This window comes from Streptomyces sp. NPDC047022 (assembly GCF_040644155.1).
In the GTDB taxonomy this organism is placed as follows: domain Bacteria; phylum Actinomycetota; class Actinomycetes; order Streptomycetales; family Streptomycetaceae; genus Streptomyces.
On the sequence record NZ_JBEYVV010000022.1, the window covers coordinates 60,469 to 118,139 of the forward strand.

A 57,671-nucleotide genomic window follows, 5' to 3' on the forward strand; every position below is an offset into this window, starting at 1 on the left:
ACCACCGCTGCCCATCGGCATCATCGGCATCGCCGCACCTGAGGGGTCGGCCAACTGCCCCACGTCGCCCAGCTTCCCCTCGCCCGGGAACGGCGTCACGGACGACAGGTCCGGCGCGTCGGACTCCAGGCCCGTGCCGGGGGCGGAGGAGCCCAGCCCGAGGTCGCCGGTGTTCGGCGCGTCGATCCCGGAAGTGTCCAGACCCGGCAACCCACTCGGGCTGTCGAGGGCGCCGGTGGTGTCCAGACCGGTGCCCCCGTCGAACGGCGATACATCGGCGCCGGTCGGCTTGGCGGCCTTCCCGGAGCCGCCCGGGGTGTCCAGGCCCAGGCCCGCGTTCGGGAAGGGGGCGATGCCCACGGGAGCGTTCGCGGTGTCGGGGTTGAGGGCCTCGTCCATGGCGGGGTCGAACTGTCCGGGGCCTGCGAGCCCCGGCCCGCCGTTGTCAAGGGACAAGTCGCCGGGGAACGGGGAGGGATTCCCGGATCCATCGAGCGTCCCCGTGCCCGGCAAGCCCGAAAGGTCGGGCGCGGCCATGGTCTTGATGTTCGGCGCGTCGGTGCCGAGACCGGGGACGCCGCCCAGATTCGGGTCACCACCAAGGTCACCGCCGAGACTCGGGTCACCACCAAGGTCACCGCCGAGACTCGGGTCACCACCAAGGTCACCGCCGAGACTCGGGTCACCACCAAGGTCACCACCAAGACTCGGGTCACCACCAAGGTCACCACCGAGACTCGGGTCACCACCAAGGTCGCCACCGAGATTCGGGTCGTTCCCGAAGTTCGGGCCGGGAATGCTCCCGAAGGGGTTCGGCATGTTATCGAACAGGTTTCGGAAATTCGGCAAGTTCGTCGTGCCGGGCCCCGAGTTCGGATTGTGGGGCGAACCAGGCTGCGTGATCGGTTCAGCCGTCGCCACGTAGTTTTTACTGAGAGTGGTGAGGACCTGCAACATGTCGCGGGTCATCATCTCGACGATCAGCGGGTTCTTGTGGACTTCGACGAGTCCGTTCGACATCCTCAGCTTAGGGTTGATCTTCAACGCCTGCTGGGCGTACCAGTTGTCGATGTCCTTGATTCTCTGCCTGGCCGACCGGAGGTGCGCGGCGCTGTTCGCCAGCTGCTGCGGGATGTTGTAGTCATGGCTCGATCCGCCGGACAGGTTCTTGGCCATCTGATCGGTCTGGTGGGCCAGGCCTGACATCGCGGTATGCAGAGACTTGGCGGCCGCCCCCTGCCAGGGACCCTTTTCACCGGTCAAGGCCTCGGTCTGTGCGGAGATCGCGTCACGGACCTTCTCGAGCACCCGCTGCGTGTAGTACAGAGCGTCGGCGGCCTTCTGGATGGTCTCCGGGTCGGATGGGCTTGTGATGTAGGAATCGTCGTCGACGCCGCCACCGCCGAAGATGGCCGCTTCGATCTGCTTCCAACTCCAGTGGCCGTAGTCACCGGTGGTGTCGCCGCCCAAGGCGATAACGCCATGGCCTGTATCGGAGAAACCATCCGCATTTGGGTCGCTGTACTTATTGGGGTCAGCCATGCCGTCCGCGCTCCCATCGCCCCGATGGCCTGTATTCGTGACTGCTGCGTCGGCCATTCGTTCCGACGACGTCTGCCAGATGGCGTGTCCGGTCCCGTCGCGTTGAAGCAAGGCACCGGACACCGCCCCGTCCTGCGGTCATGCCTAGAATCCAGGCAGTTTCGCCAATTCATGCTGCTCGGGGGCAAGCTCCTCCCGCACATCGGGCGTCACCACCTGCGAAAAGCGAGGCGAGGTCGGCTCCACCGGCAGGTGCGGATGCGCCGGCACACTGGGCACCCCCAGCTGCGCGGGTTCCGTCACATCGCGCGCAGCCGGCACCCCATCACCAGGCACAACCTGCCCCTGCACCATCGGCGTCGCCACCGCCCCGACACGAGGCCAAGAATCCGTCATCGTCAGCTGCGGATGCGCCGGCATATCAGGCACACCCGGCTGCACAGGCTCCGACACATCGCGCGCCGCCGGCACCCCATCGCCAGGCACAACCTGCCCCTGCACCATGGGCGACGCCACCGACACATCACGAGGCCAAGCACGCGTCATCTCCAGCTGCGGATGCGCCGGCACACTGGGCACCCCCGGCTCCGCAGGCTCCGTCACATCGCACGCAGCCGGCACCCCATCACCAGGCGCAACCTGCCCCTGCATCACGGGCGACGCCACCGACACATCACGAGGCCAAGCACGCGTCATCTCCAGCTGCGGATGCGCCGGCACATTGGGCACCCCCGGTTGCACAGGCTCCCCCGTCTCCCGCCTCAGCGAGTCCAGGTGAGTCGGGCTCGCCATCACCGTCGGCGTCGCCGGGTGGCTCACCGCCGGCGACAGCCGATGAAGCGTGTGCTGCTGGCCGGGAGCGCCCTGGCCACCAGCGCCTTGCCGGTCGCCGTGAGCGGCGCGCTCCGCCGCAGCCCGCTCGCCTTGAGTGCGCGCGTCGGCATAGTTCGGGTCGCCCGGCTGCGAGAGCCGATAAAACGTGTGCTGCTGGCCGGGAGCGCCCTGGCCACCAGCGCCTTGCTGGTCGCCGTGAGCGGCGCGCTCCGCCGCCGCCCGCTGGCCGAGAACGTGCGGGTCGACATAGTTCGGGTCGCCCGGCTCGGCAGCCCGAGTAGCCGTGACCATGGGGATGGCGTCCTGGCGGACTCTCGGGGCAAGCTCAGCCTGGTATGTCTGGCCGGGAATACTCTGGCCGACGGCGCCGTACGGGTCCTGGCCGGCGCCGCCGTAGTAGTCGTCGGAGTAGGGGTCGTCCTGCCCGTCCGTGAAGGGCGCGTCGGTGCCCCCGGGACCCGGTCCATACGACGGCCCGTACCCGGAACCGGGTCCATACGACGACCCGTATCCGGAACCCGGCCCGTACCCGGAACCAGGTCCATACGACGCCCCATATCCGGAACCCGGCCCGTACCCGGAACCAGGTCCATACGACGGCCCGTACCCGGAACCAGGTACATACGACGACCCGGATCCCGGGAACCCCGGCAAACCGCTGTACTGCCCGCTGTCGCCATCGGGGTTCTCGGGGTCGAACGTGTACCCGGTGTTCGAGTCATGTGTGTCGGCCGGGCCGGTCGAGGAGTCGGAGGCGCCGTGGTTGTTCGGATTGCTGGGTGAACTCGGCTGCGCGACGTTGTCGCTGACGATGGCGTAGTTCTTGGCCAGCGTTACCAGGACCTGCCGCATGTTGCTGGTCATCCACTCGACGATCTGCGGCATCTTGCGGACCTCGACGAGTCCGTTGGCCATCTCGAGTTCCGGGCGGACGCGGACCGCCTCCTTGGCGTACCAGCGGTCGATGTCCGTGATCCGCTGTCTCGCCGACCGAAGGTGCGCGGCGCTGTTCGCCAGCTGCTGCGGGATGTTGTAGTCATGGCTCGATCCGCCGGACAGGTTCTTGGCCATCAGATCGGTCTGGTGGGCCAGGCCGGACATCGCGGTGTGCAGAGACTTGGCGGCCGGCCCCTGCCAGGGACCGTTCTCACCGGTCAAGGCCTCGGTCTGTGCGGAGATCGCGTCACGGACCTTCTCGAGCACCCGCTGCGTGTAGTACAGAGCGTCGGCGGCCTTCTGAATGGTCTCCGGGTCAGACGGGTGGGTGATGTAGGAATCGTCGTCGACACCACCACCGCCGAAGATGGCCGCTTCGATCTGCTTCCAGCCCCAGCGACCGTAGTCACCGGTGGTGTCACCGCCCAGGGCGATAACGCCATGGCCTGTATCGGAGAAACCATCCGTATTCGGGTCGCTGTACTCATTGGAGTCAGCCATGCCGTCCCCGCTCCCGTTCGCCCACCACTCGCAAGGCGCACCGCCCGGGCCTCCGACGTCGCGCCGCCAACACATCTGATCGAGCCGCCCGGTACACAGCCGGGGGCTCGCCTTTACTCCTCGCTCTGACCGCGATCCCGGAACGGGTTACTCGGCCCGGCCACGAGTCACTGGGCCGAGCGACCCGCCCGGCGGTCCGGATCGCCGCACTGCGAACGCGACCTGCGCGGACCGTTTATCCGACCGCGGTCAGAGCGGGTCCTTCTTGAGCTGGGCCACGTCCTTGCCCAGGTCGCCGATGACACCGCGGAGCTCGCTGGCCGCCTTCTGGTTGATGTCCGCGAGCGACTCGTACTTGCCGGCCAACGTCCGCACGTTCTCTGCTGTGTCCGTGAGCGTCTTCCGCAGGTCATGGCACGCTTGGAGGTAGTGACCCCGCAGACCCCCCATACCGATGAGGGTGCCGCCGGAACCGTCCCCGCCCGAGCCCGAGCCCGAGGTCGAGCCCGAGTCCGATTTCGAATCCGAGGACGACTTCGAATCCGAAGATGGCTTGCTACCGCCGGAACTGGAGCCTGAGTCCGATGGCGGCTTGGCGCCAGTGACCTGATGCGCGAGGTCGTTGGCCTCCTTGAATGCGCCGGCCTGCAGCTCCGGGATGTGGCTGAGCTTATCGAAAACGCCCGTGCCCCCCGTCGGGTCTCCCTTTCCCAGCAAGTCGTCGGCGATCGCGTCCAGGTTGTCGGCGTACTTCCTCAGCGCCGAGGTGTCGACCGACGTCTGGCCGCCAGGCCCGTCATGGGGAGGAACTTGGGGACCGTCGGGGACGTTGTCACCATCGGAAAAGTACCCCTTGTCGTCGGCGGTGTACTGGTCGTGCAGGGGGTATTCCTGGGGCTTGTCCGACGACGGCTTCTCGGCGTTCGGATTGCCGTTGGTGGACCCATCGTTGGCACCGTAGGTCACCGCTCACCGCCCATGTCGCCGTCAGCTCCGATTGACGCCACGGCCGTCACCCGTTCCAGAGATCGACACCGAATTTCTCGCCCTGGCCGTAAGCGTGGTGGATGTGGGTCAGCCCCTCGGCGGCCATCTTGGCCTGGATGGGCATCTGCTTAGCCGCCGCGTCCCACTTCGCCTTGGCCACGTTGTACGCTTCCCGCGCATCCTTTGTCCAATGGGCGAGACTGCCGCGGGCGGCCTCATCCAGCTCCGTCAAAGTAGTACGAAGGCTGGAGTCGATGGCCTCCATCTCTTGTACGATTCTGGGCATCCCACTTGAACCGAGGTTGGCCGCGTACGAGGTCATTCTGTCTTCCTTACTGTTGAGTTTGAGCGAACATTGCTGGAACGGCCTTCGGAGGACCATCCTGCCCTTGTTCCGAAGGGATCAGAATCCGGGCAGGGGGGCGCCGACGGACTGCTTCACCTGGGAGCTCGCCTCAGCGCCCGACGCGTGCGCCCGCTCGTAGCCACCGATGGTTGCGTTGAGTTTCTCGATGACGCTCTTCAGCGCGTTTTGAACTGTTTCGCAGTTCTCCAGCCAGCCATGGAGCGCCGTGGTGAATTCCGCCTGGCCGCCACTTTCGTCAGTCGACCACACGCTCGGGAGCTGGGCGGCATGCTCGTACATCAGTTGGTACTGAGTGTGGATCTGGCTGTGCGCGCTCTCGAAGTGCGGCACCGCCGCCTTCATTCCGTTGATATCAACGGTTGTTTCCTGAGCGTCCATCACTCGTCCTTTCCCCTGGGCGGGTGACCTCACGGTCTGTCAGTTTCCGGTCAATCCTTGCGCGGCGCCGCCCCTGCGAGGAACGGGGCGCGGGGTTCATTGCCTTCCGGTACAGAGCCGTGTGCCTGTGCGTCCGATGCCGGCGCCGTCCCTGGAGCCGCGGACCGGTCACGGGGGTCGCGCAGGCGCAGCGTGGGCGACGGCACTCGTTCCGCCATGCGGTCCGCGAAGCGGTGAGCGCCCCAGGCGCCGTCGGAGGGCGGCTGGGCGGCCATTCGTGCGGCCAGGACGGAGCGGGAGGCGTCGTCCATCCGGTAGCCGCGCGCGGTGAGCCTGCGGCAGACCAGGTCGGACAGCTCTTCGGCGGTGTAGGACGGGAACCGCAGGTACTCGGCGAAGCAGCGGGTCACGTCGTCGCGTTCGCGCAACGCATCGGCGAGCGCCTGATGGGTCCCGCGCAGGAGGAGCACGGTGTGCGGGGCGCGGGGCACGGCGTCGGCCAGCGCTTCCCACACCGCGGAGCGTTCGCGGTCCGGCCTGGTGGTGAAAGCGGGGTCGAGTTCGAGTTCGAGGACGCCGCCCTCGGCCTCGGCGAACAGTGTCGCCAGCCAGGCACCGGCCTCCTGGTCCCAGCGGGTGGGGATCCGGGAGAGCGCCGCGCGGTGCACCGCTCCGTTCGGCAGTACGCCGGTCTCGGCGAGACACTTGGCGTACAGCGTGGCCACCGCGCGTCGGCCGCTGCCGGGGTCCCCGGCGAAGACGAGGTTGGCGTGGGGGACGGGCGGTCCCCCGTCGCGGGCGGCGGTGGCCAGGTCGTTGACGCGCTTGAGCAGGGCCGTGCGCACGTCGCCCAGGCCGCAGAGTCCGGCGAGCCGGCGCATGGCCGGGGGCGGTTCGGCGGGTGCCTGCGGCGTGCGGCGCCCGGGCGTCGATGCCTCCCGGGCCTGCTTCCGCCCTTGTCCCTCGCTCCGTGTCGGCTCCGGGACAGGTCCGATGTCACCGGCCTCCAGGCGGTTGAGCGAAGCCGTGTCGCGCGGCGGGTCCGCGGCGAACCGGGAGGCCTGGTTGCTGATCATCGTCTCGAAGACCGAGCGCGCGACGCGGCCGTTGCCGAACGTCGGTCCCTTCTGGATGTTCTCGAAGTACTGGGTGAGGGCTTCCAGGGCCGAGTCGTCCAACTCGTAGTAGTGCTTGGCGCACAGCCCCTGCACGATGGTGACGAGTTCGGGGACCTCGTAGTTGGGGAACTCCACGGTGCGCGAGAAGCGCGACGCCATGCCCGGGTTGGACTCCAGGAACTGACCCATCTGTTCGGAGTACCCGGCGACGATGACGACGATCTCGTCGCGGTGGTCCTCCATCAGCTTCATCAGGGTCTCGACGGCTTCCTGGCCGAAGTCGGGACCGCTGCCCTTGGACTGGTTGGTGAGCGTGTACGCCTCGTCGATGAACAGCACGCCGCCGATGGCCTTGTTGAACACCTCGGTCGTCTTGATCGCGGTACCGCCGATGATCTGCGCGACGAGTCCGGACCGGGAGACTTCGACGATGTGTCCCTGGCTGAGGATGCCGAGTTCGGCGAGGACGGCGCCGTAGAGCCGGGCCACGGTGGTCTTGCCGGTACCGGGCGGACCGGCGAAGACCAGATGGCGGCTCATCGGCGGCATGGGCAGGCCGAGTTCCTCGCGCCGCTGGGTCATCTTGTTGAGATTGATCAGGCCGGTGACCTCGCGCTTCACGCTCTCCAGGCCGACGAGCGCGTCGAGTTCGGCGAGCGGTCCGACACCGCCGGAGGAAATGCGACGGTCCTCGCCCGAGTCGGCCGCGGACTGCCGTTTGCGTCCGCCGGACCGGGCCTGCGCCGCCGCCTTGGCGGGCTGGTCCTCGTCCTCCCCGTCCCGCAGCCGGTTGACCGACGTGCCGCCGTTGTCGGTGACGTCGCAGCGCTGGACGGTGACCGGCTCCTCGGAGTTGCTGCGGACGCCGTCACCCGCGTTGTCCACGATGGTGCAGTCGCTGAGGTCAGCACGGCCCGACGCCTGGACGTTGACGCCGTGTCCCTGGGCGTCGTGCACCCGGCACCCGGTCGCGGTGAGGCTGCCACCGCCGAGCACCCGCACACCGTCTCCGCCCGCTCCGACCAGTTCGGTGTCGCGCAGCATCGCCTCGCCGTCGGTGCCGATGAGGACGCCCGCGTCGGCCACGGTGGAGGACTCCAGCTCGGCGCGTGCGCCACCGGAGACGGTGAGGCCCCAGTCACCGGTGCCGCGCAGCCGTACGTCCTCGAAGCGGGCGGTCGCGCCCTCGGTCAGCTCCACACCGGTGCCGCCGCCCGCGTCGATCTGGGACTGCCGCAGCCCCATGCGGGCGGAGCCGGCGGCCCTGAGGCCCGCCGAGCCGTCCGAGACCGACAGCTCTTCGAACATGGCGGTGGCACCACCGCCGACATGCACCGCGTTCCGTGACGCTCCGGTCACCCGCAACCGCTGGAAGGTGGCCCGGCTGCTGTCGTCGACGAGGACCGCGAGCGGCGTACCGCTGATCTCGCACTGCTCCAGCCGGGGCGTGGAACCGCCGGTCGCCTGGAAGCCGCTGGTGTTCGCGGAGGCCAGGGTGCAGTCGCGCAGTACGGGGGCCGCTCCGCCGCTGACGTGGACGGACTGCCCGCCCGATCCATTCATGGTGCAGTCGGTGAGCGTGGTCAGACCGGTGCTGGTCAGATACGCGTCCAGGCTGGCGGATCCGGTGACGGTGACGCGCAACAGTTCCGCTCTGGCCTGCTGTTCCACGACGACGGCGGGCTTCTCGCTGCCGTTCACGGTGGTGGACTCCACGGTGACGCTGCCCTGGCCGTTGGCGCAGATGCCGTTCCCGCGGATGCGCTCCAGCGTGCAGTCACGCATAGCCAGCCGTCCTTCCTCGGCCACGACGACGGCGGAGGAGCCCATGTCGCTGACGGTGACGCGCTCCACGGTGTTGGCGGTGGGCGCGGTCACGACGATGCCCGCGCCATCGGGATTGCTCACCCGACAGTCCCGGGCCGCCAGTTGGCCGGACTGCCAGGCGATCACCGCGGCCCACGCGTGGTCGCCCGTCACGGTGCAGCCGTCGAGTGCCGCCTGCCCGCGGCGCACGTCCAGGACGGCCGCGTTGGCGTCGGACCCGCACAGGGCGAGTCCGGAGAGCCGGACCTCGTCGGCGTCCACGACGACCGTGCTCCCCACCGGCGACTCGAGGCGGACGCTGCCGGGATCGCCGTCGGCGGACAGGGTGACCGCCCTGCTGAGGGTGAGCGAACCGCTGTAGGTGCCCGGCGCGATGGCGATCAGCGCGCCCTCCGCCGCGGCGGCCAGCGCCTGGGAGACGGTGCGGTAGGCGCCGGGCTGGGTCGTGGAGACCCTCAGGACCTGACGGTTCACGGCTTCCCTTCTTTCTGCGGCGGGTTACCGGACCGGACCGCGGGCCGCGGGGGCCCGCCCGGCTCGGCCTGGAGAAGTCCGGGAGCGGCGCGGAAGGCGTCCGCGTGCTCCTCGGGCAGCGGATCGCCCATCGGCACCTCGGGGTCCTGCTCGGCCTTCTTCCAGAAGGCGTGGACCTGTTCGAGCCCGGCTGTGGCGATCTCGTCGAGCGGCACCCGTTCACCGCCGGCCCGGTCGGTGTCGTCGGACTCGGACTCCGACAGCTCGCGCAGCAGGACGGCGGGGCGGTCGCCGTCCACCACGCGCAGCACCTTGAACCGGGTGCCCGGAGGGAACAGCACGCGGTCCGGGATCTCGGGGACGACCAGCGCCGTACGACGGGCCGTCAGGGACCAGACCAGGATGTCGGTGGTGCCGGCAAGGCCGCGGCGGACCATGGTGAGGGCGGCCAGGAAGGAGCGCTCGGTGACGACCGAGCCTTCCGCGTACCAGGCGCGTTGCCGGCTGCTGAGCGTCGCCCGCAGCAACGCGGCGCCCCGGTAGGACGGCAGTCGGCGCAGCCCGACGGCGGCGCACCGCGCGAGCGGAACGTGCGGGCCCGGTGCGCCGGAACGGATGGCCGTGTCGATCACCGCGGTGGCGCCCGAGAGGTACAGCCGGACGGCCGCGAGATCGGTGAGCGCGTCGCCCGCGGAGGCGCGCGGCCCGGCGTGCAGGCCGGGGGACTCCGACAACACCCGGGAGGCGAAGCCCACCGCACTGTCGTAGCGCGTGCCGAGGCTGCGCCGCAGCCAGTCGCGCTCCCGCTCCACGCCCTGCTTCGGCGGTGCGACGTCGGCGGCGGCCGAGGGCTCGGGCTGCGCGCGAGGGAGGCCGGTCGTGCCGGGGACCGGCGCCTGCTCCGGCCGCCCCGCGGTGGCCGGGCCCGGGTCCGGTCGCCCGCCGGCCGATCGCTGTCCGGTCCCGTCGGCCGGTCGCGGCGAGGGGCCGGGCGACGGGGACGGCACCGGCCCGGGGGTGGACGTCTCCAGGCGGATGCGCGGGGCGCCGGGAGGTGCCGCGGCGGGGGGCTCGAGGCGCGGCGCGGGCGCGGGCGGGGCCCCCGGGGGTCGGCCGGGTGAGGGCGGCGGTACGGCCGCCCCGGGGTCGGCGGGCGGAGCCGACGACGGCACCGGGACGGGCGGCGGCGACACCGGATCGGCCGGCGGCGGCACGGGAGCGGCTGGCGGCGGCACCGGGGCGGCGGGCGCTTCCCCCGGCTGCGTCCGGGCGGTGGCGCGGGCCCCGGGCAGCGGCAGAGGCTCCGGCAGGTCGGGGCCCCGCACCGGTGTGGCCGTCGGGGGGACGACGGGCGCGGGGTGCGTGGGCTCCGGCTGCGACACCGGCGGCAGGGCGGGCCGGCGGTGCCGGCCGCCGCGGGGACCTGCCTCCTGGCCGTGCGGACCGGCCGTGAGGGCGGGCATCGGCGCGGCCGGGCCGAGGGCCCTGGAGCCGTCGCCGTCGGGGGCGGTCGGGAACGGCTGTTCCACGGTCGGGGCGTGCGTCAGCCAGCCGTCCGCCGAACCGGGTGCGCTGAGCACCGGGGCGCTCCGCGCCGGTGCGTGCGAGGTGACGGCCATGGGCGACGAGCCGGCCTCGGGAACACGGCCGGCCTCGCCGGAGGGCACGACACGGCTGCCGCGGCTGAACGACAGGTCGAGGCCCCGCAGCAGCTCGTGGGCGATGGACCGCATCCGGTCGACGGACGCGGGGTCCGTCTCGTCGTAGAGGATCGCGGGGAACGGGGCGTGGACGGGCGCGCTGCGCACGGTGTGGCCGTCACCCGGTTCGGTCGGCGGTCGCACCCACAGGCCGCTCTGCACGACTTCCAGGACGGCGTCGTTGGCGTACTGGTAGATGCCCGGCCCGATGGCCGGGGCGGAGCCGACCGGCGCCCGGGTGTTCAGCGCGACCGGGGCCATGGGCCGGCCGCCGGTCTGGGCGCGCGGCGCGAAGCCGAACTCGTCGGCGTACGGGCGCCAGCCGAGGCTGCCGTCCCGCAGCAGGGTACGGATCTCGGGCAGCGAGCCGTCCGCCCCGGCGACCGGGATGCCGGTGTGCACAGCGACGCGCTGTCCGAGCAGGTCCGCGAGGGCCTGGCCCAGCAGCGTGCCGTCGGGGACGGCGACCGGGCCGTAGGGGATGAAGCGCACCAACGGCCGTGCACTGCTGGGTAGTTCGCGCCAGAAGGCGGCGACCTCCTCCAGCGGCAGGGCGGGCCTTCCCGGACTGCCGAGCGCCACGGCGAGCAGCTGCGGGTGGGCGGCCAGCAGGTCGACCAGTCGTCGGCGGTCGGCGTCGTCGGCCGGCTCCTGCCCTCCGCCGCGGATCCACACCCCGCCCGGCAGCGGCTCTATCGTGCCGCCCGTGCCGGTCGGCCGGGGCTGGTCCGGAACCGAGAACTCCCACTGCGGCTTGGGAAACCGCCGCGAGTCCGGGACGGACGGCTTGTTGGGGCGGTGCAGCAGCCAGCCCGCGCCGTGATGGGCGGGGACGAACAGCGCTCCGCCCGCCGCGGGCATCACGGCTCCGTCGGGGGCGAGCACGGTGCGCTCCAGCCGGTCGGCGAGCCACTGCGCGGCACGGTTGACGTCCTCCCGGGCCCCGCGGCCGGGAACGAGCCGGAAGCTGCGGCCGCGGCGGTCCAGCGCCCGCGCGACGGTCTCCCAGACCGAGTCCTCCGGGCTGGCGGGCAGATCGAGGACGACCAGGGTGTGCTGCGGGTCGGCGGCGAGCCGCTGGGTGAAGGTCAGCGCGCGGCCGTCGACGAATCCGCGCGGATGCACCAGCAGCGCGTTGCCGACGCTGCGGGACTCCAGCGCGGGGCTGGTGCCGCGCAGGGCGGCGCGCGCCAGCCTCGTGGGCCAGCGATGGGCCGACTCCCCGCGTGCGAAAGACCGTTCATGGGGTAGACGCGCCATGGTCACCTCGTCTCCGGGACAGCGGCGAGGGCTCCGGGGCGGGTGAGCCGCGGGCCGGCCGGGATCTGGTCGAGCGTGGCGGCGGACAGGGTGCGCGGGGTGAGGCCGCCGTAGCCGAGCGCCTCGGCGGCCTGGTCGGCGAGTTGGTACTTCAGTCCCCGGTCGGTGACCAGGTACGGAACGGGTGTGGCCAACTGGGCGGAGGTCCGCGGCGGGACGGCGAGGACCGCGTGCTCCGGGGGAACCAGCACCCCGTCGCCGGAGGTGGCGGCACGGCCGGTCTCGCGTACGACCACGGTGCGCCGGCCGTCCGCGGAGTGCAGCAGGCACAGCGCGGAGCCGTGGTCGGCGGTGGCGTCGGTGCCGTTGAGCACGTCCGGGATCCGGTGCATGAGGGTGGTGTCGCCGGACGCCTGGACGGCGGCGATGTCGGTGGGGCTGACCTGCGACGGCGGCCGGCCGCCGGGCGCTGCCGCCAGCAGGGCCGCCTCGGTGGCGGTGAGCGGAGCGAGGCCATCGGATTCGAGGACGTAGTAGTGGTCGGCTCCGCCGGCCTCGGTACGGAAGAGCCGGCCGACGCTCGCGGAGCTTCCCGCGACGGTGCGGCCCCCGCCGCCGGCCCCCGCAACAGGGGCCGGTGCGAGGGGAGTTCCGTCGGGCAGGCCGTCGAGCCAGGCCGAGGGAGCCTTGACGGGCTGCTGGGTGTCCATGCCCAGCGCGATGAGCGCGGAACGGTCACCGATCTTGTACTTCGTGCCGTCCCACAGCACGTACCGGGTGCCGTCGGGCCCGGCGACGAGCACACGGACTCCGCCCGCCACCCGTTGCGCGGTGGCAGGGGCGAAGTCCAGCGCCTCGCCCTTGCCGGGGCGCAGGCAGTCCGCCCACGCCCCGGTCAGCAGCGCCGACGGCTGTGCGACGTCGTCGGGCGCACCGGGAATGCCGATGGGCATGCCTCGCGGCACGTCCGCCAGCGAGGCGCGCGGGAGCTGTTGGACCGGCGCGCCGCTGCCGACCGCCAGCAGCGCGGAGGCGTAGTTCACGGTGGGGTGCAGTTGGCCGCCGATGTACAGGTAGCGGTTGCCGGTCTGCTGCTCGACGATCAGGGTGCCTTCGCGCGGCTGCTCGGCGGGCCGGACGGGTTTGAGCAGGCCGTAGACGGCGGAGACGCCCACGAGCAGGGCGGCGGCCGTGACGCCGAACATGGCGCCGAGCCCGGACCTGCGCATCGGGGCCTCGCCGGTTCCGGGGGCCCCGGTGACAAGGGAGGAGGCCAGCCGCCCGGTGGCGAACTGGTATGCGTGCAGATGGTCGCGGCGGCGTTGCACTGATTCCCCCTCAGCTGACCGCAGCGCGGATGTGTGCGTACACGTGGAGCATCTGCAGCAGCAGGGGCAGCAGCGCCAGCGCTGTCACCAGTTCCAGGATGTCCGCCAGGTGCCCCCAGATCGGCAGGAGCCGTGCGGTGGGCAGCCGCCACGCCCCGACGAGCAGCAGCCCACCGGCCACGAGCAGCCCGAGCAGCAGCGCGCACTGGGCGGCCGTGGAGGAGCCGGCCGTCCAGGTCAGGAGCACGGTGAGCAGGCCGAGTGTGCCGCAGACGGCGGCGGGAAATCGCTGCCAGGACGCGTTCAGGCTCTTGGTGCGCAGCAGCAGGGCGCCGGAGAGCACGAGCGAGAACAGCCAGTCGGACCAGCCGTCCCTGCCCAGCAGGAGGAGGAAGGCCGCCGTGCACAGCAGGCCCGTCGAGATGCTGATCGCGGTGAGGATGCTGTCGGCGACGGCCGTGCGGCGCGCGACCAGCCGCCCCGAATGCGGCTCGGTGTCCTCCTGCAACTCCTCGGCGTTGCGCGGGAGCTGGGGCACCCGGATGCGTGCCAGGCGCAGCGAGGCGCGCGGTGCGAGGTGTCCGAAGAGGAAGAAGACCACGGCGACGACGCTGGTACCGCGGGCGGCGTCGGCACCGGACCGGGCGGCCACCGCGCCGACGAGCAGCGCGAGGACCGCGGTGAGCAGCAGCGTCGCGGTCACCGACAACCGCAGCCCTCGGACGGGCAGCAGGGCGGCGGACGTCAGCAGGGCACAGCCCGCACCGAGCAGCAGGTCGGCGGGCCGCGGCGACGACAGGCCCTGCGTTCCGTGCAGGGCGGTCAGTCCGGTGAGGGCGGCGAAGGCCCAGGCGCCGACGCCGGTTATCAGCTTGGCCACCTGGTCGGCGGGCTCGCGCCGGTCCAGGGCGCACCCCGCGCCGAGGGCGACGGCGACGACCCCGTAGACGGCGGGGACGAGCGGCCCGTGCGCTTGTACGGCGACGGACGCGGCGAGGACGGCGAGGACGACGCATACGAGCGTGAGGAACAGCCGCCGGGTCAGTTCCGGACGCCACCGGTTGGCGCGTTCGCCGATGGCCTGGGAGACGCCGTCGGCGATGTCGTCGAACGTCAGCTCGGGCATGGGGTCGTCCACCGCGCGCAGGTACAGCACCTCGCCGTGGACCAGCCCCGCGCTCTGCGGTGTGGCGTCGGGGTCCAGCGGTGCCTCGCCGAGTCGTTGCAGCGTCCAGACGCCGACGGTCCGGCCGGGCTCGGCGGGGACGTGGCGCAGCAGCACCGCGAGCAGGGCCGCGATCGTCGTGTCGACCGGCACGGCCAGGTCAGCGCGTCCGGCCGGCCCGGCGATGGTCAGTCGGCATACCTCGGTGCTGACCCCGCCGGGGGTGTGGGGTGCGGGAATGGCAGTGGTCATGGTGCTCCTGGAAGGCGTGGGGGTGCGGCGGCTCGGCGAGGACGTCCGGCGCGCGGTCAGGGGCCGGCGTGTCCGACCTGCATCAGTCGCACACCGCGCCGGGTGACGAACTGGGCGCGGCCCGGGGGCAGGGTGCGCGGCCTGGCCTCGCCGATGAACTTCCCCTCCTCCTTGGGATAGGAGTGCACCAGCGCCGGGCTGCCCAGCTCCCAGATACGGCGCAGCACCGGGTCCATCATGGCCCGGGAGGCGCCCGAGGTGGAGCGGGAGATCACCATGTGCATACCGATGTTCGCCGAGTGCGCGAGCAGCGGGGACAGGGCGCCCAGGGGGGAACCCGCGCCCGGTCCGCCGGAGTACAGGTCGTAGTCGTCGATGATCATGAACAGTCTGGGGCCGGTCCACCAGTCGCGCCGGGAGAGCCGTTCCGGAGCGATGTCGGCCCCGGGAACACGCTTGCCGACCGACACCGCGGCGCTGCCCGCGAGCTGGGTGAGGGTCTCACCGTCCACGGCGAATCCGACGCGGTACTCCTCGGGGACCGCGGCGAGCAGGTCGCGGCGGGTGTCGGCGAGGAGGATGCGGGCCTCCTCCGGCGTGTAGCGCCGCAGGATCGCGTCGATGGCCAGGCGCAGCGCATTGGTCTTGCCGGTCTCGCTGTCGCCGAACACCATCAGGTGCGGGGTGGTCCGGAAGTCGTGCCACACGGGAGCGAGCCGCTGTTCGTCCCAGCCGAGGCAGACCTTCAGGTCGCCTTCGGGAGCCGGGAGCTTGTCCAGCGGCAGCTTGGCGGGCAGCAGTCGCACGCCCGGAGCCGGGCGTCCGGTCCAGAACGTGTCGATCTCGGCCACGGCGGACTTGGTCGCCGCGGTGAGGTCCTCGGTGTATGACGAGCTGTCCAGCCGCGGCAGGGCGCACAGGAAATGCAACGAGGACTTGGTCAGGCCGCGGCCGGGCTGGTGGGGGACACTGGCGGCGATCCTCGAGCCGATCTCGGACTCCGAGCTGTCACCGAGCCGCAGTTCGAACTTGGTGCCGAACAGGTCGCGCGCCCGGGGCCGGATCTCCGACCAGCGCACCGCGGACACGACGATGTGCAGCCCGAACGACAGTCCGCGGGCGGCCAGGTCGATGATGCGCGGTTCCAGGTCCTCGAAGTCCTGCTTGAGGGTGGACCAGTTGTCGATGACGAGGAACACATCACCGTACGGGTCCTCGATCTCGCCCTTGTCGCGCCCCTGCCGGTAGGCCTTCATCGACTCCAGGCCCAGATCGGTGAAGCGCTGCTCGCGGACCTCCAGCAGCTGGGTCAGCTCCTCCACGGTGCGCTGGACCCGGTCGCGTTCCATGCGAGTGGCGATGGAGCCGACATGCGGCAGACCGGCGGTGGACTGAAGGCCGCCGCCGCCGAAGTCCAGGCAGTAGAACTGCACTTCAGTCGGTGTGTGGGTGAGCGCGAGCGCCAGCATCAGGGTGCGCAGCATCGTGGACTTGCCGGTCTGGGGGGCTCCGGCGAGCGCCAGGTGCCCGTCGGCGCCGGACAGATCGGCCACCATCAGTTCGCGGAGTTGCTCGTAGGGCCGGTCGACCATGCCGAGCGGAACCCGGAGCGCACCGAGCGCGGGGTAGTCGTTGGCACTCATGCCGCGCTGCGGGTCCGGGACGATGCCGGGCAGCAGCTGGTCGAGGCTCGGCGAGTGGTCCAGCGGAGGCAGCCACACCTGGCGGGCCGGCGCGCCGGTTCCCTCCAACCGTGCCACCAGGACCTCCAGCAGGCTCTCTTCGTCGTCCGAGGCGGGCTCAGGCTGCGTTTCGGGCTGTAGTACGAGTTCCTCGGCCCCTTCCAGGGCGGGCTGCTCGGCCGGCAGTTGCTGCTCCATGCCGAAGACGACCACGTCCCCGACGCCCGCTGTCGACTGCGCCGGCCGGGAGGAGCCCACGGGCGTCGGGCAGGGACCGGAGACATAGGCGGCTTTGAAGCGTGCGAGGTTGGTGGTGTCGACCTTCAGATAGCCGTTGCCCGGCGCGGAGGGCAGCTCGTAGGCGCTGCCGACTCCGATGACGCTGCGGGACTCCATGGAGGAGAAGGTGCGCAGGGCGATCCGGTACGACAAGTGGCCCTCGACGCGGTGGATGCGGCCCTCGTCCAGGCGCTGGGAGGCCAGCAGGAGGTGCACTCCCAGCGATCGGCCCAGGCGGCCGATGGAGACAAACAGGTCCACGAACTCCGGCTTGTTCGCCAGCAGTTCGGAGAACTCGTCGACGACGATCACCAGCGAAGGCAGCGGGTTGAGCGCCGCGCCGCCGAGCCGTGCCTTCTCGTACTCGTACAGCGAGGAGTAGCCGCTCTCCCGCAGTAGTTCCTGACGCCGGATCATTTCGCCGTTCAGGGAGTCCCTCATACGGTCCACCAGGTGGAGTTCGTCGGCGAGGTTGGTGATGACCGCGGATGTGTGCGGCAGGCGGTCCATGTTGAGGAACGTGGCACCGCCCTTGAAGTCCACCAGCACGAAGTTCAGTACGTCCGAGGAGTGCGTCGCCGCGAGTCCGATGACGAGGGTGCGCACCAGCTCGCTCTTGCCGGAACCGGTCGCACCGATCAGCAGGCCGTGCGGGCCCATGCCGTTCTGCGCGGACTCCTTCAGGTCCAGCTCCAGGACCTCGTTGTCCTCGGTGATGCCGATGGGCACGCGCAACCGGGCACTCTGGGGGGTGCGGGTGCGCCACAGCGCGGCCACGTCGTACGAGTGCGGGTCGCGGATGCCGAGCAGCGCGGTCAGATCGAAGTCGGTCTCCAGGGGCTGCTCGACGAATTCGACGCCGCCGCTGGTGCGCAGCGGGGCCAGGACGCGGGCCAGCGCGTCGGCCGCGGCGGGCGAGAGCGTGTCGGCCTGGGCTGTGACCGGGGTGGTGCCCGAGGGGTACTCGACCTCGCCGTCCCGTACGGTCAGCCGAAGCACCTGGGGACCGCCGGTCATCGCTCCGGTGGCGTCCAGCAGCACCACGTTGCGGATGCCCGCGGCGAGCAGCCGGGAGGTGTCCGGGATGCGCACCCGGTACGCCAGCACCACCACGAACGGCTCCCCTGGCCGTGGGGGCACGTCCGGGTCGTGGTCCGGCCGTTCGGTGACATCGGTGCCGAGAAGGCCGAACAGGGCGTCGTGGTCGTCCGCCACGAGGCGCAGTGGACCGGCGTCGTCCTCCTCGTAGGGATGGGCGTTGTGCGGCAGCCACTTGAGCCAGTCCCACTCCTCGCGGCCGACGGCGTCGGTGAGCAGCGCGATACGCAGCTCGTCAGGTGAGTGCAGCACCGCCAGCTGGCCGATCATCGCGCGCAGCAGGCCCAGCGCGGCGAGTCCGTCGCCCGCGAACTCCACGCTGGTGAAACGCCTCAGCGGCACGGGCACGGGCAGTTGGTCGACCGACTGGAAGGCCTTGGTGAAACGGCGCAGCGAGACGGCCGACAGCGGTTCGAGGTCCTCGACCGGCTTGGTCTCCGGGGGCACCAGGACCAGGGCCGCCCGGCGGACGCCCAGGCCGATGCGCACCTCCGCGAAGTCCTCGTGCCCTGAGCGGCGTTCCCACAGGCGCGGCCCGGCGGCCACCGCCCACAGGTCCTGTGGGCGCGGGTGGTCCCACGAGGCCGCCGCGCGCTGCACCGCGGCCGCCTGCCGGGCCTGTCGGCGCAACTGCGCGAGATAGCGCAGGTAGTCGCGGCGTTCGGCGCGCATCCGGCGCTTGCGCTCGGCGCCGCGCCGGCCGAGCTGGCCGAGGCCCATGCTCATCATGGCCACGCCCATCATCCCGGACATCATGTACGTGGAGGGCGAGCGCGCACCGACGGTGAACATCATGACCATGGCGCCGGCCCCCAGCGCCATCGGCAGATAGAGCATCACCGAGGTGAAGTCCGCGGTGGGGGGCTCGCCGAGCACCGGCGGCTCCGCCAGTTCGATCCGGCCCTCGGGGGCTTCGGGGCCGGGGACACGGGCAGAGCGCTTGACGACCACGGTGCTCAAGGACGGTCTCCTGCGGACGAGTGGTGTTCACGGCGCGACGGCGGCTCCGGCGCGTGGTACCGGCACCGATGGCCGCCAGGGCCGCAGCGGGGCTGCCCCGCCCACCCTAGGAACGGGCCCCCGCCGTGCCAGTGCCTACGCATCGCCTCTGTCCGTATGAACAGCGGACTCTGCCCAGGCGTCCAGTCCGCCGCCCACCACACGAGAGAGCGTGCGCTGCGCACGACTCACGACTCACGACGCACGACGCATCGAAGAGACCGCCCTGATATCCCGGAGCTCCGATGAGGACCGCAACAACGGCAGCGCCCGTTAGCACAGCTTCAGCGCCCGTTGGGGCCCCCTGCGATGCCCGGGTTGCCGATGAGGGAACCCGAAGCGCGCACAGGACATCTCCTGGGGCGAACAGGGGGACAGGATGACCGCGCAGGACTGCGTCGTGGTGACAGGGACAGTCCGTCACCACGACGCAGCCGGTCGCCGGTCGTCACAAGGCTGCCTGGAAGCGTTATGCGCTCGAACGTCATGCACAGGTAGCCGCCCGGCCGGGGCGGCGGCTGTCATGGCCTCGTCGACAACTGCTCCGGTCAGGAACAGGGGGCCACGCGGGACGGCCGCGAACAGCAGGAATTCCACCTCCCGGGTGAGACCGCACCCGGGCCGGAAACAGGGAAGGGTGCAGTGCACACCAAGGAGCGTCAACAACGGATCCCTGCGCCTGCCTCCGAAGGGCACAGGCGTCGGGTGCCGCCGACGGGCACGGTCCGGGTGGCCATACACGCCACGGACGCGGTCATCCGCGCCGGGCTGATCAGCTGTGTGCGGCAGGACCCGCGACTGTCGGAGATCGGTACCGCCCCGACCGGGGACGCGGATGTCGTGGTGGTGGCCGTCGAGTCCGCGGACGGGTCCACCCTGAAGATGCTGCGCGACCTGAGCACGAGCCCCACCACGCGCTTCCTCGTCATCGTCAAGAGACAGTGGCGGATCGAGATCTCGATGGCGGTCGACTGCGGAGTGCGCGCCGTGCTGCACCACGCGTCCTTCTCCCCCAGGGAGTTCGCCCAGACGCTCCTGACCGTCGCGCAAGGAGGCGGATGCTTCCCCCACGCACTCCAGGGCGAGTTGATGCAGCAGATCCAGAGGACACAGCGTCAGGTTCTCGCCCCCATGGGCCTGACCACCTACGGGACCACCGAGCGCGAGCAACATGTCCTGCGCCTGGTCGCCGACGGGCGCGAACTCGCCGACATCGCACTGGAGTTGTCCTACTCGGAGCGCACCGTCAAGAACATCCTGTACGGGGTCATGAAGCGATTCGGTCTCCGCAACCGCGCCCATGCCGTCTCGTACGCGATACGCACCGGGATCATCTGAGGTGTCTACGATCGCCTGACAGGTGAGCCGCTGCCCGAAGGACCGGACAGCTCGTAGCGAAACCGTTGCCGTTCCACCGGAAGTCCCCCACACCAAGCGCATAGTGTGTGATGCCGTTCCGTCAAGCAGTGATCATGGTGACGCGCCGCCGCCACGGCCGTCGTCACACCGGTTCATCCCAGGGGGAGTTCAGCCCATGCGATCCATACGCCCGTTCCTGGCCACCCGTCGAGGAAGGAGCGCGCGCCGCACGGGCTCTCCCGTCCTGGCGGCGGTCGGCCTCGCCACGGCGCTGACCCTGACCGCGACCGCGTGCGACGGGGGTTCGGACAACAAGGCGAGCAGCGAGGTTAGCGCGTCCGCCACGGACGACGGCAAGATCCAGATCCCCGACAACGTGAAGCAGAAGCTCAGGGAGCACGGGATCGACATCGACAAGTGGCAGAACGGCGCCTGGAAGAAGTGGGACAAGCACGACTGGCTGCGTGAGGCCGACGATTTCATCAACCCGATCATCAAGGGGCTGTGGGACTCGGACCGGATGCGCAAGGCCAATGACCCCGACAAGGGTGTCGACGACAACGACCTCTCCGGCGACCAGGGCGTCACGGACCCCACTCCGGCACCGGTGACGGCCCAGGCGGTGTCGGCCGCCTACCACAACAGCGCCCCCGCCTCCGGCAAGGTGTTCTTCGACTCTCCCGAAGGCACGATGGTCTGCTCGGCGACCGTGGTCGAGGACCCGGCGCACCCCGGGAAGTCCAACCTCGTGTGGACGGCCGGCCACTGCGTGCACGCGGGCAAGAAGGGCGGCTGGTACCGCAACATCGCGTTCGTGCCGGACTACAACGACTCGGGCAGGACCGCACTCCAGCTGAAGAACGCCCCACGGGAGGAGGTCGCCCCGTACGGCGTCTGGTGGGGTGACTGGGCACAGACCTCCGACCAGTGGATCTCACAGGGCGACGAGACCGGCGGCCACGGCGCGCCGTACGACTTCGCCGTCATCCATGTCACGCCGGAGAAGGGCAACGGCGGCAAGTCTCTCCAGGAGACGGTCGGCGCGGCCCTGCCGGTGAACTTCAACGCTCCCGCCGTGCCGAAGGTCGAGAGCCTCACGGCCACCGGCTACCCGGCCGCTCCCCCGTTCGACGGGCAGAAGCTGTACCAGTGCCAGGACAAGCCGGGGCGGCTCTCCATCGCGAAGGCGGAGCCGACGATGTACCGCATCGGCTGCACCATGACGGGCGGTTCGTCGGGTGGCGGCTGGGTGGAGAAGGGCGCCGACGGCAAGCCGGAACTGGTGTCCAACACCTCGATCGGCCCGGTGACCTCGGGCTGGCTCGCCGGACCGCGACTGGGCGATGAGGCCAAGGGCGTATACGAGTCGGTCAGCAAGAAGTTCGCGAACCGGTAGGACCACCACCAGGGCGCGCGAAGGCCCGCTCTCCCCCGAACGGAAGGTGTATTCCGTTCGCGAGGGAGAGCGGGCCTTTTCGCGGGGGCCGAAGAGTCCCCCGAGGGATCAGAGCAGGGAAGCGGGAGCGTACGGCGCCAGTTCCGCGGCCAGTTCCTCGTGCACCCGGGCCTTGAGCAGAGTGCCCTCCGGGGTGTGCTCCTCGGAGATCACCTCGCCCTCGGAGTGGGCGCGCGCGACCAGCCGGCCATGCGTGTACGGCACGATCGCCTCGATCTCGACCGAGGGCCGGGGCAGCTCGACGTCGATCAGCGCGAGCAGCTCGGCGATGCCCCTGCCGGTACGGGCCGAGACCGCGATGGAGTGCTTCTCGATCCGCAGCAGCCGCTGGAGCACCAGCGGGTCGGCCGCGTCCGCCTTGTTGATCACGACGATCTCGGGTACTTCGGTGGCGCCGACGTCCCTGATCACCTCTCGCACCGCGGCCAGCTGCTCCTCCGGCACCGGGTGCGAACCGTCCACCACGTGCAGGATCAGGTCGGAGTCGCCGACCTCCTCCATCGTGGAGCGGAACGCCTCCACCAGGTGGTGCGGCAGGTGCCGTACGAAGCCGACGGTGTCGGCCAGGGTGTACAGCCTGCCGCTCGGCGTCTCGGCCCGGCGCACGGTCGGGTCCAGGGTCGCGAACAGCGCGTTCTCGACCAGCACGCCCGCGCCCGTGAGACGGTTGAGCAGGGAGGACTTTCCGGCGTTGGTGTAGCCCGCGATGGCGACCGACGGCACCTTGTGCCGCCTGCGCTCCTGGCGCTTGACCTCGCGGCCGGTCTTCATCTCCGCGATCTCCCGGCGCATCTTCGCCATCTTCTCGCGGATCCGCCGCCGGTCCGTCTCGATCTTGGTCTCACCGGGACCACGGGTCGCCAGGCCGCCGCTGCCGCCGCCCATCTGCCGGGACAGCGACTGGCCCCAGCCGCGCAGCCTCGGCAGCATGTACTGCATCTGTGCGAGCGCGACCTGCGCCTTGCCCTCCCGGGACTTGGCGTGCTGGGCGAAGATGTCCAGGATCAGGGCCGTACGGTCGATGACCTTGACCTTGACGACGTCCTCGAGGTGGATCAGCTGGCCGGGGCTGAGCTCACCGTCGCAGATGACGGTGTCGGCGCCGGTCTCGAGCACGACGTCACGCAGCTCGCCGGCCTTGCCCGAACCGATGTAGGTGGCCGGGTCGGGCTTGTCGCGGCGCTGGATCACACCGTCGAGCACGAGCGCGCCGGCCGTCTCGGCGAGGGCTGCCAGCTCCGCGAGCGAGTTCTCCGCGTCCTGAGCGGTGCCCGAGGTCCAGACCCCGACGAGCACCACGCGCTCGAGGCGCAGCTGCCGGTACTCGACCTCGGTGACGTCCTCGAGCTCGGTGGACAGGCCCGCGACCCTGCGCAGAGCCGCCCGCTCGGAGCGGTCGAACTGATCGCCGTCCCGCTCCTGGTCGATCTCCTGGCTCCAGGCGACGTCCTCTTCCATCAGGGCATCGGCCCGAAGTCCCTCGGGGTGGTCGTACGCAAAGCGCCTGGTGTCCTGGGAAGGGGAAGAAGAGGAGGTCATTGGGTCCTTACGTCGTTGGGGATCCGTATGCGGGACTGGGGGCGGCCTCATCGGCCATACCACCGGTCACCTTGGCAACGCTCGAGCGGCCCGGGACATTCCCGGCCGCCCATCGCCCTGAGGGACGCCGCGCCGCCGACCCGAAAATGGTCGCACGGCGTGGCCCGTCGCGTCATCCGACTTACCGCGTGGCCTTGGGCGCGGCCTGCCGCGCGTCACTCTTCCAGTCGGGGTGCCCCGGCATCGGAGGCGTCTTGTCGCCGTAGAGCCAGCCCTGGAAGAAGGCACTCAGATCGCGTCCGGCGACGTCGGACGCGAGATTCTCGAAATCTGCCGTATCCGCCGTGCCGTCCCGGTGCAGGGCCACCCAGAGCCGCTCCAGCCGCTCGAAGGCCGGGGTTCCGATCTCCTGGCGCAGCGCGTAGAGGACGAGCGCGGCGCCGTCGTAGACATTCGGGCGGAAGATACTGATCTTCTTTCCGGCCGTGGCGGCCTTGGGAGCGGCCGGCGGGCCCCCTGAGGAACGCCACAGGTCCGAGAGTCCGTACGCCGCCCTCATACGGGTCTCCATGGGCCGCTGCGCGGTCTCCTGCGCGTACAGGGCCTCGTACCAGGTGGCGTGTCCCTCGTTGAGCCACAGGTCGGACCAGGTACGGGGGCTGACGCTGTCGCCGAACCACTGGTGGGACAGCTCGTGCACCATGATCGATTCGACGTACCACTTGGGGTAGAAGGGTTGCGTGAACACTCCCTTCTCGAAGAGGGAGAGCGTCTGGGTCTCCAGCTCGAAGCCGGTCTGCGCCCCGGCGATCAGCAGCCCGTAGTTCTCGAAGGGATACGGGCCGACCTTCCTCTCCATCCAGGCGATCTGGTCGGAGGTCTTCACCAGCCACGGTTCGAGCGCCTTCACGTCCTTCGCGGGTACGACATCGCGGATGGGCAGTCCGTTCGGTCCCGTGCGGTGCAGTACGGCGTTGCGGCCGATGGAGACCTGGGCGAGTTCCGTCGCCATGGGGTGCCCGCTCCGGTAGCTCCAGGTGGTGTTCCCGCTGCCGTGCCGTACGTCCACGGGCAGACCGTTGGCCACCGCCGTGTAGCCGTCCGGGACGGTCACATGGAAGGTGAACATCGCCTTGTCGGAGGGATGGTCGTTGCACGGGAAGACGAAATGGGCGGCGTCGGCCTGGTTGGCCATCGCGAGCCCGTCGTCGGTCCGCACCCAGCCGCCGTCCGAGCCCTTGGCCGCCACCGGCTCACTGGTGTGCCGCACGGTGATCCGCAGCGCGCTTCCCTTGGCGAGCGGGGTGTCCGGTGTGACCACCAGATCCTCCCCCGCGCTGGTGAAGGTCGCGGGCTCACCGTTGACATCGATGGACTCCACCGTGCCGTGCGCGAAGTCGAGGTTGAAGCTCTGCAGGATGTCCGTGGTGCGCGCGTCGATCTTGGTGACGGCGGTGAGCGGCCTGCTGTTGCTGCCGGGGTAGGTGAAGGAGAGGTCGTACGACAGGACGTCGTAGCCGGGGTTGCCGAGCGTCGGGAAGAGCCGGTCGCCGATGCCCAAGGCCACGGGGGTCGGGGGCGCGCTCGCGGCGATCAGGGTGCCGCAGATCACGGAGGCGAGGAGGGTCGCCTTGGTGCGGCGGGCGCGGCGGGGTGCGGGGCAGGGGCTGTCGGGCATGGACCACGGCTACCAGCGCGCGCTGGTCGTGCGGTGAAGACGCGCGTCGGGGCCACCTGAATTGCGCCCGCGCGGCGGAGCCGTGCCCTGCGGGTGCGTGCCCTGCGGGTGCGTGGCTGGTTTTGCGCAGTTCCCCGCGCCCCTGTCGGGATGGTCGCGGTACGTGGCGATCTTCGGGTCCGCGGTAATTTGTCGCGCAGTTCCCCGCGCCCCTAGCGGGATGGCCCGGCACGCCGACAGGTGCGGGCACGTCGTGGCTGTTCGCGCAGTTCCCGCGCCCCTGATCAGGCGCGGATCCGTGTCGGCGCAGCGGAGGGATGCGCTCGGCAGGGGCGCGAACTCTGCCTGCATGCGCCTGCGCCGCGCGAGCACATCCTGGGCGGAGTGGTGGTTTCCGGCACCCTGCGGGACTCGCTGTTCATCCTGGACGCGCTGCTGGGCCGCGACGGCGGGGGTGCGGCCGGAGACCGTGGTGACCGACACCGCGTCCTACAGCGACATCGTCTTCGGGCTGTTCGCGATCTGCGGCTACCGGTTCTCCCCGCGGATCGCGGACATCTCGGACGCCCGGCTGTGGCGGACCCAGGCTGGCGGGCCGCCTACGGCGACGGCACGGCCGAGCAGAGCGCCGACGCCGGCGAGGGGCTGCGTAGGGTTGGGGGACGGGCGGGGGTCCGAGTAGGAACGGACCAAGAAACCGGTGTTGCTGTCAGAAGTTTTGACGGGTGGTCGGGGGGCACACAGGTGTTCGCGCGGGCGGGCGTTTCATAGGTGGTCCCCGTTTCAACACCGCGCCGCCGCGCCATCCCGGTCGCCGAGGACCTGCGCGACGCGGGGATCGAGCCGGCCCCCTCGCCGGCAAGACCATCGGCGGGGTGCCGGTCTCCGACAACGGCATGCTCGCCACCGCCGTACGCCTGCGGGACACCGGACACCTGTCTCTCCGGGAGATCGCCTCCCGACTCGTCATCCGCACCGGCAAGAAGTGGGGCCAACACCCCTCACCCGCCACCGTCATGCGGATGCTCCGCGAGTACGACGCGCAGACTGCTACGACCCTGGTGGAACCCGCACGCTGACCTGCGGCTGAGTCCTCAGCGTTGTTTTTTCGGCGTGAACTACTGGGACCCCTACCAGTAAAGCCCGTGGGGATGGGCGCCACACAAGAGGCCAGTGATCGTCACGGCGGAGGTTGAAAGCACCCCGGCAGGCTTCGGGCGGAGACGGCGCGGCATGGTCTCACCAGGGAATCGGCCCGTCCTCGGCCAGGAAGGCGCCGGTCGGGCCGTCCTCGCCGACGGCCGCCAGGCGAACCGCGATGGCCGCGCCCTCCTCCGCCGTGCGTATCCCGGTGTGGCGGTTGAGGTCGGTCGCGCAGTAGCCAGGACTCACCGCGTTGACCAGGATCCCTTCGGCGCGCAGTTCATTGGCGTAGAGCACGGTGATCGCGTTCAGCGCGCTCTTCGAGGTGCAGTAAGGGAGAAGAATCGAGGAGTAGTCGGACCACGGGCTGCCCGGGTCGGCCAGGTGGGCGAGGGAGCCGAGTTCGCTGGACATGTTGACGATGCGTGCGGCGGCGGAGCGGCGGAGCAGGGGAAGCATGGCGTGGGTCACCGCGATGACGCCGAACACGTTGGTCTCGTAGACCTGCCGGACGGTGGCGGCTGGGGTTTCACTCGGTTTTTGCGGTCCGGGGGCGATCGCGGCGTTGTTGACGAGGATGTCGAGGCGGCCGAACGTGGCGTCGATGTGCTTGGCGGCGGCCTGGACCGAGATCTCGTCGGTGACGTCCAGCGGTACGAACCGTACGTCGGCGCCCTCGGCGCGAAGCTCCTCGGCCGCCGCCTCGCCACGCTCGGCGTTGCGGGTGCCGATCAGCACGGTGATGCCGAGGGCTGCGAGCCTGCGCGCCGTTTCCTTGCCGATGCCCTTGTTCGCGCCGGTGATCAGAGCAGTCTTCTGCGAAGTCGTCATGGCACCCAGCCTCCCCTCGTCCACGGGCGGCAGGGAAAGACCAGAAGACTCTGGATCTATAGTCCACAGATATGAGTGAGCTAGAGGTGCGGGAGCTGAGGTACTTCATCGCGGTCGCCGAGGAACTGAACTTCAGCCGGGCCGCGCAACGCCTGGGGATGGCGCAGCCCCCGCTGTCGAAGGCGATCGCTCAGATGGAGTCCCGGCTCGGTGTACGCCTGCTGGAGCGCACCACCCGACAGGTGAGGCTGACCACCGCCGGTCAGGTGCTGCTCGACCAGGCCCGGATCGCGGTCGACGCGGTGCACGCCGCGGCCCGGCGTGCACGCCGGGCCGGTCAGCCGACACCTCAACTCGTCGTGGCGGTCAAGCCGGGAGGCGATGCCGGGCTGCTGCGGGAGATCCTCGCCGCCTACCGGGGAACGGGTTCGCATCTGCCGCCGCCTGAAGTCGTCGTCGGCGGCAGCGGAGAGCCGATCGCCATGCTGCGGGACGGCCGTGCCGATGTAGCGCTGTTGCGCAGCCCGTTCGACGGTCAAGGGCTGGATTCCCTGACGCTCGTGGTCGAGCCGCGACTGGCCGTTCTCCCCGCCGCGCACCGCCTGGCCGGACGCCGACGACTGCGGCTGACCGACCTCAAGGGCGAACCGATCCCACGCTGGAAAGGGGCCGCCCCCTCCACCACCGCCTACTACACAGGATGCGACGGAGCGGAAGCAGGCGATGGCCACACAGGCTTGGCGCCGGCCGACACTCCTGAGGGGCCGCTCGTGGCCAGCGTCGAGCAACTCCTGGAGGTGGTCGCGCTGGGCCAGGCGGTGGCGTTCCTGTCACTGTCCACCACCAAGCGGCACCAGCGCCCGGACATCGCATACCGGCCGGTCACCGGCCTCAGCCCCAGCGCGGTCATGGTCGCCTGGCCGGAGACCTCGCGATCCGCAGCCGTCGCCGCCTTCGTCCAAGCCGCCCACGACGTCGCCGCCCACCACCCCGACCACATGACCGCACTGGCCTACTGACCGGGGGCACTCACCCCTCGCCATGACGATCACCGCACGACCAATTCAAGACAACCAGTTCATCCGCGAGCTCATCGTCTCCGGTACCCGCGAAGGCCTGGACGCCGCACGCGCCCGCGGCCGTGTCGGCGGCCGACTCCCCGAAGGCCACCCCTGACAGGGGCGCGGGGAACTGCGCAAACCGCCACGACGTGCCCGCAGATCACAACGCACCGCACCCACCCCCGGCAGGGGCGGCGCGGGGAACTGCGCAAATCCAGTTACGCGCCGCAGGTCACAACGCGGTAGCCGGATGCTGGGCTCTCGTCACGTCGTACACGCCGGGGACGTTGCGCATCGCCCGCATCAGGGACGGAAGGTGCGTGGCGTCCGGGAGTTGGAGCGTGTACGTATGGCGTACGCGCTGCTGGCTCGGGGGCTCGACGGTCGCCGACACGATCCCGGCGCCCTCCTGCGCGATGGCCTCCGTGAGGTCCGCGAGGAGGTGGGGGCGTCCGAAGGACTCGGCGACGAGCGTGACACGGCACTCGGTGGTGCCGCCCCAGCGCACCTCGACCTCCGCTCGCCCGTCGCTCTTCATGCGTGCCGCGCCCGCGCATTCGGCGCGGTGGACGGTCACGGCACCGCCGCGCACCACGAAGCCGGTGACCTCGTCGGGCGGTACGGGAGTGCAGCAGCCCGCGAGACGGACCAAGGCTCCGGGCAGATCGACAACGGCGTTGGCCGTGCGCGCCCCGTACGGATCCGGGGTGGGGTGGGCGGGCAGCGCGGGCGGGCGCGCCTCGGGGCCGAGCGCGGCGGTGCGCGCCACTGTCGCGTCGGACGGGCCTTCGTCCATGCGCGCCGTGTCGTCGGACGGGTCCGTGTGGTGCGGATGCGCGGCCAGCCACCGCTGGATGGCGATCCGGGCGGCGGCCGTGTGGGCGTGTTCCAGCCACTCCCTCGAGGGTTCCGAGGCCGGGTCCTGGCCCATGAGGAGCTGTACGGTGTCGCCGTCCTTGAGGACGGTGCTCAGTGTCGCCAGCCGGCCGTTGACGCTGGCGCCGATGCAGGCGTGCGCGTCCTCGCCGTACTGGGCGTACGCGGCGTCGACGCAGCTCGCGCCCTCGGGCAGCCCCAGGGTGCCGCCGTCGGGCCGGAACACGGTGATCTCCCGGTCCTGGGCGAGGTCCTCGCGCAGCGTCGACCAGAAGGTGTCGGTGTCGGGCGCGGCCTCCTGCCACTCCAGGAGCCTGGAGAGCCAGCCGGGGCGGGTCGGGTCGGCCCGCTCGCCGTCGGCGGGGTCGTCGGAGGCGGGCGCGTAGGGATTGCCGAGAGCGACGACGCCGGCCTCGGCCACGTTGTGCATCTGGTGGGTGCGGATGAGGACTTCCGCGATCTCGCCGTCTCCGGTCGAGACCGCCGTGTGCAGCGACTGGTAGAGGTTGAACTTCGGGACGGCGATGAAGTCCTTGAACTCCGAGACCACCGGGGTCATACAGGTGTGCAGTTCGCCGAGGACTCCGTAGCAGTCGGCGTCCTCGTTCACGAGCACCAGCAGGCGTCCGAAGTCCGCGCCGCGCAGCCGCCCCCGTTTTCGGGAGATGCGGTGGACCGAGACGAAGTGGCGTGGCCTGATGAGGACTTCGGCCTGGATCCCGGCCTCGCGCAGTACCGTGCGCACCTGTTCGGCCGTCCGGGCGAGCGGGTCGTCGCCGTGCGCCGCGTTCTCGTCGATGAGTTCCCTGGTGTGCTCGTACTCCTCGGGATGCAGGACCGCGAAGACCAGGTCCTCCAGTTCCGTCTTCAGCGCCTGTACACCGAGCCGTTCGGCGAGCGGGATGAGCACGTCCCGGGTGACCTTGGCGATGCGTTCCTGCTTCTCGCGCCGCATCACGCCGAGGGTGCGCATGTTGTGCAGGCGGTCGGCGAGTTTGATCGACATGACGCGGACGTCGTTGCCCGCGGCTACGAGCATCTTGCGGAAGGTCTCGGGTTCGGCGGCGGCCCCGTAGTCGACCTTCTCCAGCTTGGTCACACCGTCGACGAGGTAGCACACCTCCTCGCCGAACTCCTCGCGCACCTGGTCGAGCGTCACATCCGTGTCCTCGACAGTGTCGTGCAGCAAAGAGGCCGTCAAGGTGGTGGCCTCGGCGCCGAGTTCGGCGAGGATCAGGGTCACCGCGAGGGGATGCGTGATGTACGGCTCCCCGCTCTTGCGCATCTGGCCCCGGTGCGAGGACTCCGCCAACAGGTAGGCGCGGCGCAGGGGTTCGAGGTTGGCGTCCGGGTGGTGGGCACGGTGCGCCTCGCCGATGTGACCGATGGCGTCGGGCAGCCGGTCACGGATGGCGGAGCCGAGCAGCGCCGCCCGTCCCAGGCGGCGCAGGTCGATCCGGGGGCGGCTCTTCCTGCGGTGCGCTCCCGGTGTCACGGGGGCAGGGTCGGCAGGATTCGTGGCCTCCGCACTCATGGGCACCTCCGGCTGCGTGGACCGGCGGACGGGTGCCCCAGGGCGAACACGGCACAGGGGATGGCAGCGGTCCCCCGTCCGGGCCGGTGCTTGATGCTACCGAGCCCATCACGCATGCCCGACCGGCTCTCGCCGAGCGTGAAGGGGATCACCCATTCGAGCGAAGGAACAGGCGTTTACGGTTTCCCGCCAAGGGCATTGACGGACACCGTCGAATCGAACACACCATCAGGACCGGAACTGCGGATCGGAGAGTTCCAAGGGCCGCAAGCCGCCATACGGGGGCCGGGCACGGACTCCATCGGGGGCGTTTTCCGGCCACGCCCGATCACACCCGGCCGCGAAGTGCCGCCATCGATGTGCCACCGCGTGCTCCCGCGCGCCGTCCGGTCGCCCCCCTAGGGTCTTTCGTCTGGATCAGGCCGGGTCAGGCTACGTTCGCCCCGGGCAAACGTAGCCTGCCGCGGCACCGGAGAGGATCGGGGCACCGGCCGCCGCGGTCCCTTCGGGGCTCAGCGGACGGCGGTCGCCAGCCAGTGGGCGTCGATCTCGCCCTCGGCGACGATCACCGCGGGTCCGGTCATCTCGATCTCGCCGTCCGGGCGCTCGGTGATCACCAGCGTGCCGCCGGGGACGTCCACCGTGTACGTCGCGGGGACGCCCGTCGTCGCCGGGTCGGCGCTGTCCCTGCGGGCCGCGGCGACAGCGACCGCGCACGCGCCCGTGCCGCACGAGCGGGTCTCTCCGGAGCCGCGCTCATGGACGCGCATCGCGACATGCCCGGGTGCCCGGTCGACGACGAACTCGACGTTCACGCCGTCCGGGTAGGCGGAGGCAGGGCTGAACCCGGGCGCGGTGTAGAGGTTGCCCGCGTCCGCGAGGTCGTCGACGAACGCGACCGCGTGCGGGTTGCCCATGTTGACGTTGCGCGCGGGCCAGTTGCGTTCCCCGACGGCGACCGTGACATCGCCCTCGGGCAGAAGGGCCCTGCCCATGCCCACGGTGATGTCGCCCTCGGCCGCGCCGCCCCGCCCGGATCCGGGCTTGGCGATGTGCACGGTCTTCACGCCTCCGCGCGTGGCGATGGCGAGGTCGCCCTCGCTCACGTGACCGGAGCGCTGCAGGTAGCGCGCGAACACCCGCACGCCGTTGCCGCACATCTCGGCGATCGAGCCGTCCGCGTTGCGGTAGTCCATGAACCACTCCGCCTCGGCGGCCATCTCCCGGGCCTCGGGGTGCGCCGCGGACCGCACCACGTGCAGCAGACCGTCGCCGCCGATGCCCGCGCGGCGGTCGCACAGGGCGGCGACGGCGGCCGGGGGCAGGTCGACGGTGTTCTCGGGGTCCGGGACGATCACGAAGTCGTTCTCGGTGCCGTGCCCCTTGAGGAAGGCGATCCGCGTGCTCATTCCTCGATCGTACGGGGTGGCGCCGGCAGTCCGGGCGGGCGGTCCGCTGGGCGGACCCGCGTCAGCGCAGCCGGGCCACGCGCCCCACGGCCAGCACCGCGACCATGGCGACCACGACGGTGTAACCGAGGATGACGCGCCAGTCCGGGCGGCGTCCGGAGCCGCGTGGCGGCAGGCCCGGCCAGGTGTAGCCGACCCGGCGGGCGGCCATCATGCCCCAACCGGCCGCGCACGAGAAGATCAGCAGACCGAGCATGGCGACCACGGCACCGCCGTCGCCGAACTCGAACGCCAGGGGGAAGGCGAACATCAGGGAGCCGACCGCCGCCAGTGCCACGATGGGGGCGAGCTGCCAGATCCGCAGCCGGCGCTGCGGACGCAGCTCGACCTCGACCTCTTCGACCTCGGGCCCGGTGGTCAGCGGGTCCGGCTGCGGCCCGTCGTCGCTCACAACGCTCGGCGGCTGTTCGTCGGGGCCGTCGGAGCTGAGTGTCTGGTCCCCGCGCGCCGCGCTTTCGTACTCCGCGCCTTGTGCGGTGTCGCGAGGGCCGGCCTCCATCGCCACGTGCCCTCCCCACTCGGACTCTGCTCGGTCGATCGAAGCTTGATGATGGCATGCCGTCACGGGCCCGGACGGCGGCCGGAGCGTCCCGATGCCATCACGTGATCAGGCTGTAACCGCTCGTTCGAGCAACGTCAGTGCGAGGTGCGGAAGTTCCGTTCGATCCGAGGCGGCCCCACTGAGCCAGTGCACCCGCGGGTCGCGGCGGAACCATGAATCCTGACGGCGCGCGAAGCGCTTGGTGGCGCGAATCGTCTCGGCGCGGGCTTCGTCCAGCGTGCACCCCCCGGCGAGCGCCGCGAGCACCTGCTGATACCCGAGCGCGCGTGATGCCGTGCGCCCCTCGCGCAGTCCCTGCGCCTCCAGCGTGCGCACCTCCTCGACGAGCCCCGCCTCCCACATCCGGTCGACCCGGTGCGCGATGCGCTCGTCGAGTTCGGGGCGCGTCACGTCGACACCGATCTGGACGGTGTCGTAGACCGAGTCATGGCCCGGCAGGTTGGCGGTGAAGGGCTGCCCGGTGATCTCGATGACCTCCAGGGCCCGGACGATACGGCGGCCGTTTCCGGGCAGGATCGCGCGTGCCGCCTCCGGGTCGGCGGCGGCCAGCCGCGCGTGCAGCGCCCCCGGGCCGCGCAGCGCCAGCTCCTCCTCCAGCCTGGCGCGGACCTCGGGGTCGGTTCCGGGGAACTCCAGGTTGTCGATCGCGCCGCGCACATACAGCCCCGAGCCGCCCACCAGGACGGGCCAGCGGCCCTCGGCGAGCAGAGCGTCGATCCTCGCGCGGGCGAGACGCTGGTACTCGGCCACGGACGCGGTGACGGTCACGTCCCAGATGTCCAGCAGATGGTGCGGCACACCGCCGCGCTCCTGAAGGGTCAGCTTCGCGGTGCCGATGTCCATCCCACGGTAGAGCTGCATGGAGTCGGCGTTGACGACCTCACCGCCGAGCTGCTGGGCCAGGAAGACGCCCAGATCGGACTTTCCGGCCGCGGTCGGCCCGACGACGGCGATGACCCGCGGCGCGGGAGCTGCACTACTCATCGCAACAGTCTCGCAAACGCGCGGACGTCACCTCGAACGAGCTACGTGACGCCCTCCGTGCGGGGTCGTTGCCTGTTGCGGGGGCCCGGTCACCGATTCGAGCGCGTGCGGTGCGGGCGATGCGACCGGACGCACCGGGCCACGCGGTATTTCGCCCGCGCAGGTAACGTATGGAGTGGATATGGGCGTATTGGCACGGCTTTTTCGCAGGTCGAGGACGACGGAGGAGGCACAGTCCGCCGAGGCGGGGGTTCCGGAGCCGACGGCCCCGGCCGAGGCGGATGCAGCGGACGAGGCGAAAGAGCTCGCCGAGGCCGCACCTGGGGCCCCGGTGGAGCACAGCACCCCGGCGGAGCACAGCGCACCCGAGTCCGGTGACGACGGCGTCGCGATCCCCGGGCAGCAGTCCGCCGGGAATGCCATCGACAGCGAGGTCCGGGCCGACCAGGACGCCCGCACGTAAATGCCCTCCGCATGGGAAGGTGGATCATGGGTCTCGTGGACAACCTGAAAACCAAGGTCACGGAGTTCGCCCAGCAGCACGAGGGGAAAGTCGATCGCGGCCTCGACAAGGCGGCGAAGATGATCGACGAGAAGACCAAGGGCAAGTACAGCGACAAGATCCACACCGGCACGGGCAAGGCGAAGGGCGCCATGGAGCGCATCGCGCACCGGGACTCGGGCCCGGCGGGCGGTGAAGGGACGCCTCCGGACGCACAGCAGCCGCCCACGGCCTCCTGATCAAGCACCTCCCCTGACGGCCACACCCCAGGGCAGGGCACACATCGGCGGAGGGCTCTCGGCGGACGGCCGCGGGGCATGCTCTCCCGGCCGTCCGCCGTGTCACCCGCCCTGGTGCAACTGGCCTGGCCCTCAGGACCAGGCCGCCACCAGATATCCCACGCCGTACGGCGCGTCGTCGTACAGGAGCGCACCGGACAGACCCGCCCCCTCGGCCGCGCCCGCGAGGATCTGCCAGGGACCCCGGCCGCATGCCTGGAGTTCCCGGGCCAGGCCCGCGTCCAGGGCCGCGAGCGCCGCCGTGTCCACGGTCTCCAGCGCACGCGCGGCCCGCTCGTCGAACCCAGCCGCACGCTCGTCCAGATAGCCCGGCGCCTTGAGCGTGCGGCACGCGCTGGCGTCTCCCATGACCAGCAGGGCCACCCGGCCCGCCGCTCCGGCGATCTCTGCTCCCACCTCCTCGCACCGCCGCGGAGCGAGGGATTCCGCGACGCCCAGCCCCTCGACGGGCGCCCCCTCCCAGCCGGTGCGCTCCAGAAGCCACGCGGCGACGGCGAGCGAGGGCGCGAGCTCCGGCCCGGGCGCCGACGACGGCGTACCGCGGCCCAGCCGTACGCCGACGTCCACTCCGAAGCCGCGGAACGACCCCCGCGTCCCCTCCGCGTAGGTGACGGTCTCGCTCACCTCCGCGGGGCCGACGACCACCAGCCGGTCCGGGCGCGCGGCGGCGAGCACACCGAGCGCGTCCACACAGGCGGTGCGGGCGCCCTCCAGTTCGGGTGCGGCGCCCGCGGCGACCTCGGGAACGAGCAGTGGCGGACAGGGGCAGACGGCGGCGGCAACAAGCATGATCCGCAGCGTAACCCCGCCGGGCGCGTGCGCGTCGTGCCGCCGGCGGCACCGCCGTCAGTCGCAGCCGCACGCTCCGGCGGTGGTGGTCTCGGGCAGGGGCGCGGGGGCACCGATCTTCGGCAGTCCCAGCATCACACCGGCCGGTTTGGCGGCCTGAGCCGCGTTGCGCCTGGCCCAGGCGTCACCGGCGGCCGTACGGCGCACGCCCAGGACGGGGCCCTCGGCGAGCAGGTGGTGCGGCGCGGCGTACGTGATCTCGACGGTCACCACATCGCCGGGGCGGACCTCCTCGTCCGGCTTGGTGAAGTGCACCAGGCGGTTGTCGGGGGCGCGGCCGGACAGCCGGTGGGTGGCTCCGTCCTTGCGGCCCTCGCCCTCGGCGACCATCAGTTCCAGGGTGCGGCCGACCTGCTTCTTGTTCTCCTCCCAGGAGATCTCCTCCTGGAGGGCGACCAGACGCTCGTAGCGGGCCTGGACGACCTCCTTGGGGATCTGGCCGTCCATGATCGCGGCCGGCGTGCCGGGGCGCTTGGAGTACTGGAAGGTGAAGGCCTGCGCGAACCGCGCCTCGCGCACCACGTGCAGCGTCTGCTCGAAGTCCTCCTCGGTCTCGCCCGGGAAGCCGACGATGATGTCCGTGGTGATCGCGGCGTGCGGGATGGCCGCCCGCACCTTCTCGATGATCCCGAGGTAGCGCTCCTGCCGGTAGGAGCGGCGCATCGCCTTCAGGACGGTGTCCGAGCCGGACTGCAGCGGCATGTGGAGCTGCGGCATCACGTTCGGCGTCTCGGCCATGGCCGCGATGACGTCGTCGGTGAAGTCGCGCGGGTGCGGCGAGGTGAAGCGCACGCGCTCCAGGCCTTCGATCGCGCCGCAGGCGCGCAGCAGCTTGCTGAAGGCCTCACGGTCGCCGATGTCGGAGCCGTAGGCGTTCACGTTCTGTCCGAGCAGCGTGATCTCCGAGGCGCCCTCGCCGACAAGGGCCTCGACCTCGGCGAGGATGTCGCCGGGCCTGCGGTCCTTCTCCTTGCCGCGCAGGGCCGGGACGATGCAGAACGTGCAGGTGTTGTTGCAGCCGACGGAGATCGACACCCATGCCGCGTACGCGCTCTCGCGGCGCGTGGGCAGCGTGGAGGGGAAGGCTTCCAGCGACTCGGCGATCTCGACCTGCGCCTCCTCCTGCACGCGGGCGCGTTCGAGGAGGACGGGCAGCTTGCCGATGTTGTGCGTGCCGAAGACGACGTCCACCCAGGGCGCCTTCTTCACGATGGTGTCGCGGTCCTTCTGCGCGAGACAGCCGCCGACGGCGATCTGCATCCCGGGACGCTCGGCCTTCTTCGGCGCGAGACGGCCGAGGTTCCCGTACAACCGGTTGTCGGCGTTCTCACGGACGGCACAGGTGTTGAAGACGACGACGTCGGCGTCCCCGTCCGACCCCTCCGGCGCGCGCACGTAACCGGCCTCTTCGAGCAGCCCGGACAATCGCTCGGAATCGTGGACGTTCATCTGGCACCCGTAGGTGCGCACTTCGTATGTCTTGACGTCCACTGTCTGGCTCCGGTCGCTGCTGCTGGTCATGCGTCAAGCGTAAGGGGGCCGGGAAAACCCGGACGCCACGCCTGCCCACGGCAGCCCACATCTGCCCACGGCTGGGCTGGAGCACCTCCGGGGCCTCCGGCCCCTTTCGGCCGCGGACGGCACGGTCACGGCGGCGGGTGACGCGACGCTCTTCGTGGCGAGCGTCGGCCGAGAGAGCTGACCGCCACTACCCCTGTGAGAGCCGCCGCGAAGCAGATCATGGTGACGGGGGTGCCCAGGTGGTGGGCCAGAACGCTGAAGACCACTATGGGCAGCCCAAGTCCCGCGTATCCGGCGACGAAGGTGACGGCCAGGACACCCGCCCGGGACGCGGGGGCGGCGGCTCTCACGGACCGGTCGATGCAGACCTTGAACAGGACTCCCCCGCCGGCCCCCGCCACAGCCGTGGCCGCGAGGAACAGCCAGAGCCTCGCCTCGTAGACGGACAGCGCCACCAGGGCCAGGCCCAGAGGGAAGGCCGCGGTGCCCACGGTCAGCAGACGGCGCGGCGAGAGCGGGGCCAGGGCCAGCTCGGCCAGCGCGGAGGCGCTGAACATCAGGAACGGCGCCAGACCGGCCACGAACGCCGAGGAAACACGGAACTCGGTGCGCAGCATGACCGCGCCCAGCGCGGTGACCAGGCCGAAGAGCGCGTAGGAACAGAAGGCGAGACCCACGGCGGAGACATACAGTCCCAGCGCGCCGGGACGCAGTGCGAAGCGTGCCGGCCTGCACCGCGCCGTATGGCTCACCTCCACGGTCTCCGGGGTGACCAGGGCGAGCAGCAGGCATACCGCGAGCACCACGGCGAAGCCGAACTGGGTGACGGTCAGCGGTTGCCGCGTCCAGAGCACCACCGCTCCGGCGATCAGCGGACCGAGGGCCAGTCCGCCGAGGTTGGCTCCCGTCGCGACCACCTCCGGCAGCCCGGCGCGAGAGGTTTCCTCGTGCGCCCTCGCGTACAGGTCGTGCAGATAGGCGGTGGCGGTGGACGCCATGAGACCGATGCCCACGCCGTTGAGGAAGCGGCCGATCAGCAGCCCGACGAGGCCCTGCCACCAGGTCATGAGCAGGGCGGCGATCAAGGTCACGGTGAGCGCGGCGAGGACGACGCGTCGGCGGCCGTAGCGGTCGGACAGGTGTCCGAGGCCGAGAAAGCCGATGGCGGCTCCGACGGCCACCATGGCGGACACGACGGTGATCGTGGTCGCCCCGAACCCGTCCTGGGCGGCGTAGAGCGGCCACAGCGCGGCGGGGGCGGTGCCGAAGCCCATCAGGACGGTGAACGCGAACGCCACGAACCAGAACCCGGCCCCGTACCCGACCGACGGGCGCACGCCCGCACCCCGTCGGCCCGGGGAGGCGGGGACGGCGGAGGTGGCGGTCCGGGGCCCGTTCGGCAAAGGAACAGCCTCCCTCGCGCTCGGCCGGCGCCGCATGAGGTGCCGAACAGCCTTCGCCCCCGAGTTCCCACGATACGAGCATCAAGCCGGGCGCTCCCTCGCGCGGGCGGCCGTCACTGAAGGCGACGGAGCGCAAGGGTTTTGGTGACAATCCACTTCGTGACTCCTCCACCCCGTAAACGGGGTGGCTTCTCGCTAAGCCGGGTTGGCGTCGCGACGGGCCAGCCCGGCCCGTAGAACGTTCAGGGCGCCCACCGTGTCAGCGTGCGCGTGGTGGCCGCACGAGACGCAGTGGAACTCTTCCTGTGTGGGCCGGTTCTCCTTGGCGGTGTGCCCGCATTCGGGGCACCGCCGTGAGGTATTGCGGGGGTCCACCGCTATCACCGCTCGCCCGGCGCCTTCCGCCTTGGCCGCGAGGATCGCGAGGAACACCCCCCATCCGGCATCAGCTATCGAGCGGTTGAGCCCGGCCTTCGCGCTCGCCCCGTTGGGCAGGAACGCGTCGGGCTGCTCGGCGTCCGGCTTCGGCGCCGGCGCCTTGCTCATGTTGCGGATCTTGAGGTCTTCGTGCGCGATGAAGTCATTGCCACGCACCAGGTCAAGAGCGGTCTTGTGCGCGTGGTCCAGGCGTTGACGACGGACTTTGCGATGCAGGCGCGCCACCGCCTCTACGGCCTTGCGGCGTCGCTTGCTGCCGCGCTTGCAGCGGCTCAGGGCCTGCTGGGCGGCTTTGAGCTTGGCGGTGGCCTTGTGGCCGTGGCGCGGGTTGGCCACGAATTCGCCGTCAGAGGTGGCGAGGAAGTTGGCTGTCCCGAGGTCGATGCCGATCACGGCGCCGGTCGCGGGAAGCGGTTCGGGCTGGGCCTGGTCGGCGGTGAGGACGACGTACCAGCGGCGCGCTTCCCGCTTCACCGAGATCGTTTTGACCTTGCCGATCACCGGCCGGTGCTGGTGCACCTTGACGTGTCCGACGCCCTGGAGGCGTAGGCGGGTGACGGGGTCGTGAGGGGTGGAGTCCCAGCGGCAGCCGTCGCCGTCCCTGGGGAAGTCCACGGTGTCAAACCGCTTGCCCGATCGGAAACGCGGATACCCCGGCTTCTCTCCGGCCTTGACGCGGCGGAAGAACGCGGCGAACGCCGTGTCCAGACGCCGCAAGGTGGCCTGCTGGGAGCTGAATGACCACTGAGCCTGGTCCGGGTCGAAGGCGCGGATGTCCTTGAGCTGGCCGGACTGCTGTCCGTAGCGGACCGTCGTCTTCGAGGCGTGCCGGTAGGCGTCCCGCCGCTCTTGAAGGGCGGCGTTGTAGAGGGTGCAGTGATCGCGGAGCATCGCCGTCAAGGCACCCTGCTGGCCCACGGTGGGCCTCATGAGGAACTTGTAGGCGCGGATCACTGGTTCACCCACTCCGCCAGCTTGAGACAGCAACATCATAGCATTGGGTTATGTCACCACGCTGGGAACCAAACCCCGATGTGAGGCGCGGCCGTCACGTCGACTATGACCTGCATGCACACTTGGTGTTCGTCACCAAGTACCGGCGCACCGTCTTCAACGACGCCATGCTGACCCGCTGCGAAGAGATCATGCGGAAGGTGTGCGAGGACTTCGAAGCCGACCTGGTCGAGTTCAACGGAGAAGAGGACCACGTACACCTGCTGGTGCACTACCCGCCGAAGGTCGCACTCTCGAACCTGGTCAACTCCCTCAAGGGCGTCTCCTCGCGCCGCCTGCGGCAGGAGTTCACCGGCCACGTCAACCCGGCGATCATGCACGGCCGGTTCTGGTCCGGCTCCTACTTCGCCGGGTCCTGCGGTGGGGCACCGCTCCAGGTGGTCAAGGACTACATCGAGAACCAGAAGCGGCCCGACTGAACGCAGGCCGCCAGTGGAGCACTACGCAGCGATGTTGCGGCGCTCCGCGCCGCAGGGCTCAGAATCGGATTCCCTCCCCGCCTGAAAGCGGGGATTCCCCCCGAAGAAGAGGGATGGAGCCGCGACGGCTCGCGGGCCGGGCGAGCCGCCGGAACCTTCAGGGCCGTCGCAACCGTCATAACTGTCGGAACCATCGGACCCGTCGGACTCATAGGACCCGACGGGCCCGTCGGAGTCTTGCGGTCCGTCGGGGGGTGAAGGTCATTTCTGCTTCAAGCCGCGCGAACCACGTGTCGGAGTTCACAACACTTAAGACATTGCGCAACTTTAAAGTACAGACATGGATCTCCATGTCGCGACGAAGTGGGAAACGGCGGTGCTCACCGGCGGCCCGGCCGACGGCCTGCGCATGCAGGTCGCGGGCCGACCCTCGGTGCTGCAGGTCACCTGTCCCTGCCGGGTCGACTCCCCGGTGGACGGTGTGCGGGTGGAAGCGCTGTACGTCTACCGCCGTCAACTCGGCGTGCACAGCGAACCCCTGGCGTACGGCTACGACAGCGCGAGCCCCTGATTCAGGTGCCTCACCGGGCGGCGGTGGGCGGCTGGGCGGCGGACGCGGGCGGGCCCTCGTCCTTCATCGCCCTCGCCTCGCTCCTGAGGATGCGCATCGACTTGCCCAGCGCGCGGGCGGTGTCGGGCAGCCCCTTGGAGCCGAACACGACGATGACGACGATCGCCAGAACCAACAGGTGCCAGGGTTCCAGTCCGTTGCGGAACATGCCGCACCCGCCCTTCTCGCCCGGGCCGAGGACGGCGTCCGTCGCAGCCCACCGAATGAAGCTTGCTACATTGCGCAACTGTACAAAACCGTCCTGTGAAACCGGACCGGATGAGGCCACCCATGACGATGACCAGCAGCCGACGCTCCGCATCGCCACGCCGAGGCGGCGACGGCGGTGAGGAAGGCGGCTCCCCCGAGGGGCGCCGTGGGCACATACGCGGCCGCCGGGCGCGGTACGCGCTCGCCTTCGGCGTCTCGTTGGTGATCCTCGCGACGGCCGGGGCCGGCTGGATCTATCTGCGGCTGAACGGCAACATCAACACCTTCGACGCCGGGGGGCTGTCCGACGACCGGCCGCCCGCCGGTTCGTCCAAGGGGGAGAACGTCCTCGTCATCGGCTCGGACGCGCGCACCGACGGCAACAGCGCGCTCGGCGGCGGTGACAAGAGCGACATAGGCCGCTCCGACACCGCGTTCCTGCTGCACATCTACGCCGACCACCAACACGCGGTCGCGGTCTCCATCCCCCGCGACACCCTGCTCACCATCCCGCCGTGCAGGCTGCCCGACGGCAGCTGGACAAAGGCGCAGCCCAACACCATGTTCAACGCGGCCTACTCCGTCGGGGAGACCGCCAAGGGCAACCCGGCCTGCACCCAGAACACGGTCGAGAAGCTCAGCGGACTGCGCGTGGACCACACCGTCGTGGTCGACTTCAAGGGCTTCGCGAGCCTGACGCAGGTGGTGGGCGGGGTGCAGGTGTGCGTGCCGCAGGACATCTACGCGCGTGATCTGAACCCCAATCTCACCAGCCGGGGCCAGCTGCTGTTCACCAAGGGCGAGCAGACGGTGTCCGGGCAGAAGGCCCTGGACTACGTCCGCATCCGGCACGGCATCGGCGACGGCTCCGACATCGGCCGTATCAAGCGTCAGCAGGCCTTCGTGGGAAGCCTGATGAAGGAGGTGAAGAGCAAGGGCCTGACCCCGACCAAGCTGCTGCCTCTCGCGGACGCCGCCACCAAGTCCCTGACCGTCGACCCGGGGCTCGGCTCCGCCGACAAGCTCATATCCTTCGCGATGTCCCTCCAGGACATCGACCTGCACAACACCAAGTTCATCACCATCCCCTGGCGCTACCAGGGCGAGCACGTCGCGATCGTCCAACCGGACGCCGACGCCCTCTGGGCCGCGCTCAAGGCCGACCGCACCCTCGACGGCAAGGACGCGAGCGGCAAGAAGGGGGACGCCGCTCAGGCCTCCGCGGCACCCTCGCCGAGCCCCACCGCCCCGGTCTCCGGTGCCGGTGTGAGCGTCGCCGTCTACAACGGGACCGCCGTCCGCGGCCTCGCCGCCCGGGCCGCGGGCACGCTCGCCGCTCATGACTTCGCGGTCACGGGCACCGCGACGGCACAGACCCAGGACCACCGGACGACGCTCATCGAGTACGGGCCCGGCCGTGAGGCCGCCGCACAGACCGTGGCGCGTCTGTTCCCCGGCGCGCGGCTGGAGTCCGTGACGACTCCGGGAGTCAGCCTGGTCCTCGGCCAGGCCTATGCGGACGCCCCCGCGGCCCCGGCCTCCGCGGCCCCGACGGCGGTGCCGAGCAAGGTGGCCGAAGGTGCCCGATCCGCCGACGACAACCCCTGTGCCAACCTCACTTACGGCTGACGGGCAGCACCCCGTGCTGCCCCCGGCGGCCGCTCGTAGCGCACCCTGAGCACCCTCAGGGCGATCGCGTACAGCGCGAGGACGGCGGCGAGCAGCGGGTAGTACGCCACCGGCAGCGCGGACAGGCCGAGAAGGGAGCCGAGCGGGGTCAGCGGCAGCAGGAGCCCGACGGCGGCGAGGACGGTCGCGGCCCGGCCGACCGGGCCGCCGGCGCGGCCCTCGGCCCGGGTACGGCCGGAGCGCAGCAACACCATGACCAGGGCCTGGGTGAGCAGGTTCTCGGTGAACCACGCGGAGTGGAAGACCACTTCGTCGTCCAGCGCGTCGGGGCCGTACAGGGCGAACGCGAGAACGGCGAAGGTGGCCAGGTCGGCGACCGCGTTGACCACGCCGAAGCCGGTGATGTAGCGCAGGAAGTCACGGGGGCGCAGCACGGTGGGCCGCCTCAGCTCGCGTCGGGCGGGCCGGTCGTGGGCGAAGGCGAGCTGGGCCGCGTCGAAGCACAGGTTCTGGGCGAGGACCTGGGCCGGGAGCATCGGCAGGAACGGCAGGAGGAGGCCCGCGGCGAGCATCGCCACGACGTTGCCGAGGTTCGAGGAGAGCGTGACCCGCAGATAGGCGGCGATGTTGCCGCTGCTGCGGCGTCCGGCGGTGACCGCCTGGTCGATCGCGGTGAGGTCCTTGTAGGCGAGGACGACGTCCGCGCTCTCGCGGGCCACGGCGACGGCGTCGCGCGGTGCGACGCCCACGTCGGCGGCGCGCAGCGCGGGCACGTCGTTGACGCCGTCGCCGAGGAAGCCGACCGTGTGCCCCGCCGCGCGCAGGGCGGCCACGATCCGCGCCTTGTCCTCGGCGGTGCAGCGGGCGACGACGGTCGCGTCGCGTTCGTCCGCCGCTCCGGCGGTGCGTACGGCACCGGGGTCCAGGCCGAGGTCGCGGCAGGCGCGGGCCGCGGTGCCCGGGTGGTCGCCGGTGAGGACCCGGACGCTGACGCCGAGGGCGGCGAGGTCCCGCAGGGCACGCGCGGCGGTGGGCGCGAGGGCGTCCCGGAAGGTCACGAAGCCGCGGAAGACCAGACCGCGGGCGTCGGCGGGGGTGTACGGGCGGGTGTGGGCGGGGCGGTCGGCCGTGGCGACCGCGAGCAGCCGAAGGCCGTCGTCGGCCTCGCGCGCCGCCAGCGCGAGCAGCCGTTCCCGCTCCGCCGGTTCCAGGGCGCAGCGCCCCAGTACGGCCTCGGGGGCGCCCCTGACGAGGAGGGTGTGCGTGCCGAGCCGGCCGCGGACCACTGCGGTGGCGATCCCGTGTACCGGGTCGAACGGCAGGGCCGCGACGCCCTCGTACGCGTCCCAGGCCCCGACCGCCGCGTCCAGGAGCGCCTCGTCCAGCGCGTCCGGTGCGGGCAGGTCGGCGAGCTGGAGAGTCCACCAGGCTCCGGCGGCTGCCCAGTCCAGGACGTCGGGCGCGGCCGCGCCCCCGCCGTCGAGGGCGCGTTCGACGACCGGCCGGTCCTGGGTGAGGGTGCCGGTCTTGTCGACGCAGAGCACGTCCACGGCGCCGAGGTCGTGCAGCGCGGGCAGGCGCTTGACGATCACCCCGTGGGCGCGGGCCAGCAGGGTGGCGCCGCGGGCCAGGCAGGTGGTGACGATGACGGGCAGCATCTCCGGGGTCAGGCCCACGGCGACCGCGACGGCGAAGGGAAGCGTCTCGAGGCCCCTGCCGCGCAGCGCAGCGTTGGCCATGAGGACCAGCGGCGGGGTGAGCAGCATGAACCTGATCAGCACCCAGGAAATGCCGTGCACGGAACGGTCGAAGGCGCTGGGCTCACGCCGGGCACGGGTGCCGTGCGCCCGGGCGAACCGGGTACGGGCCCCGGTCTCCAGGACAAGCGCGGTGCCGCTTCCCGAGGCGACCGTACTGCCCTGGAAGCAGAGGTGGGCCTGGTCGAAGGGCCCTGTGCCGCCGGACGCCTCGGGTGCGTCGAGCGCGTCCTTCGCCACGGGCGCCGACTCGCCGGTCAGCGCGGACTGGTGGACGGTCAGCCCGCGCGCCCGCAGCAACCGCACGTCCGCCGGCACGAGGTCGCCGGGCGCGAGCCGGATCACGTCGCCCGGCACCAGTTCGGCGGCCGGTATCTCCCGTTGCCGCGGCGGCCGGACGTCGCTGCGGACAGTGCGCCTCCAGGACGCCTGCGCCGGTACCGGCACCGCGGGCGTGCCCGGTGCCGTGTCCGTGCGGCGCAGCACGGTCACGGTGGTGGTGACGAGGTCGCGCAGCGCGGCCATGGAACGGTCGGCCCGGTGCTCACCGGTGGCGCGCAGCACACAGCTGACCACGACGAGGGAGAGGATCACACCGGCCGTGCCCCAGGCGGTGACGGCCGCCGAGACCAGGCCGAGGCAGAGCAGGACGGTGGTGAACGGGTCGCGCAGTCCGCGGACGAAGAGTCCGGCCCAGGAGGCGGTCCGCGTCTCGGGGAGCACGTTCTCCCCGGTGGCCGCGAGCCGCGCCTGAGCCTCCTCGTCGGTGAGCCCGCGCGGGGTGCTCTCCAGCCGGCGCAGCGCCTGGAGGGCCGTGGGTTCCCGGTCATGGACGGCCGGCGCGGTCGCCGACGGTACGGCGGCCTCAGAGGCCACGGAGCCGGGGCGTCGGTACCCCGCCCTGCTCGGCGCGGTCCCTCATCTGACCCACCATCAGCCGCATCACGGCCACGACGTCCGTGTTGTCCACGAAGTACACCTGGCGGCGGCCCTCCCGGCGGGAGCGGACGAGCCCGGCGAGCTTCAGCTTGGTCAGATGCTGGCTCACGGCCGGAAGCGCGCCGCCGACGCGCTCGGCGAGCCCGGTGACATCGCTCTCGCCCTGCGCCAGCGCCCACACGATGTGCAGCCGTGCGGGGGAGGCCAGCAGCCCGAAGGCGGCGGCCGCGTCCGCGAGCACGTCGGCGGACGGGTCCTCGAAACCACCGCCACCTGCCGCCACCGGATCCTCCTCTTCTCACCTGGCCATGGAGTACGCGCGTTCTCACCTGATCATGGAAACGGGATCGTCGAGACGGGATCACGGGTACGAGATCATGGGTACGAGCCGCCCCAGTCTAGGGTCTCCGGTTCGCTACGACCCCGCGGCGGTCCACCCCTGGCGGCGCAGGACCGCCGCCACATCCGGGGCACGGTAGTGGTCGCCCTTGAGGACCTTCCCGTCGGCCCGCCGGGAGACCGTGCCGTCCGGGCCGACCTTGGTCATGTTGGCGCGGTGGATCTCGGCGATCACCGCGTCCAGGTCGACGCCGTGCACGAGAGCGGTCCCGTACGCCACGTACACGAGGTCGGCCAGTTCGTGCGCCAGCCGGTCGAGCGGGCCGGTGACGGACACCTCGGCGACCTCCGCGGCCTCCTCGGCGAGCAGCTCACCGCGGTGCGCGGCCAGTTCGGGGGAGATCTCCGTCGGCGCCGTACGGACGTCGAGGCCGAAGGCACGGTGGAACTCACGGACGAGGGAGGCGGGGGAAGGCTGCATCGGACGACCCTACCGGTCGTCCTTTCCGCCCCTGTTCCGCCCTCGTCCTCCCCCTTGCCCTGGCCAGGGGAGCCCGCGGCCTGGCAGGATCGCGCGCATGTTCAAGGCTCTCCCCCGCATCGGCAGGCGCTGGGCGCTGCCGGGCTCGGTGGCGGCGTTCGCGGTCGTCGGGCTGCTGCTGTGGTGGCTGCTCCCGCTCGGCGACCGGTCTCCGAGCGGCACGGTCACCTTCAGTACGGGCACCCCGACCGGCGTCTACCAGAAGTACGGCACCCTCCTGCAGCCGGCCATCGCCAAGGACATGCCCGAGCTGAACGTGCGGCTGCTGAACAGCGACGGGTCGCAGGAGAACGTGGAGCGCGTGGCCACGGGGCAGGCGGACTTCACGTTCGCGGCGGTCGACGCGGTGGAGGCCTACCGGCTGGCCGGCAAGCCCGGCGCCGCGGAACTGCGCGGCTGCGCACGGCTGTACGACGACTATGTGCACCTGGTGGTGCCTCGCGACTCGGCCGTGCGGTCGGTGGCGGATCTCAAGGGCCGCGCGGTCGCCGTGGGGCAGAGCGGTTCCGGGGTGCGGCTGATCGCCGAGCATGTGCTCAAGGCGGCCGGGCTCGATCCCGAGAAGGACATCACGTCCCTGCCCGACGGTATCGGGACGATGCCCGACCTGCTGAAGCAGCACAGGATCGACGCGTTCTTCTGGTCGGGCGGGCTGCCCACCAGCGCCATCACTCAGTTGTCGAGGCACTTCCCGACCCGTCTGGTGCCGATCGGCGCCGACCTGGTGTCGAAGCTGCACGCGCAGGGCGGCGCGTCGCGGTACTACCGGGCGGCCGTGGTGCCGGCCGATGCCTACCCGGATGCCGAGCGGGGCTCCGCCGTGCCCACCGTGGCCGTCGCGAACCTGCTGATGACCCGGCAGGACATGGACCCGGATCTGACGGAGAAGCTCACCCGCACGGTGATCGACAGCCGGGACCGGATCGGGGCACAGGTCCATGCGGCGCAGCTCGTGGATCTGCGCACGGCGATCTATACGGATCCGCTGGCGTTGCACGAGGGGGCGCGGCGGTATTACCGGTCGGTCAAGCCTTAGCGCTCCGCTCGGGACCGGGTGCGGGGGCGCTCCGCGCCCGGTCAGGCGCCCCTCCTCCGACCGGGCCCTGAGGAGGCTCTCGGGATCGTCACCGTGACCCTCAGGCCCCTCGGCTTGTTGTGGGCGTAGGTGATCGAGGCGCCGCCCGCCGCCAGGAGTATCCGGGTGATCGACAGACCTAGGCCGGAGCCCTTGATGTTCTGGTGGGCGGGGCTGCGCCAGAAGCGGTCGCCCACTCGGGAGAGTTCCTCGTCGCCGAGTCCGGGGCCCTCGTCGGTGACCACGACCGTGACGTTCTCCCCGGCCGCCGCGACCTCCACGCCGACCTGCGCCCCCGAGGGTGTGAACTTCACCGCGTTGTCGATGACCGCGTCCAGCGCGCTCGAAAGGGTGACCGCGTCCGCCCAGGCCGTGGTGGGCGGGCAGGTCCCGGCCAGCCGTACGCCCTTGGCCTCGGCCGCAGGCCCCCAGGCGGCCACACGCTCGGCGGCCAGAGCACCTATGTCGGTGACCTGGAGGTCGGCTTCGGCGTGTTCGGCGAGTGCGAGGCCGAGCAGGTCGTCCAGCACCTGCGCCAGACGCTTGCCCTCGGTGCGGACCGAGACGATCTCCTCATTGCCTTCGGGCAGTTCGAGCGCGAGCAGGTCGATGCGCAGCAGCAGCGCCGCGAGCGGGTTGCGCAGCTGATGGGAGGCGTCGGCGACGAACGCCCGCTGCTGCTCGAGGACTTCCTCGACGTTGTGCGCCATCTCGTTGAACGACCGGGCCAGACGCCGCAGTTCCGGCGGCCCGCCCGCGGCTGCGACACGGGACTTGAGGCGTCCGGTCGCAATGTCGTGGGTGGTCGCGTCCAGGACACGAACGGGCCTGAGCACCCAGCCGGTCAGGCGCAGCGCAGCGCCGACGGCGAGCAGCATCGCGGCGATCTCGCCCGCGCCGATGAGCAGCCAGCCGTGCAGGATGTTCGACCGCATCTGCCCGGTGGGGGAATCGGTGACGACGACGGCGACCACGTCACCGTCGCGGATGACCGGCGAGGCGACCACGAGCCGGGTCCGCTGCCAGGGCCAGACCTGCTCGGGGTCGTGGCTGCGGCGCCCGTCGAGCGCCTCGTTGAAGGCGTCGCGGCCCTCGCCCCGTCGGGGCAGGTACCAGTCCTCGGGCGCGTGGGCCATGGGGGCGTCGTCGCGGTAGAAGACGCCCGCCCTGATGCCGTACACGCGGTAGTACATGGCGAGTTCCTGGCGCAGGGTCTCGCCGCGTTCGTCCTCCGTCGTCGCCACCCGGGAGACTGCCGTGGGCCGCTCGGTGACGAACTGCGCGAGGGCCGCGAAGCGCGCGGTGTCGTCGATGCGGTCGACGACGACACGCTGCTGCTGAGCGGCGGCGAGGCTCAGGGCGAGCGGGACGCCGAGCGCGAGCAGCACGGCTGCCATCAGGACGATGAGCAGCGGAAGAAGTCGTGCGCGCACCCGTCCCCGCTATGCGGCCGGGGCGACGAGCCGGTACCCGACGCCGCGGACGGTCTCGATCAGCGCGGGCATGCGCAGCTTGGAGCGCAGGGAGGCGACATGCACCTCCAGAGTGCGCCCCGTTCCCTCCCAGCTGGTCTGCCAGACCTCGCTGATGATCTGCTCGCGCCGGAACACGATGCCAGGTCGCTGGGCGAGCAGGGCCAGCAGATCGAACTCCTTGCGCGTCAGCTGGACCACCGAGCCGCGCACGCTGACCCGGCGGGTGGGAAGTTCGATGTGTACGGGGCCGAGGCGCAGTGATGTCTCGGTGGCACCGGTGTCGTCCAGGTTCGGGGTGCGCCGGCTGACGGCGTGGATACGCGCGAGCAGTTCGCCGGTGTCGTACGGCTTGACCACGTAGTCGTCGGCGCCGAGGTTGAGGCCGTGGATGCGGGAGCGCACATCGGAGCGCGCGGTGACCATGATGACCGGTGTGCTGGTGCGTTTGCGGATCTTGCTGCAGACCTCGTAGCCGTCCTGGTCGGGCAGGCCGAGGTCGAGCAGGACGACGCCGAAGCCGGCCCCCTCGGGGACGAGCGCCTTGAGGGCCTCCTCGCCGTTGCGGGCGTGCGTGACGTCGAAGCCGTGCCTGGCCAGCACCGCGGACAGGGCCGCCGCCACATGGTTGTCGTCCTCGACGAGAAGCAGTCTCATGCCGGCCCCCTCCGGTTCCTCGGTTCTACGGTCCTCGCTCGGTCTTCGCTGCCGTCCGGTACGGGGAGCTCGTCCTCGCCCTGTGCCGGAAAGCGTCGTGCACGAGAACGCGCGCATCCGCGCGCGTGCACCATGGCAGTCACGCCGATGAATAAGGACGGCGTCAAGAGCGATCCGGTTGCGTACGGCTTCCGTTATCCAGCCGGTACGCACCCGGCGCGTCGGCGCTACGGCTCGTATCCGGCCGCTACCCGATCGTGATGCTCAGATCTCCCTCAGATGTAATGACGCTGGTCGTACCGCATCACTACTGTCCTCCCAAACCGAGCGAGGACGGAGCCAATCAGCACATGACCGAAGTATCGGTGACCAAGGACGCGGTGACCGTGCCCGACGACCTGGTCGTTCTGAGCAGCGTCAACAAGCACTTCGGCGCCTTGCACGTGCTCCAGGACATCGACCTGACCATCGCCCGCGGCGAGGTCGTCGTGGTCATCGGCCCTTCGGGGTCGGGCAAGTCCACCCTGTGCCGCACCATCAACCGCCTGGAGACCGTCGACTCCGGCCAGATCCTGATCGACGGCAAGCCGCTGCCGCAGGAGGGCAAGGAACTGGCCCGGCTGCGCGCCGACGTCGGCATGGTCTTCCAGTCCTTCAACCTCTTCGCGCACAAGACGGTGCTCGAGAACGTGATGCTGGGCCAGGTCAAGGTCCGCAAGACGGACAAGAAGGCGGCCGAGGAGAAGGCGCGCGCGCTGCTCGACCGGGTGGGCGTGGCAACCCAGGCGGACAAGTACCCGGCTCAGCTCTCCGGCGGCCAGCAGCAGCGCGTCGCCATCGCCCGCGCGCTGGCGATGGACCCCAAGGTGATGCTGTTCGACGAGCCGACCTCGGCCCTGGACCCGGAGATGATCAACGAGGTCCTCGAGGTCATGCAGCAGCTCGCCCGGGAGGGCATGACCATGGTCGTGGTCACCCATGAGATGGGCTTCGCCCGCTCGGCGGCCAACCGCGTGGTGTTCATGGCCGACGGACGCATCGTCGAAGAGGCCGCGCCGGAACAGTTCTTCAGCAACCCGCGCAGCGACCGGGCGAAGGACTTCCTGTCGAAGATCCTGCACCACTGACCGCCCGGCGCCGCGTCCCTGCGGCGGCTCGCGCATCCTCCCAGGCGCCGCTCGGGCGCCCGGGACCCCTGAGTATCTCTTCACCATTCGAAGGACGTTCACCATGAAGCTCCGCAAGGTCACCGCCGTCTCGGCCGCCGTTCTCGCCCTCGCCGTCTCGGCGACCGCGTGCAGTTCCAAGGACAAGAGCGACGGCGGTTCGGGGGGCGGCAAGAAGATCGCGATCGGCATCAAGTTCGACCAGCCCGGTATCGGCCAGAAGACGCCCCAGGGTTACTCCGGTTTCGACGTCGACGTAGCCAAGTACGTGGCCAAGAAACTCGGTTACGGCGAGGGCCAGATCGAGTGGAAGGAGTCGAAGAGCGCCGACCGCGAGACCATGCTGCAGCGCGGCGACGTCGACTTCATCGTGGCGTCGTACTCGATCACCCCCAAGCGTGAGCAGAAGGTCGACTTCGCCGGTCCGTACCTGCTGGCTCACCAGGACGTGCTGGTGCGCGCCGACGACGACGCGATCAAGTCGCCGGCCGACCTCAACAACAAGAAGCTGTGCTCGGTGACCGGCTCGACCTCGGCGCAGAACGTCCACGACAAGCTGGCGCCCCACGCCGACCTTCAGCAGTACCCGACGTACTCGGCCTGCCTGACCGGTCTGCAGAACAAGGCCATCGACGCGCTGACCACGGACGACTCGATCCTGGCCGGTTACGCCTCGCAGGCCCAGTTCAAGGGCAAGTTCAAGCTCGGTGGCTTCAAGATGACGAACGAGAACTACGGCATCGGCGTCAAGAAGGGCAGCGACCTCAAGGCCAAGATCAACAAGGCCCTTGAGGACATGGTCTCCGACGGTTCCTGGCAGAAGGCCGTGACGGCCAACTTCGGCCCGGCGAACTACAAGAACGAGCCCGCGCCGAAGATCGGCGACATCAAGAGCTGAGTCGGTCGGCCCAGTCAGCGGCCGACGGGTGCGCCGCCCATGAGGGGCGGCGCACGCACCAGCCAGTCCACACGCGGAAGCGCGGGAGATCGTGTTCGACTTTCTTGAAGGTTACGACCTGCTGGGAGCCTTCTGGGTGACGATTCAGCTCACCCTGCTCTCGGCCGTCGGTTCCCTGATATGGGGAACCCTGCTGGCAGCCATGCGTGTCGGCCCGGTGCCGCTGATGCGTGGCTTCGGTACCGCGTACGTCAACATCGTGCGGAACACCCCGCTGACGGTGATCATCCTGTTCACCTCGCTGGGCCTCAACCAGACGCTCGGCATCAGCCTCGGCGCCCACGACTTCGACACCGCCAACTTCCGGCTCGCGGTGCTCGGTCTGATCGCCTACACCTCGGCGTTCGTCTGCGAGGCGATCCGCGCCGGCATCAACACCGTGCCGGTCGGCCAGGCGGAGGCGGCCCGCGCCATCGGCCTGAACTTCACCCAGGTCCTGACGCTGATCGTGCTGCCGCAGGCGTTCCGGGCGGTTGTCGGCCCGCTGACCAACGTGCTGATCGCGCTGACCAAGAACACCACGGTGGCCGCCGCGATCGGTGTGGCCGAGGCGGCCCTGCTGATGAAGAAGATGCTGGAGAACGAGGCGCAGCTGCTGCTGATCTCCGGGGTGTTCGCGTTCGGCTTCGTCTGTCTGACGCTGCCGACCGGGCTGTTGCTCAACTGGGTGGGCAAGAAGGTGGCGGTGAAGCGATGAGCTCCGTGCTGTACGACGCGCAGGGCCCCCGGGCCAGGCGGCGCAACGCCCTTGTGTCGGCCGTGTTCCTGCTGGTCCTCGCCGCGATCGCCTGGTGGGTCTTCAAGAGTCTGGACGACAAGGACCAGCTGGACTGGGAGAAGTGGAAGCCGTTCTTCACCGGCGCCGAGGCATGGACCACCTACATCCTGCCCGGCCTGGAGAACACCCTGATCGCGGCGGGCCTGGCGATGGTGATCGCACTGCCGCTGGGCGCGGTCCTCGGCATCGCGCGCCTCTCCGACCACGTCTGGGTCCGTGTCCCGGCCGCCGTGATCGTCGAGTTCTTCCGCGCCATCCCGGTGCTGATGCTGATGATCTTCGGCATGGCGGCCTACTCCCTGTACTCCGACCTCAGTTCGGACGACCGTCCGCTGTACGCGGTCTTCACCGGTCTGGTGCTCTACAACGCCTCGGTGCTGGCGGAGATCGTCCGGGCCGGCATTCTGTCCCTGCCCAAGGGCCAGACGGAGGCGGCGCATGCCATCGGCCTGCGCAAGACCCAGACCATGACGTCGATCCTGCTGCCCCAGTCGGTCACCGCGATGCTGCCCGCCATCGTCAGCCAGCTCGTCGTGATCCTGAAGGACACCGCGATCGGCGGAGCGGTCCTCACCTTCCCCGAGCTGCTGGCATCGGCCAACACGATGAGTTCGTACTACGGTGCCAACATCATCGCCAGCTTTACGATCGTGGCGCTGATCTACATCATCCTCAACTTCTCCCTGACGTCGTTCGCGAGCTGGCTCGAGCGGCGGCTGCGGCGCGCCAAGAAGTCCACTGGAGCGGTGGTCGCGCCCGGAATGGCGGCAGACATCCTGGAAGCCGAGTCGACGGGAACCAGCGGCCTCGCACTCTGATAACCAGTCATATGGCGTGAACAGTACGGAGGCAGTGGTGTGCTCACCACTGCCTCCGCCGCTTGACGGGGGAACCGGCAGTGGGTTGCATACGTTCTGTGATCGTGCACCCTGCTCCAACCACCTGTTCACATATGTCCCCCTGGCCGACGCCAAGGGCAGGGGGCGCCGCGCCGTGGACCCGGTGATCATCGTCGGGGCGGGGCCGGTGGGGCTCTCGCTCGCGCTCGCGCTCGCGCGTCAGGGGGTGCCGTCCGTGGTCCTCGACGAGGGCCCGGGCAAGGACGAGCAGCGGGCCGCGCGCACCGTGGTGCTGCGCGAGGACACCGCCGCCCTGGTGGAACGGCTGGCAGGGGCGCCACTCGGCGAGGCCGGACTGCGCTGGACCGGCTGGCGCTCGATGCGGCGCAGGCAGGTGACGCGGGAGACCACGTTCACGCACACCCCCACCGGGGCCGCGCGGCACGGGGAGGGTTACGGCACCGCCGGCGACGCACGCAAGGGTACGGCCGAGGGCCCGGGTGATGCCGGGAGTCCCGGTGACTTCGGGGGTCCCGCCCCGCTGCACATCGCCCAGCATCTGCTGACCGGCGCCTTGCGCGATGCCATTGCCCGTGAACCGCTCGTCGAAGTCGCCTCGGACAGCCGGCTCGACTCCCTCGAACAGGAGTCGCTGGGTGTCACGGCCCACACCCGCGGCTCCCAGGGCACCTGGTGGCGCGGCAGTTACCTGGTCGGCTGCGACGGGCCTCGCTCCACGGTGCGCAAGCTCCTGGACATCCGCTTCCCGGGCCGTACGTCCGTGGAGCGCCACGCGGTTGCGGCCCTGCGCACCGAACTGGCGCGTCCCGGCGAGGCGTTGCTGCACCGGATGCCGCCATGGCGGTTCACGGGGCCCTCGGGCGGCGAGGTCACGGCGCGCCCTCTGCCTGACGGGGTGTGGCGCCTGGACTGGCTGCTGCCGCCGGGCAAGGACCTGGTCACACCGGAACTGCTGGTGACCCGCGTCCGGGAGACGCTCGCGGGCTGGAACGGCGGCACCACGCCCCCCTACGACCTGCTGGACACGGGTGTCCACTCCGTCCACCACCGGCTCGCCCGCCGCTGGCGCTCCGGCCGGGTCTTCCTCGCCGGAGACGCCGCGCATCTGCTGGGCGCGCTCGGCACACAGGGACTGGACGAGAGCCTGAGGGACGTCGACAACCTCGCCTGGAAACTGGCCCTAGCCTGGCACCACGGCCCCCACGAAGCGCTCCTCGACAGCTACCAGGCCGAGCGCCGTGCCGTGGTCGCGGCCCGGCTGCGCGCCGCCGACCAGGCGCTGCCGCTGCTGCGCGGCGGCGGGGGCCTGCGCTCGTATCTGCCCGGGTCGGCCCGTGGCCATGACGCGCTGCTGACGGACGGTCATCTGGGGCGCGGGGTGCTCGGCGCGCCGGTGGCGTACGCGGCCTCGCCGCTCGCGCCGGCACCCACCGAGTGGGCGGCGCCGGTCGGCACCGAACCCGGTGCGCCCGTCGTGGACGTGCGGGTGACGGCGGAGGACGGCTCGTTCGTGCGGCTGCGGGACCGGCTGGGGCGCGGACCGCTGCTGGTGGTGCTGGTGGCCCCTGGCACGGGGGTGTGGGAGCGCAAGCACTGGGTCTCGGCCGGGATCATGCCCCGGCTGGCGGCGGCGGTGACGGCTCTTCCGCATTCCGCGGAACTGCTGGTCGCCGAGGACTACCCGGGCGCGGCCCCCCATACGGTCCTCCTGATCCGCCCGGACGGCCATCTGGTCACGGCGCTGAGCGGGGTGCGCCCGGCGGACCTGTACCAGGCGGCGGAGGCGGCACTGGGCGGCCAGGCGAAGACGGAGGCAGAGGCCGCCGCGGCGAGCGCGGGCTGAGCGGCACGGACTCTCCGGCGGCGCACCGGGCGTATGGGGTGCGGGAGTGCGCATGGGGTGTGTGTGGCGTGCGTACGGCATCAGCGGCTGACGCGAGTCCGGATGGTGACTGTCGGTTGACCGGCCCGGGACTCCATGGTCTACTCCGGATCGTGACCGACACCTGTGTGCGCCTGTGGCGGAGGGTCCATATGGACCTCGTCCGCTATGCGGGCTGCGTGTGTCGTCCGTCCTGCTGATCTCGCTTCCCCCACACCCCGCGCGCCGTGACCGTACCGTCGCGCACCCCCGCGAACCCTCAGGACGGTATCCGTTGTCCGTGTCCCCCGCTGCCCCTGCTTCCGTCTCCGCCCCGCCGCACGCGCCCACCCAGGCCGAACTCCTCGACTTCGTGCGCCGGACGGCCGCCGACACCGCGTTGATCGCCTCCCTTGCGCTGGACCCCGAGGGCCGTACCTGGGTACGCCTCGAAGGACCCGGCGGCAGCGAGGCATGGCTGATCGGCTGGCCGCCCGGCACCGGCACCGGCTGGCACGACCACGCCGATTCGGTCGGGGCCTTCGTCACCGCTTCGGGCGAACTCCGCGAAAACTCTCTCGCGGCCCGGCTGCCCTCCGACGGCTGGAAGACCCTGGAACTCACCGAGGGCGTGGACCGGGAGCGGCTGCTGCCTGCCGGCACCGGGCGATCCTTCGGCCGGCACCATGTCCACGAGGTGCTCAACGCCTCCGCCGAGCGGCACGCCGTCTCTGTGCACGCCTACCACCCGCCCCTTCCGCGGATCCGCCGCTACAGCCGCACCGGACCGGTGCTGCATCTGGAACATGTCGAGCGTCCGGAGGACTGGCAGTGAACCCGAACTCCGTACCCGAAGCCCCCGTCGGCATCGACGGACTCCTGGAACGGGTCCGCGAAGACCTGGACCGGGTGGAGGCGGCGCAGGCCTACCAGGCCGCGCGGTCGGGTGACGCCCTGCTGGTGGACATCCGGTACGCGGCGCTGCGCGACCGCGACGGGCTGATCCCCGGCGCCCTCGTCGTGGAGCGCAATGAACTGGAGTGGCGCCTCGATCCGGGGGGCAGCCACCGAGCCCCGGAGGCCACGAGCCACGACCTGCGAGTGGTGGTCGTGTGCAACGAGGGCTACGCCTCCAGCCTGGCCGCCGCGTCGCTGCGCGGGCTCGGCCTGCACCGTGCCACGGATCTGGTGGGCGGCTTCCAGGCGTGGAGGGCGGCCGGTTTCCCGGTCATCCCCGCGGGCACGGGCTCCGCCCCGCGCCAGAACGCCCCGTGTCAGAGCCCCTCGTCCTCCAGCCCCTCCGTGTCCTCCCCCTCCTCCTGAAGCGCCTGGCGTACCACCCGCAGGGCCATGCCTTCGGAGTAGCCCTTGCGGGCGAGCATGCCCGCAAGGCGGCGCAGGCGTTTGTCGCGGTCGAGGCCACGTGTCGCGCGCAGCTTGCGGTCCACGAGTTCGCGCGCGGTGACCTCCTCCTGCTCGGTGTCGAGCTGCCCCACCGCTTCGTCGATCAGTGCGGAGTCCACCCCCTTGGTCCGCAGCTCCCGCGCGAGCGCCCGGCGGGCAAGGCCCCGGCCGTGATGCCGGGACTCCACCCATGCGTCGGCGAAGGCACCGTCGTCGATCAGGCCGACCTCTTCGAACCGCGACAGGACCTCGTCCGCCACGTCCTCGGGGATCTCCCGCTTGTGCAGGGCGTCCGCGAGCTGCTTCCGGGTGCGCGGAGTCCCGGTGAGCAGGCGCAGACAGATCGCCCGCGCCCGCTCAGCCGGGTCCCCGGAGGACTCTCCCTCCTCGGCCCTCGACGAGAAAGCGGAACCTCCGTCCTGGGGGCCGTCGGCGGACTCCCCGAAGCCGCGCCGCCGCCCTCGTCCCCGTCCCCCGCGTGCACGGCCGTCGCGCGAAGCGCCGTGTTCGTACGCTTCAGCGCCACAGCGCGGGTCGTCGTACGCCTCGTCCCCGCCCCCGACGGCCCCTCCGTCGCCCCGGTTCCCCCTCGTCCGCGGGGCGACGGGGTCGGTGTACTCGGCCCAGTCGGTTCGCCGTGTCATGGGGTCAGCTCTTGGCCGCGGGCGCCTTGGCCTTGGTGGCCTTGGCCGCGGTGGCCGCAGCCGGCTTGGCGGTGTCCTCGGCCGCGGGCGCGGCACCGGCGGCGTCCGTGCCGGGCTCGGCGGAGGGCTCCTCCGGGCGCACGCCGACGCCCAGCTTCTCCTTGATCTTCTTCTCGATCTCGTTGGCCAGGTCGGGGTTGTCCTTCAGGAAGTTGCGCGCGTTCTCCTTGCCCTGGCCGAGCTGGTCGCCCTCGTACGTGTACCAGGCACCGGCCTTGCGGACGAAGCCGTGCTCGACACCCATGTCGATCAGGCCGCCCTCCCGGCTGATGCCCTGCCCGTAGAGGATGTCGAACTCGGCCTGCTTGAAGGGCGGGGCGACCTTGTTCTTGACGACCTTGCAGCGTGTGCGGTTGCCGACCGCCTCCGTGCCGTCCTTCAGGGTCTCGATGCGGCGGATGTCGATGCGCACCGAGGCGTAGAACTTCAGCGCCCGGCCACCCGTCGTGGTCTCGGGGGAGCCGAACATCACGCCGATCTTCTCGCGCAGCTGGTTGATGAAGATCGCCGTGGTCTTCGACTGGTTGAGCGCGCTGGTGATCTTCCGGAGGGCCTGGCTCATCAGACGGGCCTGGAGACCCACGTGCGAGTCGCCCATCTCGCCCTCGATCTCAGCCCGCGGGACAAGCGCGGCCACGGAGTCGATGACGATGAGGTCGAGCGCGCCGGAGCGGACCAGCATGTCCACGATCTCCAGCGCCTGCTCGCCGTTGTCCGGCTGGGACAGGATCAGGTTGTCGATGTCGACGCCCAGCTTGCGCGCGTACTCGGGGTCGAGGGCGTGCTCGGCGTCGACGAAGGCGACCTGGCCGCCGGCCTTCTGCGCGTTCGCCACCGCGTGCAGGGTCAGGGTCGTCTTTCCGGAAGACTCCGGTCCGTAGATCTCCACCACCCGGCCGCGCGGCAGTCCGCCGACGCCGAGGGCCACGTCGAGCGCGGTCGACCCGGTCGGGATGACCTCGATGGGCTCCCTGGACCGCTCGCCCATGCGCATGACCGCGCCCTTGCCGAATTGTCGTTCAATCTGTGCGAGCGCGGCGTCGAGAG

At 70.8% G+C, this 57,671-nt stretch carries 46 protein-coding genes and 3 pseudogenes (1 of these 49 running past the window's edge); 20 read left to right on the forward strand and 29 right to left on the reverse strand.

Translation table 11 applies throughout. The features are described from left to right. The 10 genes and pseudogenes from ABZ845_RS21805 to eccCa all read right to left on the reverse strand — a co-directional run. A pseudogene (locus ABZ845_RS21805) lies at positions 1-1,542 on the reverse strand (hypothetical protein); the annotation flags it as partial. 144 nt (positions 1,543-1,686) lie between these two features. Further along, on the reverse strand, positions 1,687-3,813 hold the full coding sequence (locus tag ABZ845_RS21810; RefSeq protein ID WP_360982122.1) for a hypothetical protein: 2,127 nt from the start codon (positions 3,811-3,813) through the stop codon (positions 1,687-1,689). 249 nt (positions 3,814-4,062) lie between these two features. Next, on the reverse strand, positions 4,063-4,779 hold the full coding sequence (locus ABZ845_RS21815; RefSeq protein ID WP_360982124.1) for a hypothetical protein: 717 nt from the start codon (positions 4,777-4,779) through the stop codon (positions 4,063-4,065). Positions 4,780-4,825: 46 nt separating this feature from the next. Then, complete coding sequence (locus ABZ845_RS21820) at positions 4,826-5,122, reverse strand: hypothetical protein (protein ID WP_360982126.1); 297 nt, start codon at positions 5,120-5,122, stop codon at positions 4,826-4,828. 81 nt (positions 5,123-5,203) lie between these two features. Beyond that, positions 5,204-5,545 (reverse strand): hypothetical protein, encoded by a 342-nt coding sequence (locus ABZ845_RS21825; protein WP_360982128.1) that lies wholly within the window; start codon positions 5,543-5,545, stop codon positions 5,204-5,206. Positions 5,546-5,595: 50 nt separating this feature from the next. Continuing rightward, positions 5,596-8,964 (reverse strand): right-handed parallel beta-helix repeat-containing protein, encoded by a 3,369-nt coding sequence (locus ABZ845_RS21830; RefSeq protein WP_360982130.1) that lies wholly within the window; start codon positions 8,962-8,964, stop codon positions 5,596-5,598. Next, positions 8,961-11,924 carry a hypothetical protein gene (locus ABZ845_RS21835; protein ID WP_360982132.1) on the reverse strand — a complete coding sequence of 988 codons (2,964 nt, stop codon included), beginning with the start codon at positions 11,922-11,924 and terminating at the stop codon, positions 8,961-8,963. The genes ABZ845_RS21830 and ABZ845_RS21835 overlap by 4 nt, the downstream gene beginning before the upstream one ends. Positions 11,925-11,926: 2 nt before the next feature. Then, a complete protein-coding gene (gene eccB / locus ABZ845_RS21840; protein WP_360982134.1) occupies positions 11,927-13,252 on the reverse strand; it encodes a type VII secretion protein EccB in 1,326 nt (441 codons plus the stop codon). 10 nt (positions 13,253-13,262) lie between these two features. Beyond that, on the reverse strand, positions 13,263-14,669 hold the full coding sequence (gene eccD / locus ABZ845_RS21845; protein WP_360982136.1) for a type VII secretion integral membrane protein EccD: 1,407 nt from the start codon (positions 14,667-14,669) through the stop codon (positions 13,263-13,265). A gap of 56 nt (positions 14,670-14,725) precedes the next feature. After that, positions 14,726-18,688 carry a type VII secretion protein EccCa gene (gene eccCa, locus ABZ845_RS21850; protein WP_360982138.1) on the reverse strand — a complete coding sequence of 1,321 codons (3,963 nt, stop codon included), beginning with the start codon at positions 18,686-18,688 and terminating at the stop codon, positions 14,726-14,728. Between the two features lie 768 nt (positions 18,689-19,456). Between eccCa and ABZ845_RS21855 the strand changes: the two genes are divergently transcribed. Together ABZ845_RS21855 and ABZ845_RS21860 are read left to right on the forward strand one after the other, a co-directional pair. Next, complete coding sequence (locus tag ABZ845_RS21855; RefSeq protein WP_360982140.1) at positions 19,457-20,065, forward strand: response regulator transcription factor; 609 nt, start codon at positions 19,457-19,459, stop codon at positions 20,063-20,065. Positions 20,066-20,261: 196 nt separating this feature from the next. Further along, a complete protein-coding gene (locus tag ABZ845_RS21860) occupies positions 20,262-21,482 on the forward strand; it encodes a hypothetical protein (protein WP_360982142.1) in 1,221 nt (406 codons plus the stop codon). Positions 21,483-21,590: 108 nt separating this feature from the next. Here the strand turns inward: ABZ845_RS21860 and hflX are convergent, their stop codons facing one another. Both hflX and ABZ845_RS21870 read right to left on the reverse strand, forming a co-directional pair. Further along, the gene (hflX, locus tag ABZ845_RS21865) at positions 21,591-23,081 is read right to left on the reverse strand and encodes a GTPase HflX (protein ID WP_360982144.1); all 1,491 of its coding nucleotides are present in this window, start codon (positions 23,079-23,081) and stop codon (positions 21,591-21,593) included. A gap of 181 nt (positions 23,082-23,262) precedes the next feature. Beyond that, the gene (locus tag ABZ845_RS21870; protein WP_360982146.1) at positions 23,263-24,759 is read right to left on the reverse strand and encodes a M1 family metallopeptidase; all 1,497 of its coding nucleotides are present in this window, start codon (positions 24,757-24,759) and stop codon (positions 23,263-23,265) included. Positions 24,760-25,134: 375 nt separating this feature from the next. On the opposite strand from ABZ845_RS21870, the pseudogene ABZ845_RS21875 reads away from it, so the two are divergent. After that, a pseudogene (locus ABZ845_RS21875) lies at positions 25,135-25,342 on the forward strand (Tn3 family transposase); the annotation flags it as partial. A 292-nt stretch (positions 25,343-25,634) separates the two neighbouring features. Continuing rightward, complete coding sequence (locus ABZ845_RS21880; protein ID WP_360982148.1) at positions 25,635-25,838, forward strand: hypothetical protein; 204 nt, start codon at positions 25,635-25,637, stop codon at positions 25,836-25,838. 160 nt (positions 25,839-25,998) lie between these two features. On the opposite strand, the gene ABZ845_RS21885 is transcribed toward ABZ845_RS21880, so the two are convergent. Next, positions 25,999-26,733 (reverse strand): SDR family oxidoreductase, encoded by a 735-nt coding sequence (locus tag ABZ845_RS21885; RefSeq protein WP_360982149.1) that lies wholly within the window; start codon positions 26,731-26,733, stop codon positions 25,999-26,001. 71 nt (positions 26,734-26,804) lie between these two features. Here ABZ845_RS21885 and ABZ845_RS21890 point away from each other — a divergent pair, with 71 nt between their 5' ends. Continuing rightward, complete coding sequence (locus ABZ845_RS21890; RefSeq protein WP_360982151.1) at positions 26,805-27,752, forward strand: LysR family transcriptional regulator; 948 nt, start codon at positions 26,805-26,807, stop codon at positions 27,750-27,752. Between the two features lie 22 nt (positions 27,753-27,774). After that, positions 27,775-27,909: a hypothetical protein gene (locus ABZ845_RS21895; protein WP_360982153.1), complete on the forward strand. Its 135-nt coding sequence runs from the start codon at positions 27,775-27,777 to the stop codon at positions 27,907-27,909. A 117-nt stretch (positions 27,910-28,026) separates the two neighbouring features. On the opposite strand, the gene ABZ845_RS21900 is transcribed toward ABZ845_RS21895, so the two are convergent. The 4 genes from ABZ845_RS21900 to miaA form a co-directional block, all read right to left on the reverse strand. Further along, positions 28,027-30,204, reverse strand: coding sequence for an HD domain-containing protein (locus ABZ845_RS21900; protein WP_360982155.1), 2,178 nt, complete (start codon positions 30,202-30,204; stop codon positions 28,027-28,029). A 512-nt stretch (positions 30,205-30,716) separates the two neighbouring features. Beyond that, entirely contained in the window at positions 30,717-31,613 is an 897-nt protein-coding gene (dapF, locus tag ABZ845_RS21905) for a diaminopimelate epimerase (RefSeq protein WP_360982157.1), read from the reverse strand. A gap of 61 nt (positions 31,614-31,674) precedes the next feature. Continuing rightward, positions 31,675-32,172: a hypothetical protein gene (locus tag ABZ845_RS21910; RefSeq protein ID WP_360982203.1), complete on the reverse strand. Its 498-nt coding sequence runs from the start codon at positions 32,170-32,172 to the stop codon at positions 31,675-31,677. A gap of 108 nt (positions 32,173-32,280) precedes the next feature. Then, a complete protein-coding gene (miaA, locus tag ABZ845_RS21915) occupies positions 32,281-33,219 on the reverse strand; it encodes a tRNA (adenosine(37)-N6)-dimethylallyltransferase MiaA (RefSeq protein ID WP_360982159.1) in 939 nt (312 codons plus the stop codon). 181 nt (positions 33,220-33,400) lie between these two features. On the opposite strand from miaA, the gene ABZ845_RS21920 reads away from it, so the two are divergent. After that, complete coding sequence (locus tag ABZ845_RS21920) at positions 33,401-33,682, forward strand: hypothetical protein (RefSeq protein WP_360982161.1); 282 nt, start codon at positions 33,401-33,403, stop codon at positions 33,680-33,682. Positions 33,683-33,708: 26 nt separating this feature from the next. Next, positions 33,709-33,960 (forward strand): antitoxin, encoded by a 252-nt coding sequence (locus ABZ845_RS21925; protein ID WP_360982163.1) that lies wholly within the window; start codon positions 33,709-33,711, stop codon positions 33,958-33,960. A gap of 132 nt (positions 33,961-34,092) precedes the next feature. On the opposite strand, the gene ABZ845_RS21930 is transcribed toward ABZ845_RS21925, so the two are convergent. The 4 genes from ABZ845_RS21930 to ABZ845_RS21945 form a co-directional block, all read right to left on the reverse strand. After that, positions 34,093-34,809 (reverse strand): class III extradiol dioxygenase subunit B-like domain-containing protein, encoded by a 717-nt coding sequence (locus tag ABZ845_RS21930; protein ID WP_360982165.1) that lies wholly within the window; start codon positions 34,807-34,809, stop codon positions 34,093-34,095. A gap of 57 nt (positions 34,810-34,866) precedes the next feature. Continuing rightward, the gene (gene miaB, locus ABZ845_RS21935) at positions 34,867-36,390 is read right to left on the reverse strand and encodes a tRNA (N6-isopentenyl adenosine(37)-C2)-methylthiotransferase MiaB (protein ID WP_360982167.1); all 1,524 of its coding nucleotides are present in this window, start codon (positions 36,388-36,390) and stop codon (positions 34,867-34,869) included. A 125-nt stretch (positions 36,391-36,515) separates the two neighbouring features. Next, a complete protein-coding gene (locus tag ABZ845_RS21940; RefSeq protein WP_360982169.1) occupies positions 36,516-37,793 on the reverse strand; it encodes an MFS transporter in 1,278 nt (425 codons plus the stop codon). 195 nt (positions 37,794-37,988) lie between these two features. Further along, on the reverse strand, positions 37,989-39,185 hold the full coding sequence (locus ABZ845_RS21945; protein WP_360982205.1) for a transposase: 1,197 nt from the start codon (positions 39,183-39,185) through the stop codon (positions 37,989-37,991). Positions 39,186-39,235: 50 nt separating this feature from the next. Between ABZ845_RS21945 and tnpA the strand changes: the two genes are divergently transcribed. After that, positions 39,236-39,664 (forward strand): IS200/IS605 family transposase, encoded by a 429-nt coding sequence (tnpA, locus tag ABZ845_RS21950; protein WP_360982171.1) that lies wholly within the window; start codon positions 39,236-39,238, stop codon positions 39,662-39,664. A 340-nt stretch (positions 39,665-40,004) separates the two neighbouring features. Further along, positions 40,005-40,235 (forward strand): hypothetical protein, encoded by a 231-nt coding sequence (locus ABZ845_RS21955; RefSeq protein ID WP_360982173.1) that lies wholly within the window; start codon positions 40,005-40,007, stop codon positions 40,233-40,235. Positions 40,236-40,245: 10 nt separating this feature from the next. On the opposite strand, the gene tatA is transcribed toward ABZ845_RS21955, so the two are convergent. Further along, positions 40,246-40,443, reverse strand: a complete 198-nt coding sequence (gene tatA / locus ABZ845_RS21960; protein ID WP_360982175.1) for a Sec-independent protein translocase subunit TatA — start codon at positions 40,441-40,443, stop codon at positions 40,246-40,248. A 128-nt stretch (positions 40,444-40,571) separates the two neighbouring features. Here tatA and ABZ845_RS21965 point away from each other — a divergent pair, with 128 nt between their 5' ends. Next, positions 40,572-42,113, forward strand: coding sequence for an LCP family protein (locus tag ABZ845_RS21965; RefSeq protein ID WP_360982207.1), 1,542 nt, complete (start codon positions 40,572-40,574; stop codon positions 42,111-42,113). Here the strand turns inward: ABZ845_RS21965 and mgtA are convergent. The 3 genes from mgtA to ABZ845_RS21980 all read right to left on the reverse strand — a co-directional run bounded on the left by mgtA (position 42,104) and on the right by ABZ845_RS21980 (position 45,629). Next, positions 42,104-44,746 (reverse strand): magnesium-translocating P-type ATPase, encoded by a 2,643-nt coding sequence (mgtA, locus tag ABZ845_RS21970; protein WP_360982177.1) that lies wholly within the window; start codon positions 44,744-44,746, stop codon positions 42,104-42,106. The two genes, ABZ845_RS21965 and mgtA, sit on opposite strands and share 10 nt — an antisense overlap. Continuing rightward, entirely contained in the window at positions 44,736-45,092 is a 357-nt protein-coding gene (locus ABZ845_RS21975) for a metalloregulator ArsR/SmtB family transcription factor (protein ID WP_360982179.1), read from the reverse strand. The genes mgtA and ABZ845_RS21975 overlap by 11 nt, the downstream gene beginning before the upstream one ends. Before the next feature lie 132 nt (positions 45,093-45,224). Beyond that, on the reverse strand, positions 45,225-45,629 hold the full coding sequence (locus ABZ845_RS21980; protein WP_360982181.1) for a hypothetical protein: 405 nt from the start codon (positions 45,627-45,629) through the stop codon (positions 45,225-45,227). Between the two features lie 97 nt (positions 45,630-45,726). Between ABZ845_RS21980 and ABZ845_RS21985 the strand changes: the two genes are divergently transcribed. Next, entirely contained in the window at positions 45,727-46,725 is a 999-nt protein-coding gene (locus ABZ845_RS21985; RefSeq protein ID WP_360982183.1) for a TAXI family TRAP transporter solute-binding subunit, read from the forward strand. Between the two features lie 41 nt (positions 46,726-46,766). Here the strand turns inward: ABZ845_RS21985 and ABZ845_RS21990 are convergent, their stop codons facing one another. Both ABZ845_RS21990 and ABZ845_RS21995 read right to left on the reverse strand, forming a co-directional pair. Beyond that, positions 46,767-48,197, reverse strand: a complete 1,431-nt coding sequence (locus tag ABZ845_RS21990) for a HAMP domain-containing sensor histidine kinase (RefSeq protein ID WP_360982185.1) — start codon at positions 48,195-48,197, stop codon at positions 46,767-46,769. A gap of 9 nt (positions 48,198-48,206) precedes the next feature. After that, a complete protein-coding gene (locus ABZ845_RS21995) occupies positions 48,207-48,893 on the reverse strand; it encodes a response regulator transcription factor (protein WP_360982187.1) in 687 nt (228 codons plus the stop codon). Between the two features lie 350 nt (positions 48,894-49,243). Between ABZ845_RS21995 and ABZ845_RS22000 the strand changes: the two genes are divergently transcribed. The 8 genes and pseudogenes from ABZ845_RS22000 to ABZ845_RS22035 form a co-directional block, all read left to right on the forward strand. Then, positions 49,244-50,020, forward strand: coding sequence for an amino acid ABC transporter ATP-binding protein (locus tag ABZ845_RS22000; protein ID WP_360982189.1), 777 nt, complete (start codon positions 49,244-49,246; stop codon positions 50,018-50,020). Positions 50,021-50,123: 103 nt separating this feature from the next. Further along, positions 50,124-50,957, forward strand: coding sequence for a glutamate ABC transporter substrate-binding protein (locus tag ABZ845_RS22005; protein ID WP_360982191.1), 834 nt, complete (start codon positions 50,124-50,126; stop codon positions 50,955-50,957). Between the two features lie 91 nt (positions 50,958-51,048). Continuing rightward, on the forward strand, positions 51,049-51,714 hold the full coding sequence (locus tag ABZ845_RS22010; protein WP_360982193.1) for an amino acid ABC transporter permease: 666 nt from the start codon (positions 51,049-51,051) through the stop codon (positions 51,712-51,714). Then, positions 51,711-52,613: an amino acid ABC transporter permease gene (locus tag ABZ845_RS22015; RefSeq protein ID WP_360982195.1), complete on the forward strand. Its 903-nt coding sequence runs from the start codon at positions 51,711-51,713 to the stop codon at positions 52,611-52,613. Before ABZ845_RS22010 ends, ABZ845_RS22015 begins: the two co-directional genes overlap by 4 nt. 175 nt (positions 52,614-52,788) lie before the next feature. Continuing rightward, a complete protein-coding gene (locus ABZ845_RS22020; RefSeq protein WP_360982209.1) occupies positions 52,789-54,498 on the forward strand; it encodes an FAD-dependent monooxygenase in 1,710 nt (569 codons plus the stop codon). A gap of 167 nt (positions 54,499-54,665) precedes the next feature. After that, positions 54,666-54,737 (forward strand): putative leader peptide, encoded by a 72-nt coding sequence (locus ABZ845_RS22025; protein WP_309544753.1) that lies wholly within the window; start codon positions 54,666-54,668, stop codon positions 54,735-54,737. Between the two features lie 74 nt (positions 54,738-54,811). Next, positions 54,812-55,351, forward strand: a complete 540-nt coding sequence (locus tag ABZ845_RS22030) for a cysteine dioxygenase (RefSeq protein WP_360982197.1) — start codon at positions 54,812-54,814, stop codon at positions 55,349-55,351. After that, a pseudogene (locus tag ABZ845_RS22035) lies at positions 55,342-55,746 on the forward strand (rhodanese-like domain-containing protein); the annotation flags it as partial. The gene ABZ845_RS22030 and the pseudogene ABZ845_RS22035, both read left to right, overlap by 10 nt. 44 nt (positions 55,747-55,790) lie before the next feature. Here the strand turns inward: ABZ845_RS22035 and recX are convergent. Further along, entirely contained in the window at positions 55,791-56,564 is a 774-nt protein-coding gene (gene recX, locus ABZ845_RS22040) for a recombination regulator RecX (protein WP_360982199.1), read from the reverse strand. A 4-nt stretch (positions 56,565-56,568) separates the two neighbouring features. Further along, a protein-coding gene (gene recA, locus ABZ845_RS22045) for a recombinase RecA (RefSeq protein WP_360982201.1) crosses the window boundary here: on the reverse strand, positions 56,569-57,671 show its 3' portion. 25 nt of this gene lie beyond the right edge of the window; the window shows 1,103 of its 1,128 coding nt (coding positions 26-1,128); its start codon lies off the right edge, out of view; the stop codon is at positions 56,569-56,571.

Bases quoted from the DNA above. Each gene is read 5' to 3' on its own strand.
- ABZ845_RS21810 (WP_360982122.1), bottom strand. From the start codon at position 3,813: ATGGCTGACTCCAATGAGTACAGCGACCCGAATACGGATGGTTTCTCC.
- ABZ845_RS21820 (WP_360982126.1), bottom strand. From the start codon at position 5,122: ATGACCTCGTACGCGGCCAACCTCGGTTCAAGTGGGATGCCCAGAATC.
- ABZ845_RS21825 (WP_360982128.1), bottom strand. From the start codon at position 5,545: ATGGACGCTCAGGAAACAACCGTTGATATCAACGGAATGAAGGCGGCG.
- ABZ845_RS21835 (WP_360982132.1), bottom strand. From the start codon at position 11,924: ATGGCGCGTCTACCCCATGAACGGTCTTTCGCACGCGGGGAGTCGGCC.
- eccD (WP_360982136.1), bottom strand. From the start codon at position 14,669: ATGACCACTGCCATTCCCGCACCCCACACCCCCGGCGGGGTCAGCACC.
- ABZ845_RS21860 (WP_360982142.1), top strand. From the start codon at position 20,262: ATGCGATCCATACGCCCGTTCCTGGCCACCCGTCGAGGAAGGAGCGCG.
- hflX (WP_360982144.1), bottom strand. From the start codon at position 23,081: ATGACCTCCTCTTCTTCCCCTTCCCAGGACACCAGGCGCTTTGCGTAC.
- ABZ845_RS21870 (WP_360982146.1), bottom strand. From the start codon at position 24,759: ATGCCCGACAGCCCCTGCCCCGCACCCCGCCGCGCCCGCCGCACCAAG.
- ABZ845_RS21885 (WP_360982149.1), bottom strand. From the start codon at position 26,733: ATGACGACTTCGCAGAAGACTGCTCTGATCACCGGCGCGAACAAGGGC.
- ABZ845_RS21890 (WP_360982151.1), top strand. From the start codon at position 26,805: ATGAGTGAGCTAGAGGTGCGGGAGCTGAGGTACTTCATCGCGGTCGCC.
- ABZ845_RS21895 (WP_360982153.1), top strand. From the start codon at position 27,775: ATGACGATCACCGCACGACCAATTCAAGACAACCAGTTCATCCGCGAG.
- ABZ845_RS21900 (WP_360982155.1), bottom strand. From the start codon at position 30,204: ATGAGTGCGGAGGCCACGAATCCTGCCGACCCTGCCCCCGTGACACCG.
- dapF (WP_360982157.1), bottom strand. From the start codon at position 31,613: ATGAGCACGCGGATCGCCTTCCTCAAGGGGCACGGCACCGAGAACGAC.
- ABZ845_RS21910 (WP_360982203.1), bottom strand. From the start codon at position 32,172: ATGGAGGCCGGCCCTCGCGACACCGCACAAGGCGCGGAGTACGAAAGC.
- miaA (WP_360982159.1), bottom strand. From the start codon at position 33,219: ATGAGTAGTGCAGCTCCCGCGCCGCGGGTCATCGCCGTCGTCGGGCCG.
- ABZ845_RS21920 (WP_360982161.1), top strand. From the start codon at position 33,401: ATGGGCGTATTGGCACGGCTTTTTCGCAGGTCGAGGACGACGGAGGAG.
- ABZ845_RS21925 (WP_360982163.1), top strand. From the start codon at position 33,709: ATGGGTCTCGTGGACAACCTGAAAACCAAGGTCACGGAGTTCGCCCAG.
- ABZ845_RS21930 (WP_360982165.1), bottom strand. From the start codon at position 34,809: ATGCTTGTTGCCGCCGCCGTCTGCCCCTGTCCGCCACTGCTCGTTCCC.
- miaB (WP_360982167.1), bottom strand. From the start codon at position 36,390: ATGACCAGCAGCAGCGACCGGAGCCAGACAGTGGACGTCAAGACATAC.
- tnpA (WP_360982171.1), top strand. From the start codon at position 39,236: ATGTCACCACGCTGGGAACCAAACCCCGATGTGAGGCGCGGCCGTCAC.
- ABZ845_RS21955 (WP_360982173.1), top strand. From the start codon at position 40,005: ATGGATCTCCATGTCGCGACGAAGTGGGAAACGGCGGTGCTCACCGGC.
- tatA (WP_360982175.1), bottom strand. From the start codon at position 40,443: ATGTTCCGCAACGGACTGGAACCCTGGCACCTGTTGGTTCTGGCGATC.
- ABZ845_RS21965 (WP_360982207.1), top strand. From the start codon at position 40,572: ATGACCAGCAGCCGACGCTCCGCATCGCCACGCCGAGGCGGCGACGGC.
- ABZ845_RS21980 (WP_360982181.1), bottom strand. From the start codon at position 45,629: ATGCAGCCTTCCCCCGCCTCCCTCGTCCGTGAGTTCCACCGTGCCTTC.
- ABZ845_RS21985 (WP_360982183.1), top strand. From the start codon at position 45,727: ATGTTCAAGGCTCTCCCCCGCATCGGCAGGCGCTGGGCGCTGCCGGGC.
- ABZ845_RS21995 (WP_360982187.1), bottom strand. From the start codon at position 48,893: ATGAGACTGCTTCTCGTCGAGGACGACAACCATGTGGCGGCGGCCCTG.
- ABZ845_RS22000 (WP_360982189.1), top strand. From the start codon at position 49,244: ATGACCGAAGTATCGGTGACCAAGGACGCGGTGACCGTGCCCGACGAC.
- ABZ845_RS22005 (WP_360982191.1), top strand. From the start codon at position 50,124: ATGAAGCTCCGCAAGGTCACCGCCGTCTCGGCCGCCGTTCTCGCCCTC.
- ABZ845_RS22015 (WP_360982195.1), top strand. From the start codon at position 51,711: ATGAGCTCCGTGCTGTACGACGCGCAGGGCCCCCGGGCCAGGCGGCGC.
- recX (WP_360982199.1), bottom strand. From the start codon at position 56,564: ATGACACGGCGAACCGACTGGGCCGAGTACACCGACCCCGTCGCCCCG.